This window comes from Dietzia sp. MNB45, assembly GCF_051994785.1.
GTDB classification, from domain to species: domain Bacteria; phylum Actinomycetota; class Actinomycetes; order Mycobacteriales; family Mycobacteriaceae; genus Dietzia; species Dietzia kunjamensis.
In genome coordinates, this window is record NZ_CP163397.1 from 1,136,196 (window position 1) to 1,188,101 (window position 51,906).

The window sequence follows — 51,906 nt, forward strand, 5'->3', positions numbered from 1 at the left end:
TTCGAGTTGAGCACTGCCATCAGCGTCTCGTGGACCTGCTGTGCCGGGACCGACCCGGCGGAGTTGGAGATGTGGATCGCACCGGTGGCGTCGGAGAGGACCTCCACGGCGATGCCCAGCGGTTCCGCGGTTACGGCGGTGCCGAGAATGCAGTTGTTGGTCATGTAGCCGACGAGCGTCACCCGGTCGACGCCCTGCTCCCGAAGCCAGTCGACCAGCCCGGTGCCGTCGAAGACGCTGGCATAACTCTTGGTCACGCGCTTCCACTGCGGCTGGAGGCGGCTCTCGAGGTCCGCGTGCAGGGACCACCCGGCGCTGCCGTTCGCGAACACCGGAGCGCCCTCCGGCAGGTCGTGCTGGACCACCACGACGGGCATGCCGGCCTCGCTCGCCGCGTCGACCGCACGGACGATCTGGGCGAGCGACTCGTCACGGGGTGGGTACTGGATCTCGAGCGGACCGTCGAAGTACTCCTGCTGTACGTCGACGACGATCAACGCGCGATTCTGCGAACTCATGTGGATCCTCCGGATAGGCGGTACGGCCGGGAACTCGGCCGTCACCCCGATCCTCGCGGACCGACTGCGCTACCGTGAGCGGCACAAAGGAACACTTTCGATGGAAATGGGCCAACCTGTGCGTATCGCCGTTCACGTCTTCGACGGCATCACGATGTTCCACCTCGCGGCGCCCCTCCTCGTCTTCGGCGAGGTGACCCGGCTCGGACTCGCGGACGGGTGGCAGGTCGACACCTGGAGCACAGACGGCGGAGACGTCAACACCGCCGAGGGGATCGTGCTCGGCGACCTCGACGGGCCCGCGACGGCGGAGCAGGCCGACATACTGGTCTTCCCCTCATGGTCTCCGGAACTCCCCGACCGGGATCCGTGCCTGTTATCGATCGTGCGTGGCGCCCATTCCCGGGGCAGCCTGGTGGCGGGGTTGTGCCTCGGTGCCTATCCCGTGGTCGCGAGCGGAGTGCTGGACGGTCGTACCGTCGTCACCCATTGGGAGGGTGCGGCGGAGCTCGCCCTGCGGTACCCGGCGGTCGACGTCCGCTCGTCCGACCTGTACATCGACCACGGGGATGTGATCACCTCCGCGGGGACGGCCGCCTCGCTCGACGCGTGCGTCCACATCGTCCGATCCCGGCTCGGTGCCGCGAAGGCCGCCGTGCTGGCCCGCCGGATCGTGGTGGCGCCGCACCGCGAGGGTGACCAGGCGCAGTACGTAGAACTGCCGGTTCCCGACGGGGGAGACGACGGGGAGATCAGGGAGACGATCGACTGGGCCCTGGCCAATCTCGACCGGCCACTCTCGGTGGACGACCTCGCCGGACACGCCTGCATGAGCAGACGCAGCTTCGCCCGGAAGTTCCGCGCGACCACCGGCACGAGCCCCGCGCGATGGGTGCTGTCGCGTCGGCTCGACCACGCGCGGACGCTGCTCGAGACCACGACCCGCTCGATCGAGGACATCGCCCGCGACTGCGGGTTCGGCAGCGCGGTGACGTTCCGGCAGAACTTCGACAGGAAGTACTCGACGACACCGTCGTCCTACCGCGCCCGGTTCGGGGAGGCGCAGGAGTGAGTTCCACCAGGCCCGTCGCCCCGGACCATGCGGACGCGTCCCGACCGGTAGGGGCGACGCCTGCCCGGTGCCGGAACGCGGCCGCAGACGTCATGGCCACGATCTGCGTGACCAGAAAATCTAGCCGCCGGACAGGGGCAGGTAGTCGTTGGTCATGGCAGCGGCGCCGTCGACCTCGGTCTCCAGCAGTCCGTTGTCATGCATCCACGACGCGTAGGCCGCCCAGTCCCGGGCTGTCTGCCGCCCGAAATCCTCCTCGGGTAGAAGCGCCAGCGTGGCGTCGATCATTTTCTCCAGCATGTCGGGCTCGTAGGAGCCCTCGGTCACCGGGGTGAGGGACTCGAGGGCAATACGGCGGTCCGCCAACGCGGCCTGCTGCCCGGCCCCGGTTCCGGCGAGGAAGTCGCCCACGCGCTCGGCATAGTCGGCGTCGCCGGCGAGCCGGTTCGGGTTCGCGATGATCACCAGTTCCGCGTAGTCGGGCACCCCGAGTTCGGTGACCGGCATGATCTCGACATCGCCCCGGGCGCCGAGTTCCACGCCTTCGATGTTGCGGAACGCCCCGAAGATCGCGTCCACCTGGTCGGTGAGCAGCGACTGGTTGAGACTCTGCTGCACATTGGGGGTTGATATCGAGTCAGGATCGATTCCGGCCTCACGGGCGATGAAGTCGAGGGTCGGTTCCTGGGAGGCCAGCCCCGACAACCCCACGGTCTTGCCCTCCAGATCGGCTGCGGAGGTGATGCCCGACTCCGTCCTGGCGATCAGTGAGGTCAAGGACGTCGGGATCAGTGCCGCGACCGAGATCACGTCGAGTCCCTGTTCGAGGGCGATGAGCGTGTCGGGCTCGTAGGAGATGGCCAGGTCGACCCGCCCCAGGGACACCTCCCGGGCGGCGTCGGCCGTGTTGGACGGCGTCATGAACGTCACGTCGACGCCCGCGTCGGCGTAGGCGCCGGTGTGCTGCGCGGTGTACAGCGCCACATGATCGGGATTGGGGCTCCAGTCGAGCAGAACGCTGACCGGTGCGGCACCGGTCTCCCCTGGATCGGGGTCGTCTGAGGGCGCCTGACATCCGGTCAGAGCCACCGCGGCAGCGGCCGCGATCGCGAGCATGCGGACGCCGGGTCGCGTGCGGGCCCGGCGTTGGATCCTGCTGGGTCGTGTGTCCGTCATGATGGGTTCCTTTCCCCGGTGGGAGTGTTCCACGGGCAGATCAGGCGTTCGAGGATGGTCACGCTGGCGAGGAGGACGCTGGACATGATCGTCAGCACGGCCACCTGGGCAAAGACGAAATCGGTCTGGAGCCGGGGGATCGCCTGGAGCATGAGGTAGCCCAGGCCGTTGGTGGAGCCGGTGTATTCGGCGAAGACCGCGGCGACCGGGGCGAAGGTGACCGAGACGCGCAATCCGGCGAAACCGCGTGGTGCGGCGGAGGGCAGGCGTACTCGCCAGAAGAGTGACCACCGGGTGGCATGCAGGCTCCGCAGCGTGTCGATCAGCCGGGCGTCGACCGTGCGGACGCCGGAGAGAAGATTGAGGGCGACCGGGAAGAAGCACAACAGGGCCACCACGATGACCTTCGGTGCCATGCCGTAGCCGAGGGAGATCGTCAGGAGCGGGCCGATCACGATGACCGGGATGGCCTGGGAGGCGATCAGTAGTGGGGTCATGGCCTGCCCGACGGCAGGCACGAATGCGCTGACGATCACCACGGCCACGGCGACGACCACCCCGAGTACCACTCCGGTGATCGTCTCGGTGGCGGTCAGCAGCGTGGCGGAACCGAGCCGGTCGGGCCAGGTGGTCACGAGCGAGTCGAGCACGGCGAGGGGTGCGGGAATGACGTACTCGGGCACGAGTTCGAGCGAGGTGACCGTGATCCACGCGGCGAGGACCAGCAGGAGCGTGACGCAGGCAGGGGCGGCGGACTGGAGGAGTCGCACGGTCATCGGTCGGTCCCGCCCTCGGTGAGGTGCGATTCCCGGGCCAGGGCCCGGAGCACTTCCCGGCGAGCTGTGGCGAAGTCCTCGTCGCCGAGGAGGACCTCTCGGGGGCGGTCGTCGCCGAACCATCCCGGCCAGGTGCGGACCACACGCGCCGGGCCGCCGGCCTCGTCTCGTGCCAACAGGACCACGCGTTCGGCGAGGAGCAGCGACTCATCGACGTCGTGCGTGACCATGACGAGGGTGGCCGAGGTGTGGGTGATGGTGTCGCGGAGCCACTGCTGGACCTCCGCACGGGTGATCGCGTCGAGCGCACCGAGCGGCTCGTCGGCCAGCAGCACGGGTTTGCGCGCCAGCAGAGCCCGCGCGAGAGCGGCGCGCTGGCGCATGCCCGCGCTGAGGGCTGAGGGACGGGCATCGGACCAGGCGCCCAGTCCCACACGGTCCAGCATGCGCTGGGCCTCGGATCGGGCCACGCGCCGGCGCACTCGTTGGTTGCGGAGACTGATCGCGACGTTGTCGAGCAGGGACAGCCAGGGCAACAGGCTGTCGCCCTGGGGCATCAACGCGCAGGACTCCAGGCGTCGTGCGGGCCGGCGGTCATCGAGGACGGCGGCGGTCCCGGTGGTCGGTTCGACGAGGCCGGCGATCACCGACAGCAGCGTCGACTTACCGCATCCGCTGCGTCCGACAACGGCGATGTGCTCGCCTACCGGAACGGACAGGTTGAGGTCTGCGAGAACCGGGCGGAGCGCGCCCGGATAGGTGTGTCCCAATCCATTCAACGCCACTGCCGTGGTTCCTGGGCGGCTCACGAAAGCCCATGCCAGCGCATCTGACATCCCTCCGCTCGTGTGAACGAGTTCAGGTTCAGCGGGTGTGATCTCAGCCCCGTTCGGTAGGGGCACCCCGTGTCATCGAAGCTGATCTTGCGAATCAGCTCGAAGTCCGAACGTACCACCGGCACGTCTCGGGATCTGATGTGCGTCCATGGTTGGAGCGAGGCGCGGGCGGGCCGCCGTCAGTGGAGAGCGGATTGCCGGCCCGTGTCGGCGTGAGTGCGCCCCCGAGAGGATTCGAACCCCTGACCAGCCGGGTAGAAACCGGTTCGAGGGATGATCTGGCCTGCGCGAAATCGGCCTTGGCCTGCGGTGGAGTCTGCCGGGCTCAGTTTCGATCAGTCTCGAATCGCGGCAAGTGTGGGCAAAATGTGGGCAAAGGTTCTCGAATCCATGTTCTACACTTCGCCCATGCTCTGGACTGAGGATGCGCCCACCCATTGTCCCCACGGGCACGAACTCGGCCCCGACAGGGTCCTCGTCGGCTGGGACGCCGGCCGCGCCGGAAGCCTCGACCACGGCCGGCACATTTTCATCTGCCGCCAATGCGACACCATCATGCCGTGGAAGCCGAACTGTCGACTCAAGTGATCGTGCAACGCAGAAAGCCGCCCCCACCGATAAGGCGGGGGCGGCTCAATCGTGCGAGTAAGGCAGTCTGGCCTCACAGGTCGGGGCTGATCTCAGGTGGCGGGGTCTCGATGTCCTCCGGGTCGACATGGCGCTGCAGCTGCCGGACGATCCTGCGGATGTAGGCGATCGCTGCCTTGTACTTCGCCTCCACCAGGTTCAACCGTTCCTCGAGGCGGTCGATTCGCCGATCCCGCTCGGCGAGCTGCTGCTCTGTCCGCTCGTCCTGCTCCTTGAGCTGCCGCTCGGTCCATTCGCGCTGCTCGGCCATGAACGCCGCCCAGTCCGCCGTCCGGGCCTGGCTGGCGGCGGTCTCATTGGCCTCCTCCCCGGTCTTGCGGGAGAACCGGGCGGTGATCCACGTGCCGACGACGAGGATGACGGCGCCGAGGATGGTGACCAGCCCCTCGCCCCACGTCACCCTTCAACCCCACCTTCGGCGATCACCGGCCCCCGCCGCGGGCCCACCGTGTCAGCGAGGGCAGCGACAATGATCGTCAATCCGGCGAGGTTGAGGATCAACGCCCCGGTGACCCAGCCGCGTGAGGCGTCGCCGAGCGCGGTGGCCGACATGTAGGACAGGCCCCATATCAGCCACAGCATCGACACGAACGCGAGCGCATACCGGGCGAGGACACGCTGCCACACGCCTGCGAGGACTGTCGCTCCGGCGGCGATCCACACGATCGCCCACAGGTGCAGCGGCACGAGCGCGTCGATGAAGTGGGTGAGTCCGCCGGTGCTCGGCTGGTCGATGTAGGCGAACCCGCGGGCCACAGCCCCAGCAGAAACGATGCCCAAGGCGGCTACCCGCAAACGCGGGTGCAGAGGTTCCAGCGCCCGCATCACTCGAGCCTGTGCTGGCCGGTGAAGCTGTCGACGGCGTTGGCGACGTCCCCACGGATCCGCTCGAGCTCAGCGGCGATGGCCGGCGCCTGCTGCGCGAGCCCCACACGGACCGCCTCACGAGCACGGTCAGCCTCCGCGACCAGGACCGCGGGATCGAGGACCGGCGGGCGGGTAGCGGCGACCGTGCGCTCGAGCTTCTGTGCCGTCGTCGGCTGCACCCCGTTCGGCGTGAGCTTGATCGCGAACGTCGTCAGCACCGACACGACGACTGGGATCGCGGCCTTCGCCACGTCCGGCAGCTCGAGAGGCAGGGTCGCCACGAACGACAGCACAGCGACGAGGGCGCCGATGCCCGCGACGATGGTGTTGGCGTTCTTCTGGAAGAAGGTCTGCTTGCGGATCGCTTCAGCGACCACGTCCTCGATGAAGGCGTTCACTTCTTGCCTCCCAGGTAGTCGCGCTGGAACTGCTCGGGAGTGATGCCGAGCTCTGTGGCGCGGGCGTGGACCCAGTCCTCGTGGACGCGGGCGTCGACGTTGAGCATCATCCCGGCCAGCGAGTCGACGGGATTGTCACTGGTGCGGTACGCGCTTCGGGACGGGTACCGCTGTGTGAGCTCGCGGTGGATGTCGCGGGTCTTCTGGAGCAGCTCGCGCTGCTCGGCGTCGTTGAGCATGGGAAGGAAACCTCCTGTGGGTGCGGGTGCAGGGGTCGCCGAGTAGGCGTACCCCTTGGGTGGGACGAGGGTGGCGAGCTGATCGAGGCTGATCCAGTACCCGTACGGGGAGAATCCTGAGTCGGCGATCCACACCCTCCGACCGCCGCCGTCCGAGTACCCGGCGGCGAGGAAGTAGTGGTAGACGGTGCCGCCGTTGTAGGCGGGGCTGATCGTGGACGGCGCTACGGCTCGCGGGTAGTTCGACGGCGGCGCGACGATATTGACCACCACACCGTGGCCGGCGTTGATCGAAGAGACGATGTCGTTCCAGAGTCGGTCTCGCTGCGCCGGAGTCGGCGGATCGTTGGGCATCTCCACGACCCGGTACTGGGCGCCGGGGATGTGCCGGTTCAGCACCGCAGGGAACTGGCCGATCCAGTCCGTGCCGCCCTGGTGGGTGCCGAGTTCGCGGGCCAGGTCGCGTTCGATGATGAGCGGCCCGCCGGCGGCGCGGATCGCGGTCTGCGCCGATGCGGGGCCGCAGTTCCAGCCGGTGTCCTGCACGACTTGGTCGCGGGGATAGTCGAGAATCTTCTCAGCCACAGGGCCTCCAGGGGTGAGTAGCCGCTCGCCGATGGCGAGGCAGCGGTGGTAGCGGTTGCGGCGGTCGTCGAGGCCGTTGAGGCCGCCGTTGATGGCGCGGGTGACCGCCTCGAGGTTGCGTGCGTCGGCGAGGCCGTTGATCTGTGGCCGGGCGACGGTCCAGTACCAGACCGCGCCGAGGAACCCATACCGCGGCTGCTCGAGCGCGACCGGGTCGTCGACGAAGAACGTCGGCGTGGGCACGAGGCCGCGGCCGTGTGCCCACCGCGAGAGGGTGGCGTAGTTGTTGCGGCCGGTGATTTGGATCGGGCCCCGGCCGCGGAACCGTCGGCCGTCGCCGGGGTGGACGTTGCCGAGATCCCGTCGCCCCTCGTAGTTCGACCCGTCGTGGATCTCGCGCATGTACTTCAGGCCCACCGACTCGTGGCCCAGTTGCGCGCACCACATGGCGGCGCGGTTGACGTTGGTGATGTCGGCGGCCTTCATGGCGTCGGTGAACGGCCCGGCGAGGGCGTGGTAGTCCACGCCGGCCACCCGCCCCATCGCTTCGGCGAGGGTTGTTGCGTCCACGTGTCCTCCTAGATTCGTCGGTGGTGGCCGCAGCGGCAGCGGAACTGCCAGCCGACGGGCGCGTCGTACGGGCGGCTGAACGACACTCGGTGGAATCGGGAGGCGTGCCAGGCCGCCCACAGCAGCGCGGAGGTCACCGGCCCCACCTGAATGTCCAGGCGCGGTCGTCGATCCAGTACGCGGCGGACTCGACGACGCCAGCCACCGTGAGTAACCAGACGGCGATCCTTCTCTTCATGGCCGGGCCTCCCTTGGAAATGCAGAAACCCCCACCGGGCGGTGAGGGTTGTTCGAGTTGGTGGGGGTTGTTTCAGGCGGGCTCGTACATCAGGTCGAACACCTCGACCGGGCAGATCAGCAGTTCCCCGCTGTGGGCGCGCAGGAGCCAGTCGCCGGGGCGGGCGGTGGTGGTGCCTCCCGACGGCGGGATCTCCAGGAGGCCGGCGGGGTCGCACTGGCCGGGCGGGTGCACCTCGTGGCCGATGAACTCGGCGACCTCCGCGCAGTTCGTGACGGGCAGGTACTGCACCGCCTCAAACGTGGGGCGGCGTTGGTGGACGGTGATCGGCATGATGCCTCCTAGCGGGGGAGCGGACGGTCGGCGATCACGTGGCCGGCGAGCTCGTCGGCGAGCATCCCCAGGAAGTGCACGAACGCCTCCTCGGCGTCGGTCGTGTCGTCGTCGCCGTCGGGGATGGGCAGGCCGCGCCGCACGAAGGTGTCGATCGCGGCGTGGCCGGCCTCGTGGACGAGGATCGCCAGCTGCGGTGGTCCGCCGAAGTAGAACGTCCCGTCGTGCTGCCCGGCCGGGTCGGGGAAGAACGCCGAGTGTGGGGAATCGAGCTCGGCGCCCGGGTGGTCGGCGAGGATCGCCGCGGCCGTGGCATCCGGGCCCGGGCAGATGACCACCTCGTAGACCGTCGAGTCCGGCAGGGTGCCGGCATCGGCCTGCGGCCACGAGGTGGCCATCTGGAATCGCCGCACGATCGCTCCTCTCAGCCGCCCATAGTCGGTGGATACCGGTCGGCGCGATCAATAGGTGAGCGATTATGAACGAACGCACATAGACTCCCCCTTATGCCAACTCAAGTGGTCCTCGTCCGTTGCGTCACATTGACCCCTCGGGTGAAGGAGCAACACGCGCTACTGAGGGGCAGCCTCCCCGGCGTCCGAGTTATCGCAGTGCCCGACATGACACGGGCCTACAAGCCCGAAGAGGTCGCCCGATTCGAGGACGCTGAGATCGACTGCCTGCCCCTCACGGAGGACTTCCTCTCGGCCGCAAGGTTGGAGAAAGCGGGGGATCGCACCGGCTGGGTGTGCGGCGACTATGTGTTCGCCCGAGCGCTCGACCAGCCATGGGATTACGCCTGGGTAGTTGAACCCGATCTCCACTTTCTCAATGGAGCAGAGAAGGTGATCTCTCGCCTCAATGGGCAGGACCACGATCTGATCGGGACTTTCATTTGGCCGGCAAACCTTAAGTGGCGGTGGCATGACCCGTTAGCGTCCCTCGGCCTGGGGATGGATGTTCACGCCATGTCGTTCCCTTTCGTACGGATGTCCCGACGTCTCGCCGAGGAGGTGCTGTCCGTCAGGCGGCGGATCGCTGACGTGCGGGCCGAGGGGCAGGAAGTACCGAACGATGAATCGGTCGTGTCCTCCGTCGCCCACGCAAGTGGGTGCTCGATTCTGGACTTGTCGAAGTTGATGCCTGACGTATTCCAGTACTGGAGTGCGGTTACCCGTCACAATGTGGCCGACATCGCGGCCCGTGAGAATGGCGAACGGATCGTACACTCCGGGCGTACACCGGACGAGTTCCACCGTTACATTAGTGCCCAACTGGGGGACGTAATGAAAGGCAGCGGACCGGCGCGCGACCGGATTATGCGGTCACTGGAAAGTAGCTCCAGAGACACCGTTGCGCAGGTTCTCCACGAGGCGCTGTCAGCGGTCGTGGAGACGTCCCAGACCACCTAGTAGAGGTCGGCTGGGCCACGTAGCTCACTCCATTGTCCTGATACGCGCCCGTCGTTGTGGGTGAGCACCACCACCGAGCCGTTCGGCGGCTAGGAGGCGCGGGACAGAAGCGCCCCGATGGACGGTGACGCCGCGTACAGGACCTCGCCCGAGATGTGTATCGACTCGCCCGCCGCAATCACCTCGTCCGACTCAAAAAGCCCTGGATAAACCTTGACAAGACCGTCGGAACGGTGGTCGATGCGCACGCCGGAAGAAGAGGGCTTGCGGTCGCCCCCAGCGCGCAGGGTGTCGCGTAGTCCGTTGGCTGTCATGGCGGCCACTAGATCGGGACGTGCCGACGACACAGCCGCCCACGACTGGATGCGGTCACCGTCAGGAACCTGATCTTGGTAGGCGGTGGTCGATCCGAGAGTGTGCGGCCACGACCTTCCATCGGAGGCGATAATCTCATCGAAGATCGTCCCCTCGGCGGGAAGCATCAACCCGAACACCGACCAAGTGGTGGTCAGATCGACCAGCGCGGTCAGACGGACTTGGATTGACGCCTTACCGGACGAGTGGACCCGCTGCCTAGACCACACCTCCACCACCCGCTGATCGGGAGTGACGGTGTGGTTGAGGCCGTAGAAGTGCTGGATCACGTCGAGGGTCGACCCCGCCCACTCAGTGCCGACAGATGCCGCCTCCACATCAATCTCGGTGCCATCAAGTAGGAAGATCGGGTCGTCTATGCGCTCCTCGGTGTCCACGCCGTGGTACGGGATGAACTGGGCCGACCCGCCGACAGGGGCGACATTGATCGCCACGTCGCGGTTCGAAGCCTTGGACAGCAGTGTCTCGGGGGCGGGCTGGAGCATGACCCCCTCGACGCGGAACTGATCCGGCGAGTTGGCGTGCGCGGGGTCGTGTGCCCAGCCTCGCGCCGTGCCACCCGTGGGGGCGTGGGCGGGGTCGGCGCCGGTGAACGTGGCCCGGATAGTCACCGTGCCACTCACCGGCGACGTGAACAGTTCCACCGTCCCCCGCTGCCCGACGGCCCGCCACGTCGAGACCGTGGTCGAGGTGGACGTGCCCACGATCTCCACGGTGAGCTGGCCACCCCGGTCGTCGCCGTACAAGCCCATGTAGATGGTGTCGCCGACGACAGTGGTGGTGGACCACTCCATCGTCGCCCCCACTGCGGTCGTGTACTGGATCGCCTGACCTGTCACCCACGACCCCGACTTGGCCGTGCCCGTCGACGCCACACGGGACCGCACCCCCTGCGAGGTCTCCAGCCTGCCGGTTGTCGCGTAGACAGGCCCGAGATACTGGTAGTTGTCCGTCTGCCCGCCTGTGGTTTGTGTCCACAGGCCCCAGCGGGTTGACTCGCCGGACTCGGACGCGGAGATGATGTCTAATCCATTTCCGGTTCCGGTTTTCTTGACGGCGAGGGTGCGGGGTGCGAGTAGTCGCTCTATCTGCGACACGTAGTCGGGCTGCATCGTCACACTTGGACCATACGTGGCACTAAGTGCGGTTTCCGTCAGCCGGGGCGGCAGCGCCATCCCCGCCTGAGACTCGTCGTAGGTCTCATCGAGCAGGGCGCGCACCTGGTCGACGTGGGATCGGTCCTGCCCGGTCTGCTGCGCCGCCGTGGTCGCCGTGCCGGCGGCCGTGGAGGCCTGCCCCGCCGCCGTCTCCGCGTCCTTCTTGGCCTGGACCGCGAGTTCACGCTCGGCGACGAACTTGCTGACCTGCTCCGGCTGCCACGGGAACACCTCCGTGATCAGATCCGCGAGGCCGATCGTCTCCTGGTCGGGGATCACCACCCGGAACTCGTCCCGGGCGTGCGTGCCGACCTTTAGCTCGAGAACCGCGGGCCCCGGCGCGAGCTCGACAGAGAACGTGCCGCCCTCGATCTTGTACGGGGTGCGCTCCGGGGCGTAGACGACGTTGCCGGCGGGCAGGAATCGTGCCGGGCGGGCGTAGAGGGTGCCGTCCATCGGGGCGTGCCCGAGGTCCTGCACCGTGCCAGTCACCAGGGTCATGGGGCGTCTCCTTCACGTGAGGTATTCATCAGGCGGTGTCGTCGATCGTGCCGCCGGGATCGTCACTGGTATCGGTGTTGGCGATGTCGTCGGACCACTGGACGACGGAGAACTGGGACAGTCGGGCGCCACCCTTGACCGTGCGGATACCGATCAGCACGTTGAACTTCCACCGCACCTGCACGTAGTAGCCGGGGTCCGGGGTGACGAAGAACTTCGACAGCGACACCGGCACGCCGACGTTCACGTCGGAGGCAGTGCCGCCGTCGGCGTGCGCCCGCGGCGCAGGCAGAGTCGTGTACGAGTACGGGGTCAGGTCCGGCTTGAGCACCACGATCTCGCCCTGCGCACGGTCGAAGCCATCCCCGGCGTGGACGAACGAGGCGTTGGCGTGCCACAGGCCGGCCCGGTCCAGGCGGATGCACCACTCGCTGAGGACGGTCGACGGGTTGGTCGCCTCCGGGTGAGGACGGGACACCTGCACCAGCTCGGCGTCGTTGTTCGGGCCGATCTGCGAGTCGAACGGCAGCGCCCGGTTGCGGCCCGGGCCCAGCCGCAGGTTGTTGTACATGTACGCCGCGCAGTACGCCGAAGTGCCGAGCAGGTCGAACCGGTCGGTCAGGTCCAGCTGGCCGTCGATGAACGTCGGCACCGTGCCCGTGTACCGGTTGTTCATCATGTCGATCAAGTCGTCGATCAGGCCCCACTGGCCGTCGCGCTGACGGTTGAACGCCCCATCGACCGGGGTCTGCATCCGCCGCTTCGCCTCGGACTCGTCCAGGTTGTTCAAGTCGGTCAGCGAGTTGCCCTGCCCCACCTGCCCGACGTAGGCACCGTCTGGGATTCGGCCGTCGGGGGCGGTCACTGGTCCGCCTGCCGCACAGTCGCGCCCTCCGGGCCCTTGGGCGGCTCCTGGTCATGCTGGCCCACCCCGCGGGCCGTGAGGTGCTCACGCAGCGCCACGCACTGCGCGTCGGTCAGGCCCGACAGGTTGAACGTCCGCAGACCCCGCGGGGGCGGCGGAGGCGAGCCGAGCTCGCGGGCCCGCAGGTGCGCCTCCAGGTCCACGCACTCGGCCAGCGACATGCCGGAGATGTCTACCTCGCGTGAGGCGACCCGCGCCGCCGGCTCCGGGGTGTCCACCGGCACCCAGTCGCCGCCGGCCGCGGCGAGGAACTGCTGATTCGGGCCGCCCGGGATGGCCATCTTGTGCGACTGCAGCTCCGGATGGTGACGGAAGCCCGCCTGCCACAGCTGCCTCGAGGCGCGCGCGGCGTCCCGAGGGTGGAAGTTCAGCGTGTCGCCGGAGGACATCTGCAGGCCGATGAACAGCCACGCCGCGTGCTGCTCCGGGTCGGCCATGTCCGCCCGCTCTTGCATCGGGATCATCTACATCACTCCCAGGGTCTTGGCGGCCTCGACCGCCCCGGCGACCTGCCGCACGATCTGATCGAGCCCGGATTCGGTGGCGTGCAGATCGCCGACGGTCACGTCCCAGCCGGGCGGGGTGGGGCGATCCCAGCCCAGGTCCAGCACAGTGACCTGGTCGACGATGAGTTCCCCGGCCGGCAGGCCCGGGATGGTGGAGGCGATCCTGTCGCCGAGCCAGTAGTGGCCCATCCCGTTCTCGCCGATCAGGTATGGGGCGCCGTCGCGGACCTTGAGCTTGTGCCCGACCCGTTCGCGGGTCTCCCAGAACCCTCGACGCAGCGCCATGAGGCTGGACAGGGTGTAGGCCCGATCGGCGCCGGTGGGCATCCGCTCGAAGTAGTGCGACCAGCCCGCCTCCTGGGCGCGCACGAACGATTTCACGGCCATCCACGCCAGCAGCGTGTCGGTGTACAGCGGAGCCAGCAGGGTGTCGGCGACCTGCCCGAGGTTGACGTTCGGGCCGATGAACGTCGACGAGGCGAGGTCGCCGGCCAGCTGCACCGCCGAGGAGATCAGCTCGTTGACGAACGGCATCGAGTGCCCGCCGACCACCACCTGCACGTCGGTGGCCGGCTGCCACGAGAACTCGCTGGATTCGATGCCGGTGACGTCACCGTCGCGCAGCACGATCCACGGGTTCGACGGGGCGGTGCCGAGCCAGTCGCCGCGCTCGGGGACCACGTTCGGGTCCGAGACGATCGACCGGTCGGAGTCGACCAGGTCGTCGCCGAGCTGCATGACCGTGCGCAGGATGCCCTGCAGGATGTTGCCGCCGGTGCCGGTGGCGCCGAACCACCCCGACTTGTCGACGATGTCGACGATCAGCTGCCCGTTGCGTGGGGTGTAGCCGGGCCACGGCTCCGGATCGCCCTCGAGCCAGCGTTGGCAGGTCACCATCAGCTGCGCGTCGGCGAGGATCGGGGCCGCCAGGTCGTGGAACGTCTTGAACCGCGATGAGACGATCGCGTGCGGGGAGGAGTCGCCGAGGAACGACCCGCCCCGCATCGCGATCGGCCAATTCGCCATGTTCAGGTTCCCGGTCCACTGCGAGAAGTCCAGCGGATCATCCGGGAGGGTGAACAGACTGTTCTGGTTGCGCATCAGGTTGAGGAACAGTGCGGTCTTGAGCGACCAGATCGACGGCCCGGCCAGCGTGAACGCCCGCGGGAACTGGATCGCCGCCGGGAGGACCGGGTTCGACCACACCAGGACGTGCTTGAGCTCCTCGTAGTCGTGCAGGAACTCCATCCGCAGCTCGTGGTCACCGCTGTCGGTGCGGGTGACCACCAGCCGGTTCAGCCGGCCGCCCCAGCGGGCGCCGTCCTTGTCGCAGGTGATGTGCACGTTGCGTTTGCGCATCCGCCAGCCGATGACCCACTCGACCACGTGATGGTCGAACGGCAGGACCACGGTGGCGACACCGGTCTCGTTGAGCTTCCACTGGAAGTGCGCGCTGATCTCCCCGGCGATTCGGGTGCGCAGTTGGTAGTCGCCGTCCCACAACCGCACCAGCGGCGGGGCGAGGCGGGCCTGCTCGAGCTCGTCGACCTGGGCCTGGCCCTCGGACCAGATCCTCTCCAGATCCGCCAGCAGCTGCGGATCGTCGAGAAGCGGATTCGACAGTGTCTGCGTCATTCCATCCCCCACGGTCTCGTCCAGAAGCGGTCCATGAACACCGACGCCACGGGGTTGCCGGTGGCGTTCGTCCACGACACGGGCACCGCCGTGGGCGGGGTGTGCGGCGGGACGACGTTGTCGAACAGCACCCCGCGCATCGCCTCCCACGCGTTGGCCCACCCGGCGATGCGGATCATCTGCTCCACCGGGTTCGTGTGGATCGACACCTCGTGATCGGTGTACTCCGGCGGCATCCCGACCACCCGGTTGTCGCCGTCGAAGTCGAAGTCCGGGACCTCCCACCGGGCGCCGGCCTGCAGCACCCACCGCGGGTACATGGGCAGATCGGTCGGATTGTGGATCTCCAGATAGCCGGTGCCGGAGCCGCCGCTGGCCTGCACCGCGGCGACCTCCGGCTGGCCGGCCCAGAACGGCATCCCGGCGCGGACCGGGATCCGGGTCACCGTGACCTTGGTTCCGTGCATGTCGAACCGGTCGTGCTTGGTCGGCGACTCGCGCATCACCACCCGCAGCTCGCGCGCCCCCGACAGTGGCGAGATGGTCCGCACGATGGTCTCGCGCTTGTAGTCCCACGCCCGCCGGAACTCCGAGTCCACCGCCGCCACCGACCGCTGCGCCGTGTCGGTGGCGACGAACACCAGCTCCATGTCCGTGGGCTCGAACAAGACCTTGCGCAGCTTCGCGCCCGGCTCATTCGCGGACTGCGACCACCGGGTCACCACCGGCACGTCCAGGTCCTTGTGCGAGTCGTCGGTCATGGCCACGCCCATCGACCCCGCGCCGGGGCCGTGGACGGGCCACACCATGCCGTCCGGCCCCTCGATCTCCGTCCGGCTCATCCCCGCGCCCCCAGCAGGCCGGTGGCGTGCTGCCGCTGCAGCGCGTCCTTGCGGCGCTCCGCCTCCTCCTGAGACAGCACGTGGAAGTGGTAGTGCACGTCGCCCCCCGATCCTCGCTTGAAGTTGCCCGCGTTCATCGCGTCGATGTCGTCGGCGTACAGCTGGGCCGGGCCGTTGCGGACGACCTTCTCGCCGACCGTGAGCCACGCCGGGACGTTGTCGACCCCGGCCGCCATGCCGGCCGGCAGCTTCACGTCGCCGCCCATGAAGTAGCCCGCGGTGGTGGGCCACCGCTTCTCCGGGCCGTCCCACTTGTGCTGCACCCACCCCAGACCGGCCAGGATGTTGGGCAGTTCGTCGAAGATGTCGTCCGTCGTCCCGGCGAACGCCTCGGCGAACTGGGCGCGCATCGCCCGGTAGGTCGGGTCGATCACCTGCAGCAGCCCCTTGGACGGGGTGCCGGCCGCCGCGTTGGAGTCCCAGCCGTTGACCGCCCGCGGGTCGCCGCCGGACTCGATGTCGATCTGCTCGACCGTCCGGCCCTCGTGCGACAGCGGCAGCCCCATCCGGCGCAGCGCTTCGCGCACCACCGGCGCCCACTGGGCAGCCCCGCCGGCCGGGTCGTACTCGACCTTCGGATCCTTCTCCGGCTCGGCCGTGGCCGCGGCGGCGAGCTCCTTGTCGGACATCGCCTTGACGTCCGGCTCCTCCGGGGCCAGCGCCTCCTCCCGTGCATCCAGCAGTTCAGCGAGGCGTGCCTGCGCCGCCCTGCGGGCCTCCCGGTCGCGGTCCAGCTGCTCGACCGCCTTGGCCAGTTCGGCCTCGGCGGCGAGCATCTGCGACACCAGCGGATCGCCGAACGGAGAGTTCTTCGCCGCGTCCAGGCCGCGCGCGGCCTCGGCGGTGAATCGCTCCTGCAGCTCGATCGCCGCGTTGAGGCGCTGCACCTCCGCGCCGGCGGTGGACAGGTCCCAGTCCGAGGGCCCGCCGCCGGGCCGCTCGTTGAGCATCTGCCACGCCTGCACGATCGGCGGCAGCTGGTTCGGCACACCGAACACACCGAGGGCGTCCTCGACCTGCCCGGACACCAGCCCGGCAGCCGCGCCCGCAGCCATGTCCGACCACGTGCGCGGCTGATCCGGGGCCACCCGCCCTGAGTTGCCGGGCGAGGCGTACATGCCCGGATTCGCCGCGAACGAAGTCTGGCCGGTGAACCGGTCCACGGCGAAGTCGCCGATGGTCAGCCCCGCCCCGCGACGGCCGGTGTACGCCTTGTCGGACCAGTCGTAGGACCGCATCGGCAGGAACGCGTGATCGGTGTACTGCGAGTGCGAGGCAGGGGCGGCGCCGCCGCCGATCTGCCCGTTGCCGCGTCCACCGCCCATCTCCACGTTCGTGCCGTCGGGCAGGGTGCCGGACGTGTGCCCGCCGTAGGGTCCGCCGTTGTACCACCCAAAACGCAAGTCTCCACTGGTGCCCGAGCCGAGCTGGAAGCCCATGCCCATGAGCGCCTCGCGCTGGTTGCCGGTGGCGAACCGGCCCGCGAACGGAGCGAGTCCGACCGCGAACCGGGCGATGGCGGCCATCGCGCCAGAGCAGTCGCCCCAGTTGACGCCGCCCCACACATACGGGGCGCCCTCCAAGGGCCGAGACTGGCCGTCGCCGGTGCGGCCCCACACGAAGTCGAGCATCTCGTCTGCGCCACGGATGCCGCCGTCGGCGAACGCCTCCAGCTTGTAACCGAACCGGTCCGCGACCTGGGACAGGATCTGCTCGGACCGGCCGCGCTTGGAATCGGCGAGCGGGATGTACGCCTCGCCGCCTGTCTCCGGCTCGGCCCAGACGCGCATCGCGCCGGCGGGGGCGATCTGCGCGACGTGGTTCTCCGAGCCGTTGGCGAAGTAGTCGACCATCGCGCCGTCGGCATAGCTCGGGTTGTAGTGCTGACCAACCTGCGTGCCCGAGGAGGACACGTTGCGCCGCTCCTCGAAATACTGCGTGGTGATCCGGGCCGTCCGGTCCCGGGCCGCCTCGTTCAGGGCGTCGTTGACGATCCGCGCCTTCTGCAGCGCCTCGTCGATCGTCGCCTTGATATGCGGGTCCGCGGTGGTGGCGTCGATGCGCGCCAGCTCCGCCAGGGTCACGTCCCGACCGTTGATGAAGTCGTCGATGATCGCACCCACCGACGGATCGACGTGAGTGGCGTCGAGGTTCCGCAACGCTTGCTTGGTGGCCTCGTCCTCCAGACGGAAGATCGTCGCGTCCGCCTGGATGTCCGGGGCCGCAGTCGAGGCGTCCAGGGCCAGCAACTGCTGGGTGACCGCACTCATCGCCGCCGACGCGAGCGTGCCGTCCGCGGTGATGCGGACCATGCCCGGCTTGCCCTCGATCTCCTCGACCTTGTAGCCGATCGCCTCGAGCGAGGCGATCGTGTCGGCCTTCGACGCCTCGTCCAGGCGGGTGGTGAACACCTTCGGCTCATCGGCGTCGAGCGCGTCGAACGCCATCGCGACCTCGGCGAGTTTCTGCGTCGACTCGTCCGCGCCCTCCAGGTCGACCATGAGCTGCACGGCGTCGCGATCGATGCCACCCCACTGACGGGCGAACTCCTCGATCTTGCCCAGCGGCAGATCGTAGGTCTCCGCCAGCGCCTCCAGCGCCGGACGCACCGCGTCGTAGGCCGCGGAGGCGTCACCGGTGTCCTGGGCGTGCTGCCGGAACTTCGTGCCGAGGTTCCCGAGCTCGTCGGTGAGCGCCTGGGCGTTGGCCTTCGACCCGTCCAGCGCGCCGTCGAGCGTGAGGAGCTCCTGCCCGAGACCGCCAACGGGGTCTGCGCCCTTGGCTGCCTCGTCGACCACCTCCTGCACGGCGGCGGCCAGCTCGAACGCGGACGTCTCCGCGTCGGAGGCCATGATCCCGAGTGTCTTGAGCGCGTCCTCCATCGCGCCGAGCTTGTCGTCGGCAGACGCCGCCGAATCGGCGAGGGTGTCCACCGCCGCCGACAGTTCCAGCGCGCCCGGCGAGGCGGCCTCCTGTGCGGCCTGCAGCAACAGGAACTCATCCCGCAACGGCTGCAAGGTCGCCAGCGCCTCTGTGCCGCCCTCGGACACGCCGGTGAGGTTCTTCTGGAACGTCAGCCAGTCGCCCGCCGATCCCGAGATCGCCGCGGCGACGTCGTCGTTGGACATGCCCAGCTCATCGAGGGCGCCCTTCGCCACCTTGGCGGCATCCGCCAGGTCGTTGGCAAGGTCCATCGTGGCCTTGCCGTCGGAGGCCATGATGCCGCCGTCCATGCTGAACGGGTTGGAGGTGAACGCATCGCCGAGGCTCTTGCCGATGACGCTGGCCCATGCGCCGAAGCCGCGCTGCTCCCCGGCGATCGCCGCGTCCATCTCTGCACGCACAGCGCGCAGCTGGTCGACCACAGCATCGGCGACGCCGGCGGCGTCGCCCATCTGGGACCACATGTCGGTCTGTGCGACCGCCAGGTCCTGCGAGGCGTTCTCCAGCTCACGCTGCGCGGACTCCAGCTTCTGGTGCGCACCGATCCCGGCGGTGACCGCGATCGTCACCCCGGTCAGCCCGACGGCGAGGGGACCGCCGAACACGTCGAGCAGGCTCGACCCGGCGCGGCCGAGGGCCGACAGGCCGCCCTTCGCGGCGGCGCCCGCGTTCGTGCCCAAGATGCGCGCGGACTGGCCGAGGACGCCCATCTGCGGGTTCGCCTGGCCCATCCAGCGGTACGAGTCCCGCACCGCACCGGAGAAGTCCGACAGAGAGGTCCTGGCCGACGATGCTCCCGACACGATCGGGGTGAACGCGGGGGCGAGGCGGGCCATGATGCCGGGGATGGTCTTGAAGGCCATGTAGCCGGCGACCAGCGCGGTCACGGCGGCCTGGTTGTCTTCCATCAGGTCCGCGGTCATGTCCAGGGCCGGGACGACGGTGGCGTTGAGGATGGTCGCGGAGGCCTCGAGCACCGACAGGAACATCTCCCACGTGGAGATGCCGATCTGTGCGGACGCCTTGCCCAGCGAGGTGGCGATCTGGCCCAGTGCGGGTCCGGCCACAGACCCGGCGTCGACGAGCTGGTCGACGATGCCCCCGAGCCGCACCAGGGACGTCGTGGCCAGGTCGGAGGAGGCGATGTCATCCCACGTGTCCAGCGCGGCCGCGCCGAACTCACGCAGCCCGGGAACGCCGGACCGGACGAGCCACGCCTCGAAGTCCGCCATGACGGGCTTGAGTGAATCGTTGAGGTCGTCGATCAGACCGGTGACGCCGGTGAACGCTCCGGCGGCCTGGTTGAAGAACGGTCCGGCCAGTGTGGCGCCGAACCGGCCGGCGGCGGCGCCCATGTTGCGGAACGCGCCACCGACGGTATTGCCCAACTCAAGGGCGGCTCCGCCCATGCCGGTCTCGAGCGCGTTCTGGAACGTCTCGAAGCTGACCTTTCCCTCGGAGGCCATCTTGCGGGCCTCGTCGGCGGTGACACCCATCTCGGCGGCGACCAGCTGCAGGATCGGGATACCGGCGTCCATGAGCTGGTTCGCCACGTCCATCTGCATCATGTCCGAGGTGGCGACCTTGTTGACGATGGAACCCATCGCAGACAGGTCGGTGCCCGCGATCGCCGCAGCATCACCGACCAGCCCCAGGGTGCGCTCGAGCTCCTGGCCCGGCTTGACCCCGGCCGCGACGGCGGACGCGGCGACCGAGGCGGCGTCCTCGAGCCCGTAGGCGGTGCCGCGCACCGAGTTCAGCGCGTTCTCCATGATGGAGTCGACCGCGCTCGCCGAGTGCCCCAGACCGGTCAGGGAGGCCTCGGCGTTCTCGATCCCGGACAGGCGGCCGATGCCCTTGGTGATCGCCGCGCCGAGGGTGGCGCCGGCCGCGACACCCGCCGCGCCGGCGCCGACCTTGAGCGCCCCACCCAGACCGGAGGCGATCTTGCCGCCCATCGACTTGCCGGTCTTGTCGGCCTGGGCCTCGACGCCCTTCATCGCCTGCCCCACCTGGGCGGGGATCTTGGACGTCTCCACGACGAGGGAGATGTAGCCGGTGGCCAGCTCGGTCATGCTGACTCCTTCCTCGTGAAGCGCGCATTGATCCGCTCGCGGATCTCAGAGGCGGTGAGGGCCGGCTTGTCCGGCGGTGGGGCGATCGACCCGTCCGGGTCGTAGGTCGTCTTGAACCGCGACGACGGCGGCAGGTGGACCACCATCGACAGCAGTTCGTGCCACGACAGCCAGTCGAGGCGGATACCGCGGTCGAGGCAGTCGAAGGTCAGGGCGGCCTCTACTCCTTGGCGTCCGAGGAGGTCGAGGAGGCCGAAGATTCCCCCACCTTCACCTTGGACTGCTCGGTCCACTCGCTGAACAGCTGGATCTTCACCCCGTTTGCCTGCTCGGCCAGGTACTTGTCCCACACGTCGGGGACCAGTCGGCGGCACAGCTCGGACAGGGTCTCCAGGTCGCCCAGGGGCTCGGGCAGCTCGACGTCCGGCTTGCCGGATCGGATCTGCTCGAGCGCGGTCTTGCGGGCGGCGTCGCGCTCCTCGCGCGTCTTGCGCACCCACTTGCGGTAGTCGTCCATGACGTCGCGGTCGATGTAGTCCATCTTCGGCAGGAAGAACTCGACATCTTTCACGTGGCCGTTCTTCTGCCGGTACGGCAGGTGGACCTCGATTTTCGTGCGGGGGTCGTCTACGGGAACAAGATTGATGGTCATCGCACCAGGCCAATCAGTAGTTGTGGAACAGGTGAGTGCGCACCGGGCCTGCTAGGCCCACCCGGCGGGGCGGCCCGGTGCGAAGGGGGATCGAAACCCCGCCGGGTGAGACTGGTTAGACGGCGTCCGGGTCCGGTCGGCCGTCGTCGCGGTACTCGACGACGTTGCCGCCCTTGAGCGACAGGGTCACCGGGCGGAACGTCTTGATCGTCAGCTGACGGGAGGTGACGTTGGTGTGCTGCTCGGTGACCTCCGCGACCGTGGCCACGCGGCCCCGCTCGACGACGTACAGCTTGTTCTTGTCGCCGTAGGCGGTCCGCACCAGGAACGACGACAGCGGCAGCGGGTCGGAGGTGTGGTAGATGACCCGCTTCGTGCCGTCGGTGGTGGTGGCCGGTGTCATCTCCACGTTGGCGTCACCGAACGCGGTCTTGAGCACCGCGTCGTTGTCGTCCTCGAGGAGGGTGATGGTCAGGGTCTCGTCGTAGGACTCCTGGACGTCGATGAAGACGCTGCCGCCCATCATGCGGATGTCGCTCGAGGAGCGGTTCTGGGCGATCGTCAGACCACCCTCACCGACCGCGCCGTGGTCCTCGAACGCGGGGTCGAGAACGCCGAGAGTGTCGGTCGGGAGTTCCGTCCCGATCGGGGCGCGGAAGAACACGCCGTAGTCCATCGGGGGATGCCCGACGAACGCATTGAGCACGTCGACTGCCATTGGATTTGCCCCTTTCAAGAGCATGGGTCGCACCGGGCCGAGAAAGGGTTATGAAGTTGTGGTCAGCGGGTTCCGACACCGAGGGCGCCGGAGAACTGGAACCGGACGAGATCAGTGTTCGGGTCGGGGAAGTGGACGAGGTTGTCGTCCCCGGTCCAGTGGGTGATGACCCCACCGGAGTACGTGCGGCCCACCGCCGAGCGCAGCGCGTGCTCGGCGGCCAGGGCCAGCTCCTCGGCCTCGATCTCGCCGGTGTGGTAGCACTCGACGAGGAATCGGGGGGCGGTGGTCGCGAAGGTTTCGCGGCCGCCGCCGATGCGGGAGACGACGATGAACTCCGAGAGTTTCTCGACGGGCTTGCGGGTGCCGACGTGGATCGCCCGCCCCATCAGCTCGTCGAGATGCTCGCGCAGAGCCTGTGTCGCCACTAGCGCCCCGGACGGCGGGACAGGGTTGGCCACTAGCCGCCACCTCCCATCGTCCGCAGCAATGTGTTGTTCGCCGCGTTGTCGCGCACCGCCATCCACGAGTCGGGGTAGACGATCGCCCGCCAGCGGCCCTGCGGTCGCCGTGCGCCCTGCTGGGAGGACCAGGAGTAGCCGGGCCCGGCCCGGGCCGCGTGGGCCGCGGCCATCGAGTCGAGCTTGGCCGTCACGCCTGGTGCGGAGCGCAGCTGGTAGAGGGCGTCAGGGTTCCACTTGAGACGAACGCCAGAGCGTGCCACCGCCCACCTCCTGGATCGCTTCGACCGCCGCCCACGAATCCCGGTTGAACACGTGGGTGACCGCCGCGCCTTTCCGGTCGAAGATGTGCAGCACCCCGTGCTCGACACCGAACTTCGTGGTGTCGAACACCTCCGGCTCGTCGGCGAACGCGTGAGTCACTCGGATCATCCGGACATCTCCTTGAGGTTGACGATCTCGCGGCCCACGTGTAGCCACGGGTTGTGATCGACGTTGACCGCCCGGCCGATGACCTCGAACGTGACGGGGTCTCCGGCCTGGTCGACGATGCCGGGCAGTTCGACCTTGTCGGTCGGCGAGAACTCGCCGACCGCGGTGATCATCCGCGCGTCCACCGTCAGCCGCTCGTGCCCAGCGAGGATCGGCTCATCGGAGGAGACGATCCGCCACGAATGGACCAGCACCGGCACGTCCTCGCGGACCTCGACCGGTATCCGGTTGCCGAGCCGGTCTTCCTCCCACGACTGGGAGACCGCGATCCTGATAACCTCCACCGTCAGCGGCAGGTCCTCCTCCATCGACACCTCGGCCATCACAGCCCCGGCATCCCCAGAGGCACCGAGTACGAGCCCAGGTCCCGCACCTTCGGTGGGCACAACTTGCGCAGCGCCTCGACCTGCATCGGGGAGAACAGCATCCCCGACTGCCGCTGCCTGGTGTCGATCTGCTGGTCCTTGGAGAAGGCATCAGCCCGCACCGAGGTCGTCGTCACCGCCCCGTGGCCGGCCGCCGTGTCGTAGGCGACCGCCCGCCGCAGGATCGCCTTGAAGCTGGCCACCCTCTGCGCGTTGACCGGGTCCAGGGGATCGAACGCCGCAGCGAACAGGCACGGCGCGTAGGCGGCGGCCAGGGCCTCCGCCTCGTCCGCGATCTGCTGCAGCTCGTTCTCGGTCTTGCCTGGCAGGGAGGAACGCAGATCGTCCACTCCGATGATCGTGCTCATCTACGTCCCTCCCGGCTGTCAGGGCGCGACGGGCGCGACGGTCGTCTCGCCGGTGTCGTAGTTGTGCGTCACCGTCACCTCGGTCCCGTCGGGCTGCACCTGGGTGTAGGTCTCGGTGCGGGTGCCCGTCGGGGTGGTGTCCGGCACGGTGCCGGTCACCTGGACGGCGTTGACCGACTGGTGGCCGGCGGCCGCCGCGGTCGCCTTGTCCGGGGCGGTCGAGGAGACCCGCTCCGAGGCGTCGTAGGTGTCCGCCGGGGCGTCACCTGCATCGGTCGACTGCGGTGCGTCGACCGTGGTGTCGTCGGTGAGGTTGGTGGTCTTGGGGGCGCGAGTGCGTCCTGCCATGTCAGATCAGTCCTCTCTCGGGTCAGGCCGGCATCACGGCGCGCAGGCGAGCGGCCGCCTGGCCGCCCTGCGCGACGAAGCCGCAGTAGAAGTCGATGCGGGTGCGGTAGGCGGGCTTCTCCTGCAGCTCGCCGAGGGCGTAGGCCTGCAGGCCGCCGTTGGAGATGCCCATGACGCCGTGCTCGTTGAAGTTCGAGGCGAACTTCACCGCGTACACGTCCGAGCCGTTGGTGGCGTCGTAGCCGAGGATCCGGCGCCCCGACCAGTGGTTGCCCGGGTCCAGGAACGGGACACCGTTCCAGGTGAACTCACGCTTGCCGGTGATCTCGGAGTTGATGTAGTCGGCGCCACCGATCTTGCGGCCCAGGGACTTGAGCTTGGCGATCAGCTCTTTCGGCGCGTAGACCGCGTCGGGGGAGCCGCCGGCGACCTGACCGAACAGGGCGTCGAGCTCGTCGAGGAACCCCTCGCTGTTGGCGGGGGCGGCGGAGTCGATCACCTGGGCGCCGACGAGGCGCTTGCGCAGACCCTCGAACGACTTCGAGTCGACCTGGGCGTCGCCGTTGAACATGGCGTCGACGAAGGTCGAGTGCGCGGAGGTCAGCTTCATCTTGACCTGCTGCGCCATGAGCGAGCCGCGGGACGAGCCCATCGTGGTCTCGAGGAACTTGTCGACGTCGGCGTCGCCGCCGAGGATGACCAGCCGCTCGGTGTCCATGTTGATGACGCCGGTCGACTCGGTGTATGCCTCGTTGACCGTACGGAAGCCGGTACCGGGCAGGGCGCCCTCGGTGTCGTACGAGTAGGCGTTGCCGGTGATCGGCTCGATGGGGAGCCGGTCGAAGACGTTCGAGACCTGGTGCATGGTCTCGATCGCGCCGCGACGAACCGGATCGGGCTCGACGGCGGCAGCCTGTGCGAGAGTGACAGCCACTGCTGTCTCCTTTCATGTGGTGCCGCCGGTGGCGGCTCGGTTACTTCTTGCCGAAGGCCGCGTCGAACGCGGACTCCATTCGGGCCACTCCGGGCTCGGGTTCGGGCGTGGAGCCCTTGCGGCCGATCCCCACGTCCCCAGCCTCTCGGCCCGGGTCCTTGAGGAGGTACGGCCGCTTTTCCGCTGCCTCGGAGAGGGTCTGTCGTAGTGCCTTGGTGTCGACGTCACCGTCGACCATGGGCACCTGCTCGAGGTCGATGAAGACATGCGCCTCGGACGGGTCGTGGAACCCCAGCTCTGCAGCCAGTGCTCGGGACTCCGCCCGCTTGAGCCGAGTGTCGGCGCCCTTGGTCGCTTCCTCCGCGGCCTCCCTGCGGGCTGCCTCGACGGCCTTCTCTTGCTCGGTCGCCGTGGCGTCGCGCAGTCGGTCGCGTTCGGCCTTGAGCTCGTCGTAGTCGGAGAACTTCGCCAGTCGGCCCGCGATGATGCGTTCCAGCTCGGCCTGCGTGAACGTCTTTCCGTTCTCGCCCTCCTTGCCAGCGCCCTCGCCGGGCTCGCCACTGTCTCCGCCCTCGCCGCCATCGGCACCGGGTTCGTTGCCGCCCTGTTCGCCGCCCTCGATGAACCTCACCCCGGGTGGGATGCGGTGCATCATCGGACGCAGGGACTGCTCCACGGCTGCGGCAGGGAGCCACGGACGGTTGATCTTCTTCGGCATCAGATGCCCTTCCACCCGCTGAGAGCGCAGCGGTCACGCACACCCCGCCCTGTGAGCGGCGGGGGAGCCTTAGGCGGCCTGCGACGCGGGCAGGCCGGTGGTGAGGTAGCCATTGCGCAGCAGCAGCCGCAGGGCCGCGTCCTGGTCGCCGTCGGCCAGCCGGTAGCACTCCGACGGCGCCAGGCGCGGGGCCTGCAGCCGCCGGTACCGCTCGAGCTGACCGGCCGCGGACCGGGCGCGCAGGTAGCCGGCATCCGGGCGTCGGGTCAGAGCCCCGTCGGCTGCGCGCTGGTAGCCGCCATACAGGCCGCGTCGGGTCGTGCCCTCGCTGGTGATCTTCACGTCGCGGCCGAACACGTTGGCCGTGCCCATGCCGCGCTTAGCGTTGATCACCTGCGACGGGTCTGCGCCGTCGAGGATCGCCTGCCGGTCCGCCTTAGACAGGCCCTTGACCTGCCCGGCACGCACCGCCGCCGCCGGGTCGATCGCGGAGTCCGGAGCGTCGCGCCGCTTGCCGACGGGGACATGGACGCAGTCGCAGCCCGGGTGACGCTGGAAGCCGGTGTTCCAGGCGAACCATTTGCCGGCCTGAACCACGCACCGGTCGCAGGAGGGCAGCTGCAGCATCCGCACCCAGCCGTCCATGCGGGCCGAGGTCATCCCGGCCTGGGTGGCCTCGCGGCCCGCGTCGGCGGCCATCGTGGCCGCCAGCCCGACGAGCCGCTTGGTGGCCCACTTCGTGGCGACCGCCGCCGGCACCCCGGAGGCGATCGCCGTCTTCGCGGTGAGCACCGACGACGAGTAGGCCATCGACCGGGCCGCGTCGGCCGGGGTGGTGAACGCGACCGGGTCAATCAGCGCCTCGGGGGCCGCCGCGTCCTGCTCTGCCACCTGAGCCTCGAGATAGTCCTGCGCCTCTGCGGCGTTGGCCTCCTGCGCGGCGAGGATCGCCACCACGAGCTCGTCGGCGTGCTCATCGAACCAGCCGGACAGGTCCATCGGGTCGGCGGACCGCCAGAGGGACTGCACGGCGTTCGCCGCGCGCCGGTCCCGCCGCGCCTGCGCCCGGTAGAACTCGCCAGCAAGGGCAAGAGGCGTCATGACAGGCCCTCCAGGCCTTCGCCGACCGCGGGCTTCTCGCCGACGGCGGCCGCGAAGTCGCCGCCGAGGGCGCGCTGCAGCTCGTCGGCGGCCATCTTCATCCACCGCTCCACCGTGCGCGGGTTCGCGCCCGGCATCCGCTCGAGGAACATCTGCAGCGGCGCCCCGTTCGGCACCATCTGCGCCGCCGCGGAGGCCACCTGCTGGGCGTCCTCCGGCGCGGACGGTGCCCAGTCCACCTCGAGGTCGTCGCAGCGGGTTCCGTCGCCGCCGCGCGCGATGTCGATCAGCCGGAACACCTCCTTGTCGGACTCGCCGTAGGAGGTCTGCAGATCGTCCACGAACGAGGTCAGGGTGGCCTCGGTGGCGAGCATGAGGTCGCCGGAGACGTTCTTGAAGTCGCCGACGAGGTACTGAGGCGGCACCTGCGCCGTGGAGGCGAAGGTGGCGATCAGGTGCTCGAGCACGGTGATGTAGTTGGACAGGTTCGACTCCGCCAGGTCGAACACCTTGGTGTCGACGCCGGGGAATACGAGCATCCGGTCGACGCCAACCTTGCCGGGGCTCTTGATCATCGCCACGGCCTGGCCGTGCTCGTCGAGGATCGGCTCTCCGTCCGAATCGGTCATCGGGACCGGGTCGCCGTTGTCATCCTTCACCACGGGGTCGTAGCCGGTGGCGATGCGCTGCCGGAACGCCGCGAACTGGGCGGCGAGCAGCACGTTGAACCGCATGGTGTCCACGGCCCGCTGCGCCGGCATCAGCGCATCGACGTACGAGGTGCCCTCCGCGAGGGAGTCGATCTCCGGGACGTAGGTAACGAACGGCACCGCCCCCAGCGGGTTGGTGCCGCCGTCGACTCGCTCGAGCTGACGGTCGCCGCTGCCGGAGAACTTGACCCACTCCTTGGCCGTGTACAGCACCACGACCACCTTCGGGCGGCCGCGCTCGTCGGCCTCGGTCCACCGCTTGATCGCCCAGATCGACGAGAACGGGTCCGCGGGGTCCGGCTCGACCCACACCGACTCCGGCGACTCCGGCCGGACGACCGGCTGCTCGGGTCGGCGCGGGTTCGGCCACACCGCCACGATGCCGCGATCATGCCGCAGGCCGTCCACGTAGGGGATCCGGGCGCGCGACCGCATCCTGTTGGCCGCCCACACGCGCCACAGGCCCCGATCGAACTCCTCCCCGGCCGAGGTGCGCACCCCGGTCGAGCGGAGCCGCTGAGAGGCCGTGCGGACCGCGAGACGCACCAGCGGCAGCGCGGCCATCTTGCGCAGCTCCATGTACTCGGCGGAGGCGCCCTGCGGCGCGAACGGCAGGTCGTGCTCGCCCGCGTAGGCCCTGCGCCGCTCGTCGAACACCGGGCGGGTGTCCAGCAGTTTCGCCAGGCCCCTCTCCACCCTCGGGTCGAGCTTGTCCATGCCGTTCACCCCCTGATCAGTTGAAGCCGTACATCTGGTTCGAGATCCGCGCCTTCGGCGGGGGCGGTGCAGCGTCCACCGCAGCCACCGCCAACGTCAGGGCGATCACCGGGGTGATGTCCACCGCGGTGTTCTTCCGGTTCCACACCCACAGCCCCTCCGTGCCGAGTGCCCGCTTGCGGGCGTCCGCCAGGGCCGCGTTCACCACGGGCTGGTCCAGGTGGCGGAACGAACGGTCCATGACCGCCGCGTACAGGCCCGCGCAGGCCGTCCCGGCGTCACTGGGGCCGGTGACCTCCACCGGCAGGCCAGCGGCCTTGAGCGGTTCGATCAGCGGCGAGGAGGGGGCGTTGCCGCCCTGCACCCGCACCACCTTGAGCGGGTGCTTGCGGTGCATCGCCTTCATGTAGTCGACGATCCAGCCGCAGCCGGCGCGGTTCTCGACGAGCTCGCCGTGCACCAGTCCATCGGCCCGGCGGCCGGCCACACTGACCGACCCGGTCCGGTTGTCCGGCGCGACGTCGATCGCAGCGACCGGCCGCCCGGCGATCTGCGAGTCGGTGTCAGCGACCGCGGCCCACGACTGCGGGTCGATCGGCGCGTTGGAGTTGCCGGCGTTCCAGATGCCGAGCCGCTCCCGGGAGAACGTCTCGTCGTCCATCGCGGCGCGCTCGTCCTCGACGACCGACATCTGCAGGCGGATCCCCAGCGACGGGTTCGCCGCGGTCCAGGCTTGCCGGTCGTCCAGGTCGACGTCCTCGGGGGCCGACCACTCGTGGTAGGCCAGCCGAGGGTGCGTGCCGTCGATCCCGGCCTGCCGGAGTCGGGTGAATACCTCACCGCCGATGCCATCCGGCGGGGTGCCGGCGACGATCTGCTGGGGGTTGCCCAGCGGCGCGGAGGAGATGGTCGGCAGCAGCGCCGCGAGGTGGTCGTCGTTGAGGTCCTGGGCCTCGTCCATCACCAGCACGTCGGCGGTGAAGCCTCGACCGGAGGCCTTCGAGCGGGCGATGAACTCGACGGAGCCGCCGTTTTTCAGCAGGATCTGCTCCTGGCCGTTGGTCTTGCGGATCTCCTCGACCAGTTCGGCGAGCTCCGGGTACTTCTTCGGGTTGTCGAAGAACCCCAGCAGCCGCAGGTACGCCTTGCGGGCGGTCTTGACCTCGTGGGCAGTGTGCAGGATTCGCTCGCCGAGGCCGACCATGCCGAACAGCTCGCGGACCTCGATGATGCCGTTCTTGCCGTTCTGGCGCGGACACGACAGCGCCTCCTGTGAGGCGGACCAGCGGCCCTCGACTGTGAGGCCGAGCATGTCGTCGAGGACGAGCTGCTGCCAGCCGTCCGGTCGCAGACCGTATCCAGCCGCGAGAGCCGCCGCGTCCGGGCCGTAGGACTCAGCCGCCGGCGGCGCGGTTCTGATTCTGGGCGGCTTGCTTACGTCGCAGGTGCTCGGAGAACTCATCGAGTGGTGTCGCCTCCCTCTTCTTCGTCACGGGAGCCGGGCACGCCTCGATCTCGTCCAGGACGCCCATCATCAGTCGGCCAAGTGCAGCGACATCGCGCGGCGCCTCGGAATGGTCGATCGACCAGGCCACCACGTCTCGCAGCCTGACCAGGGTGTTCCTGCGGTTGCCCCTACTCGCCGCTGTGGCGAGAACGGGCCGTTTTTGGCTCATTTCGACACCTCGCCGTTCCAGCTCGGGGGGATGTGTTTTAGCAGGTCCGGGGGGATATTGGTCGCCTCGCCGTCATGCGGCCGTGGAGGCCGCGAGGGGGTCACCCCCTCCCCGCCCCGATCGCGGCGGGCCGGGCCTCGGCGGCCGGCGGTTCGGGGTCAGACCCAGTCGCGGGACCGGCGGATCACGTTCGAGTGGGGCTTGGAGTGCTTCGCCAGGTTGCAGCCGCGGTGCATCGGCTGCAGGTTCTCCAGCGCGTCGGTGCCGCCCTGCGAGTAGGGCACCTTGTGGTCCGCCGTGCCGTACCCGGGGTCGTACTGGTCGGTGATCGAGGTGTCGATGGGCTGCCCGCACTCGACGCAGACCGGGTTGCCGGCCAAGACGCGGCCTCGGTTCCGTCGGTAAGGCCTCGCCCCGGTCCTCGCCATCATCGCCCTCCATCGGGGTGCAGGGTGGTCAGGTGGGTGGTGCTACCCGGCCGGTGCACCGCGTCATGTGCGCGCCATGCCCATCGGCTGGCCTGTCGGAAGGTGCACGCAGGTGGCGCCGGCCGGGAGACTGGGGGCGCCCCGACGGCTCAGCGCCCTCCGGACGCCTGCCCTCGGCACGACTTCCCGCACCTCAGCGGTACGGGCCAAGTAGGTCCACGCTCATTGCCGCGGCGTGGGCTCGCAGGTTCCACTCGCCGACCACAGGCGGGAACGACCGAAGGCGGGTCACCCCGTTACAGAGTTCCCGCCTTCGGCGTCAGCCTAACACACGGCCCGACGCGAACCCCCTACATCTTCGGTGCCTGCGCGTGTCCGCCCCGACGCTGCGCCCGCTCGGCCAACTCCATCGCCGGACCCAGCTCGAACAATCCCGCCGGGCCCCGCCTCTCGAGCTTGCCGTCGACCACCCACCGCCGCACCGTCTGCCTCGGCACCGTCCGCCGCAGCACCACCTTGAGCGCCTGGACCAGCTCCCGCTCCGTGTAGAGCCGGGCCGCCAGTGTCTCGTGCGTCGCGGCCATGACCGCCGGCACATCGACGCACACCCCGCACGAGGCGCAGTTCTTCAAGTCCGCACCCCGCCGGGCATACACGCCGTCGCACTCGACGCCGGGCACATCGGACTGGCACGGGCCGACGAACTCCTGCTCCTCCGGCCGGTCCACCATCCGCATCGACTTCTGGTGCAGCTCCCGGATCTCGTTGTAGGCATCGCGGGCCGGCTCGATCTGCGCCAGGTCCATCACGTGCTCCCGCAGCCAGACCGCCAGCGCGGCGACCGACCGACGTCGAGGATGCGGCAGCGGCAGCTGACGGACCTCGCACACGTTCGACGTCCACGACATCAGCACCTCCCGCACTTCCCGAGCGAGCTCCGAGGCCGCAGGGTTGAACACCACCGGCGTCTCCGCGGCCTTACGTTCCGACGGGCCCGTGTACCGGGTCTGCCGCGTGGTCACGTTCTCCAGCTCACGGGACAGCCACGCGAAGTCCCGCAGCCACGCCAACAGAGTCCGGCAGGACGCACGGTCCAGGTACAGGTGGTCGGCTTCTTGGTTCACCCTTGCTCCTCGCTCATGCTCTCGGTCTTGCACTTGCGGCAGGGCTCCGGCAGACCATGGCGATCACAGTCCGAGCCCTCCACCAACAGCGGAGGCCCGGCATGGCCGTAGTAGGGAGATCCCCACCTGCCAGCCACCTCCACCTCCGGACAGGCCCCAGCAGACGGGACACCTTCACCAGCAGCCGCAGGACGACCACCACCACGACCACGCCGCCGCCGCTTCCTGGAACCGGACGGCTTACCCGAACCCTGGCCCTCGCCCTCGCCCTGGCCCTTCCCCACACCCCTACCCGCTCCCTGCCCTGACCCTGCCCGGCCCGGGTGCGCGCGCGTCGCGCGTACGGGGACACAATCTTCTTCGGGTTCTGGGTGGGTTACCCGATGGGTTTGTGATCGGGTCGGTGGCGGGTCGGCTGGTCGTTCGGCGGCGGGTACACGCGGCCCCTGTGCGTCCTGCGGTCCGTTGTCGACGGCGCCGGGCGTCCCGGTCACGGCGGCCTCGTGTGGCGATCCCTGGGGTTCTGCGGCGCGGTGCGGCGACCGGGTGTGGTCTGCGGCGCGGTGCGGCGATCCGGTGGGGTCAGCGGTCACGTGGGGGCGTCGTGCCGGGCCTGCGGCCGGCGTCGTCTGGTCGGGTCCAGCGGAGGACGGGCGGGGGCCTGCGGGCGTGCCCGGCGTACGGCCGGCGCTGTGGGCAGGGGGCGGGGCCAGGGTCATCCCGGCTTGGGCGGGGGTGCGTTGTCCCTTCCGGCGGTTGCAGTCCCCGCATGCGAGGACGACGTTCTCCGGGCCTGCGGCCTTGGTGGGGTCGACGTGGTCGAGGTGCGCCTTCTTGGCTCCGCGGTGGTCGTACTTCTTGAGTTCGCATCCGCAGTACCGGCATGCCGCGACCGTCGGATCGGACGGGTCGAGGCAGTCGCGCGCCCACACCTGGGCATGCAGCTTGGAGTCCTTGAGTTCGCGCCGCTTGCGGCGGGTGGTCTTCACCTGGTCGGCCCGGTCATAGCCGAGGTCCCACCAGTCGTGGAAGATCCAGCCCTTCTCCGGCGGCTGTTCGCAGCGTGGACAGTCGTGGCCGGGCTCGTGCCACAGTCCAACCCCGACGAGGATGCCGGCGAGCTCGATCGCCAGTCCAGCGTCCGGCAGGAGCCGGGCGATCTGGGAGCGAGTCACCATTCCGTCGGACAGGGTTGCTTGGCAGTCGGCGCCGGCCATGGTCCACAGGAACCCGGCCGCGGGGCCGCGGAGGTCACCGTCCAGAACGGAGTCGGCCAGGTCCCTGTGCTTCTGGGAGTTGGGAAGCTGGTCGTCGATCTGGAAGAACACTGGTGGCCTCTCGGGTCAGGGGGCAGCAGGACGGGATGCAAGGGCGGGTGGTGCTCGGGGGAGCGGAATTGGTGTGGTCATTCGCTTCGCGCATCCGGGCCTGATTCGGCGAGGCGCCACGAGGTCGGGAATCCGTCTCCTGTCCCTCGTCGAACTGGCGCGATGAGGTCGGCGGCGACAAGGCGACTGAAGGCGCGGTTGACCGTCGATCTGCCCAGCCCTGTCAGCTCGGCCATTCTCCGGATGCTGGCTGTTGCGACTCCATCGGTGGCTATGACCCGGAGCTCGCTCAACACTCGGCCGGCAGATTCGCTGCTACTGAACTCGTCAGTCGAGAACGCCGGGTCGCGGAGCATGCCCGCCTCATCAAGCGCTCGCGCGATGGCGGGAGAGACATCGTCTTCCATCCCGCGCGAGCGAGGAGCCTCCAGCCTCGCTCGGCGGATGATCTCTGCGGCTTTGCGGATCAGATCGTCGTTCACTGGCTCTCCTTGGGTTTGGTCTTGCCGTGACGCTCGTCGTGATCGGGGCGGAGGCAGACGTGGGGCTGGTCGGGGCGCATCACGCACGGGTCGGGATCCGGGCGGTAGCGAGGCGCGGCGAGGTGGAGCTTCGGATGCGTCCAGGTGCCGTCGGGGTTCCTGTCCATGATCTGCTGGACCATCCGGGCCTGCCACGGGAGGAGGGGCAGGCCAGCCACGGACTGGTGCTCGTCGTCGTTCATCAGGTCTGTCCAAACTCGTAGCCGCACCCGGTGCAGGTGCGGACGACGTCGAACGGCCGCTCGTCCCAGCGGTCGTAGACGTCCGGGTCGACCCACTCGCGGACCACGCCGCCGCCGAACCTGAGCACCTGGTGCACGGTGCCGTCGGACGGCTGGACGATCCGCGGGGCGGCCGGGTTCGGGACGCGCATCGGGTGCACGTCACAGACGTGGCAGTGGGGGCACATGGCGCCGGCGGTGAACGGGCCACCGTCACGCTGACGATCCGGCGCGGTCACTGCTCGGCCCTCCCGTCACCCTCAGCACTGTCGACGGCCCATAGCGCGCCAATCACAAACCCGGACGCCATGCCCTCGTCCAACCAGTCAGAGGGCGACATCTCACTGTTGGGCTTCACGGTGCTGGGCCATCCCCAACGCCTTCCCGCCTCGGCGCGGGCAGTGTCCGCCCATTCCTCTCGGAGTGGTGCGGCGGCCAAGAGCCCCTCGGCGGCCAGGGCGCGGGCTATGCGGTCCGGCTCGTCGCCCCGCATCTCGTGAGCGATCTGCGGGTCTGCGCCGAGGATCCCTTCGACCACCTTCGCTACCTGTTCGATGGCGTGCTCCATGCCGGTCACCGGGCCCTCCCTGCGGGGTGTTCGGTGTACTTGTCCACCTCGGAGGCGGAGACCTCGGTGATGTCGGCGAGCGCCCCGTAGTTCTCCATGAACGGCATGTAGGCGAACGTGTCGAACCAGGTGCGGAAGTAGTAGACGTTCGGTTCACCGTGCCGACTCGGGACGGTCGCCTTCCACGCGGAGTCACTCACGGCCTGGCCCTCTACGTGTTCCATGCCGGTCACCGGACATTCCAGATCGTCGTGGCCGGGAACGCGCCCGGCGCGTCAGGCTCGCACTTGTGCATCAGCGACTCCTCGTCCGTCGGGTCCTCCATGCGTAGCCACGCGTGCTTGATCTGCTCGACCGGCACTAGGTCGGTGTCGTCCGCGCCGACGTGACGGTCGTACTCCTGGACCTGGCGGGCCAATTCGTCCTTGTCGACGTGCCCGTAGGCGGTGATGAAGGCGTTCTCGTCCTCCCAAAACGGGGCGCGGTAGTCCGCGGTCATCTGCATGTAGATGTCGGTGGCCGGATTGAACCGGACGGCGGGACAGGCGTCGGCACGGTGCGTCTGACGGATGGTCTTGCCCGCAGCGAGGGAGTGCTCAGGGCAATCCCGGTCGACGCCGAGACCTGTGGCGAGGACAAGGCCGCATGGAGCCTTCGGGCACGGGCATCCGTCCTCTAGGCGGGTACCGGCGAACGACCGGCCCATGTGGTACTCGATGCGCTCACTCATCGCTGCCCGCCTCCTGCTCGGGGAGCAGCATCCCGGCGCGCACGACACGCTCGAGTACGCCGCGCATCTGGTCGGTGACCATCTCGTGGCCGTACAGGATGTCGGCGAGGGCGTCCGTCTGCTCCTCGACCGGGTCGACGGCCTGCTCAGCCTCAATGCCGAACAGGTCGCACACTGCATCGACGGCGAGCCGCACACATTCCCCGGAAGGAATGGAGGTGTCCTGGTCGATGAGGCCCCCGTCTGTCGCGCCCCGGATACCGGTGTCGAGCACCTTCTCCACGTCGGCGTGTGTCACGGCAGGGGTTGCGCGGTTGATTGCGGTGATGCGCCAGTTCTCGCGCTCCTGCTCCGCAAGGATGGCGCGGGCCTTCCACTCATCACGGTCGCGCGTCATCTGCTCGCGTTCGCCACGGCACTGTTTCAGTTGGTCGCGCACCGTGAATAGGTCAACGTCTGTCTCGTCACGCAGTCGACGGAGACTCTCGCGTGCTTGGTCGCGTTCCTGCTCCATAATCGAATGAGCACGACGCCAACGATCCGGCTCCGGCTTGGGGTGGTGGGCGTTCAGGTGAGCAACCACCGCATCGAGGGCCGCGTCCGCCCCGCCGCTCGGATCAATCGCGGTCGCATCGACGGACGCCTTCACGAGGTCCATCACGCTCGGCAAGTCGTCGCGGGTCCACTGCCCGCCATGGTCGGGGTTGAGCGCGTCGGCCAGGGCGCGGCGCTGTTCCGGCGACAGGCGCGCCCAGATCGACGCGATCCCCTCGGGGTGGTCGACGGTAATGCCGAGCTGGCCCACCTTGATCTCGGCCCCGTTGTCGGCGGTGATCTTCGTGCTCATGGTCGGAGAACCCTTCCGGTCTGGTAGTTCCACGTGCGGTTGAGGTGGTCGCGCTCCCGGGCCACGGCCTGACGGTCACGGTGGAGGGCGCGTGAGATTCGGAGGTAGCGGACGCCGCCGACGACCACGATGGCGACCAGTGCGAGGAGTGAGCCGATCACCACTGCGCACCTCCGCGGGCGAGGCGTCGCATGATGGCCCAGCCGGACCACGCGGGGAGCCTGGGGGCGAGTCCGAGCCAGTGCGTCATGCCGGTTCCTTTCGTGTAGTGGTCGCGTCTGCGGCGGCCTGGAGGCGGTTGCGAATCTCGTCCCGGACCGCCGGCAGGAGCGGCGAATCGGGGCCGAGGACGGTGATCGCGTCGACGAGGTCGGTGTCGGTCATCGCGGCCGCAACCTCGCGGCACGCCTTCTGGGCGTTCATGACGCCTTCTTGGCGGGCGAGTAGACGGCCGCGATCTCCTCGCGGACGGCGCGCGCGGCGAGGCGGAGGACGTCGCCGACGGTCTTGTTCTGGGACATCGACTGCTGCTCCATGCGGGCGGCGAGCGCCTCGAACGCTTTGCGGTCCCGGTTGCGGGCGTCGTCGCCGGCGTGGGCGGTGGCGTGGCCGACTGTGTCGAGCTTGCGGCGCAGCTCGCGGACGTCGCGCTGGGACTGGTTGAGGGCGTCTTTCTCGGCGGCGAGGGTCTCGCGGGTGTTCTCGAGGTCGCGGGTGGTCTCGGCGATCTCGGTCTCGAGTTCGACGACTCGGGCGGTGGTGTGGTCGTGCTTCTCGCGCTCGGCGGCGAGGGCGGTGGTCGACTTGGCGAGGAGGTCCTGGGTCTGGCCGAGGTCGGACTCGAGGTGGCTGATCCGCTGCTCGGCGTCGCGGGCCTTGCGGCGCTCACGCGGCGAGGGGGCGGTGTCGGTCTGGTGCGGGGTGAGGATTTCGGCGAGCTGGTCGCGCACCGCGGGGTCCTTGACGAGGTAGGTGCTCATGGTCTGGTCCTGTGGTCGAGTTCTGCGAGGAGGTCGGTCTGCCCGGGGATGGGCGGGTGGTCGAGGGCGGCTTCGCGGCCGGCGATCCAGCGGAAGATCTGGGCCTGCCGGTCGGGCGGGAGTGAGGCCCACCAGGCGTCGGCGAGACGGGCCTGCGGGTCAGTCATCCTCTGCGGGCTGGTCGGCGTCGGCTATGAAGGCCTCGTACTCGTCGATGTGGGCTTCTTCGACGGTGGAGAGCGGGTAGTCGTAGTCGTCGACGAGGCCCTGGAGGTAGGCCACGGTCTCGTTGTCCCACGACTGGGCGACTCCGAGCGTGTCGTGGTCGCGGTCGTGGCCGATGTGGATCCACCAGGCGGCGAAGATCAGTCGGTGGAGGGACCAGCCGGCGGGGTCGAGGGCCGGGTCGTCGGCGTCGAGCTCTGCGTCGGGGCCGGCGATGATCGGCGCGAGGCGCTGCTGGTTGCTGGCCATCGTGTAGCCGCCGCCCTCCACAGCGATCAGGTCTCGCAGCTGCCGCTCCCGTACACCCGGCTCGGCGTGCATACCCTCGCGCCACTTCTCGTGCAGCCACCGGATGCGGGTGGCCTGCGCGGTCTCCCGGTCGCGGCGCTCTTGCCGGTACTTGTCGTTCTGCTCCTCGCGGACAGCACGGGCCGCGGCCTCGCGCGCCTCCTCGGCGGCGGTGTCCTCTTCGTCGTCCGCCGGGGCGTCCTGCGCGCTGACGAACGTGGTGCCCTCGGTCGGGTCTTCCTCGGCGCGCGGCCGGATCTGCACCCACTGCACGCGCGGCGCGGAGTTGCCGCCCCACGGTTGGTACTCGGCGACGTACACGCTGACCGTCGGGTCGGTGACGTCTTCGGGGCGCTGGGCGAGGAACAGTCGGACCTCGTCGGGGCCGGCGGCCGCGGGCCCGTCGGTGATGGTGGCGCCGCTCTCGTCGAGTTCGTTGAGGATGGTGTCGCGCTTGCGGTTGAACTCGGCCTCGGCGAGGGCCTTCTCCAGGGTGTACCGGAAGTTCGGGGTACCGATGAACCGCTCCACGCGCTCGGCGAGCTCGTGGTTGCCGTCGAGCTTGGACAGGTGCAGCGCGTCGGTGATGGTGATCTGCCCGTCGTCGACGGCGGTGCGGGCCTTGTCGGTGAGGCCGGCGATCTGGGCGCGGTCCTTGACGTGCTTGGAGGTGCGGCCGATGGCCTTGGCGATCTTCGCGGGGGTGACGTCGAGGTCGAGTAGGGCCTGGACGGCGTCGCCTTCCTCTGTGGGGGTGAGGTCGGTGCGGGCCATGTTCTCGGCGAGCATCGCCTCGAGCACCGCGGCTTCGGTGTCGAGGTCGTAGCGGATCACGCACGGCACCTCGGACCAGCCGAGGGACTGCACGGCGGCGAGGCGGCGGTGCCCCATGACGAGGGTGTAGCCGGCCGCATCGTCGGCGGCGGCGGGTGCGACGACGAGGGGCTGGTGCAGTCCGCCGGACTTGATCGACGCGGCGAGCTCGTCGACGCCCGTGACGGCGCGGCGGACGTTGCGCGGATGCGGATGGACGTGGTCGATGTCGACGAGCGCGAACTCGGACGTGGTCGGGGTGGTGGTCATCGGGTGGTCTCCGTCAGGTGTGGTCGGCGAGCCGGGCAGGTCGCGAAGTGCGGCACCCACAGGCGGCTGGCGCGGTCGGCGGGGTAGCGGCGGGCCCGGTCGCGGGCCTCGGACAGGTCATGGCCGGACAGCTGCACCACGGTCGAGGTGCGGCGCCCGGTCGGCTCGGTGATGAAGCGGCGGTGATAGATGCCCAGCTCCGGGTCCGGAGACACGTCGAGCGGCACGGCCTTCCCCGAGGGGATGAGCGTGGCCCACGCGATCTCGTGGCCGCATTCGCGGCACCAGGCTGGGCGACCCATCAGGCGCCCTTGGCCAGGTCGGGGTGGACAGGCCACCAGGCCTGCACCGGGAACTCGATCGTCGAGGTGTCGCACAGGCCGCCGTGGCCGGCCCAGTACACGCCGCCCGCGAGGGGCGACGACGCGCGCTGGGCGAGGGTGCCGATCTGGCCACGGGCGTCAGCGATCACCGTGTGCGGCGGACATTCCCGCAGCTCGACGAGCGTGTGCACGGTGCGCACCTCTCCCTCGGTCACGACGACACCTCCCCGAGCGCGGCCTCGACGGCGCGAACCGTTGGGCACGGGTATTCGATCTGCGAGCCGCGAAGATCGCGGCACCTCTCGCACGTGGCGAGTGAACCGAGCGGATTGGGGCGGTGCAGGTCGAGAACACTGAGGAGGGCGGAGACTAGGGCGGGCACATCGGCGCGGGCGTGCGCGATGAACTCAGCGTTGGCGCGGGAGGTGGGCCCGTCTCCTGTCAGAAATGGGACCACGTACGCCAGTTCATCGTTAGGCGGCGCCGCGATCGCCAGGTGGATGGGCTCGCCGTTGTCGCGCAGGGTTCCGTCCACCCACGCGGACTTATCCGCCATGGTCGCCGGATCGTCGGGTGCGACTCGGCGTTCCCAGGGGCCGTCGAGTGCCTTGTCGGCGCGGGCCCGAATCGCAGCCAGGCGGTCGGCGGCGTTCACAGCAGGTCCTCGATCGGGAGCTGGGACAGGTCGAGGGCGTCACGCCGCGCGTCGAGCTCCTCGTAGAACTCGTGCAGGGTGTCGTCCACCTCCTGGTACGAGGTGACCGGCTGCCAGCCGCGGCCGTCGATGTGCAGCTCGACGGTCTCGCCCCGGTCCAGGGCGCCGCGGGCGATGCTTTCGAGGTAGGCGAGATCGCCGTTGCCGATGGTGAAGCCGCTGCCGGAGCGTCGTAGGTAGATCATCGGAGTCCCTCCTGGTGCTCGGCGAGCAGGGCGAGGGACTGTTCGGTCTCGACGCGGAGCTGGTTGACGTCGATCACGGCGAGAACCTCGCGGGCCTCGGGCACGGTGCGGGCATAGGACGGCGCGGCGGTGATCGGGGTGGGGGCCGCGACGGCCGGCATCCCCTCGGCACGCTGTGCCGTTCCGGCCGTCGCGGGGTTCTGGAGCGCGTCGGCGGCGGCGGCCCACAGGGCGGCGCGCATCCGGGCCTCGCGCGGGGTGGTGCCGGCGGGGGCGACGATGCGGTCTGATCCTGCGGACCGGACGTCGCCGGCGTCGTCGATGTACACGGCGACCATCACAGACCCCCGCGCGAGGCGATGATCATCATGATGACCACGTAGATCACGATGATGCCGAGGGTGACGTACAGGCTGTACTCGTCCTCGCGCAGAAGCGGCCCGTCCGGGACCTCGGGCGTGGCGGGCGGCGCCGGGCGCGGGGCGGGGATCTCGCCGCGCCCGGCCTCGGTCGCGTACGGGAGCGGGGCCGGCAGTGGCCGGTCGGGGCGGGTGTCGGTGCTCATCAGGTCCTCCGGGGAAGGTGGCGGGACGGCTTGACGCCGGTCGCGCGTTCGATCTCGTGGTGCTTGTGGCCCGCCGCGACCAGCGCGGGGAGGTAGTCGGCGATGTCGTCGGGGTCGCACATGTCGTCGGGGACCGGGAGCCCGGCGACGATCAGTTCGCGGATCCGGCCGAGGACCACCCAGTCCGGCACGTCGGCGGTGAGGTCCCAGTGGATCGAGTGGGACGGAGCGAGGCTGGTGGCCGTGGTGGCGGTGGTCATGACGTCCTCCCGGCGAAGATGCAGATGTCGTCCAGCGCGACGGGCGCCAGGATCGTGCGGTGGTTGTGGTCGCGGATCCACACCATCGCCGCCCGTTCACGGGTGGGCAGGTGGGTGAATCGGTCGATGCCGCGCACCACGTGGTAGCGGCCGTAGGCGCGCGCGTAGGCGTGGTCACCGGTGGTGATCTCGGCGGCGGGACGCATGTCGGGGGTCATCACTGCTCACCGCCCTCGGGGTTGAGCGCGGTGGCGGCCACGACCCAGTGCCACGACCCGGCGCGGATGCAGGCCACGCGGTGCTGGTCGTCGCCGTCGCCGTCGTAGAACCGGAGCTCGGTGCCCTCTGGTCGGGCGTAGGTGGTGTGCCGCTCGGCCAGGACCCGGATGTCGGAGCCGTTGGAGCAGCGCACGATCCACGCGGTCTTGCCGCGCTCGGTGTGGGCGGGCATCGCCGCCGGCGACGGCAGGTCCTCACCGAACGAGGGCACCTGGCAGTCGCGGTGCTCGGCGGTGAAGTCCTCGAGCATCCGGTGCTCGTCGTCCAGGGCGTCGGTGTCGACCTCGTCGTCCGCGGCAGGCGCACCGGCCGCACCGCAGCCGGCGCCGCACTGCGTGCAGTCGGCGTGCCAGTCGCCGTTCGACTTGGAGACGACGACGACACTGCCGGTCTTGGTCATCTGGGACGGCACGGGCAGGACCATCGGGCCGCCGGCGAACTCCTCGGCCTCCACGACCGCGGCGAGGTTGTCGGGTGTGGTCATGACGAGACCTCCAGAATGTGAGCGAGGGAGCGGCGTATTTCGCGAGAGTCGCTGTCGGTGGTGTCCTCGTCGGGCAGGAGCGAGGCGATAGCGGTGAGCAGGCCGACGGCCTTGATGCGGGTGGGGGCGTGGCCGCCGACGACGACCTTGAGGGCCTTGCCGGTCTCGCGGCCGCAGGTGCAGTCCGCGGGGTGATCGACGGCGGGCAGGTCCTCCAGCGTGGCCACGAGTACGAGCGGATGCTCGGCGGTGTCGAGGAGTTCGTAGAGCATCACGCCGCCGCCAATGGCTGGCCCGCCGCGATCCACGCGTCCAGCGAGGACCTCGGAATCCGCCACAATCCGCCAGGCCTGTCACGCCTGGCCGAGATGACGCCCAGCTCGCACAGCCCAGCGATCGTGTTGTGGTCCCGGCCCACGAGAGCGCCGGCTTCGCGGGACGTCAGCACCAACTTGAACGCCGCCCGAGCCACATCAACCGGGGCGCTCACGACGCCACCGCCTCAGACATCGGCAGTGGATCGATCGCCAGGAGCCCGAGCTTGCGCTGGATGAACGCGATCCCCGACGGCTGCACGTACGTCGTGTACGACGTGCCCTGCTCGCCGTTCGAACGTTCGAACGTGTGGGCCTTCACCTCGAAGTGGTGCATGTACTTCTGGTAAGGCGTGTTCCGCATCGGTCCCTTCGCGATGAACACCCCGGCGTTCCTCAGATCGCGGAACAGTTTGTTCTGAGACGAGCCGAGCATCTTCGCCACCGCGCCGACGCCGTACTTGCCGGTCGCGTCGAGGAAGTCGTCGTACGCCTCAGCCTTCGGCGCCAGGACCTTGTTCTCGGCCTCGAGCGCGAGCCGCTCCTCCTCAGCGTTGAGAGCGAGCCGCAGGATCTCCTGCCGCGACAACGACGCGGGATCGAACGCCGGAGCGCCGTAGCTGCCGGTGCGGCGGATCTCCGGCAGGACGGTGCCGGTGATCCAGCGGCGGAACGCCGCCGCCTCCGGCTTATCGGACCGGATCACCACCTCGTACATGCCAGCCTCGGACACGACGGTCGCGTTCTGGTGGCGACCGAGGGCGTCACGGATGGGGTACGTCTGGCGTACCCCATCGTCGAGTCGCTCCGCGATCTGCGAGGGCCCCCGGGTGAGACCGAGCACTCGGCAGAGGTCGGCGAGCACGAACCACGGCTCGCCCTCGATCGAGACGACACGTACCTGCGCGTCGCCGTAGTTGAACGGGACCAGCGTCCCGGTAGCATGGTGTTCTGACATGATCTTCTCCTAGGAGTTGGTGTCACGCCCGTCGCGAGGACCAGTCGCGGCGGGCTTCTCGTTTTCGGAGGCGGTCGGGACCGATGAAGCGGCCCCGACCGCCGGGGGCTCTCCTACGCTCGAGGCACCACACACCGAGCAAGGAGAAGACATATGGCGCAGCTCTTCCTGGGCGGCGACAAGCGGAACATCTGGACCAGCGACGACGACATCGCTCTCGCGCTCGACGTCGCCATCGACATCGCCCTTCGGCGCCACCAGGTCGTCGTCCTTGTGTCGGAACACCCTGGAGCCGACGGTGTAGAAACGCGGCTCTTCCCGCTCTCCCAGGCTGTGCGTCACTGGACGGACGTGAACGAGACGCAGACGCCACTCGATGCCGAGCTCACCCAGCAGTTCGTTGATGCGGCGCGATCCAATGACGGATGGATCTTCATCGGAGCCGACGACCACGTCGTAACCGATCCCGACCGCATCGCGGACATGAAGAGTCGGGCCCGCTGACAACGCGATCGTGCCCAACTCGCGTCCAGAGCTGAACGCATCGCGCACCCACGACGGGGCCCGGAACTCGACCCACGTCATGACGCCACCGCTGTCTCGCTAGCGCTGCCGATTGCCACATCGGGCATGGCGACGACCTCGTGGGCGACGAACAATTCCTCCCAGTCGCGACCGAGCCGCGCGGCGATTGCGCACGCCAGGTCCTCGCTGATGTTCTTCAGTCGGCCGGACTCCAGCGCGTAGATCGTCGTGTGTGAGCGGCGCACCAGGAAGGCGAGCTCGCGTTGCGTGTAGCCCTTGGACTTGCGGCACCGGCGCAGGGTGCCCGGGTCCTTGACTTCCATCCAGCACTCCAATCGTCGTCCGCGCCGTCTGGCGCGCTGCTGCGTGCTCATGTCTACTCCTCGGTCCACTGGTTGGCAACTGCTAGCGCTAACGGTAGGCGCGCGGTTGCCAGGGTGTCAATAGGCATTTATCGACGTCATGCGGCTAGCGTCGTAAACCTGGTTGACAGCGCACTCGCTGAGGCGCTGGCGCAAGGAAGTCGTGACGAAGGAGAGTTCAGGCCGTGAACGCACCCCGCACCCTTCGTGAGCTGCTCGAGGAGGCCTCCGGATACGGAGAGCTCTCCACGCGGCAGCTCGAGGCGAAGGTGCACAGCGCTGTCGAGAAGGGCGACCTTCGCGGCAAGCTGAACCGGGCGACGATCGCGCAGATCCTCAACGGCAGCTATCGAAAGCGCCCGACAGACGACACGATCCGCGCCATCGCCTACCTCGCCGGCGTCAACGACGAGGTCGCGTTCACAGCAGCAGGACGACGCACCCCAGGAAGGCCCTTCGCAGAAGACCTCCCCGACGGTGTCGACGACCTGACCCCAAAGGAACGCGAGGCCGCCGTGTACATGCTGCGCGTCCTCGTCCAACAGCGACGGGAGCTCAACCAGAATGAAGACCAGGACACGCAGGACCCGCAGGGCGATCCGACGACTGATGGAGAAGCTGGGACTCGCCGAACCCCCATGAAGGCCGTCACGTACCTCGAGGACCACCGCGCCCCCGACGTCGACGACATGCTCGAACGCGTCTCCGCGGAAGCCCGCCGGCAGGAAGATGCGGAGCAGGAGCCTGACGAGCCGCTGCCGTTCGACCCGACCGCCGTGCACGCCGCCCGCGACATCGACGAGCCCACCCAGGGCGAGCTCCGCCGCCGGCCAGGCAAGAACGCCGGCGAAGAGAACCAAGACCCGGGCGACGACTGGGAAGGTGTGTAGCTGTGGTTGCCAAGACGGAGCAGATGCTCGACAAGGGCTTCGGTGGCTGGGACTATATCCAGCCCGAGTTTGTTGCTGAGCTGCGCAGCTTCCAAGTGCGTGACCCGCAGTTTTTCGGGGACCTTCAGGCGCTGATGAAGCGCGCCCAGGCTGGCACCTGCCGCCGGAAGATTCGGGACAACGGAATCGACGACGACGGGGATTGGGACTCCCCGATGGCGAGATCCAAGCTGGACATCGGCGAGCTCCGTCTTCCCGAGACTGACCTCGGGTGGATGATTCGGACGTACGTCTCGGCCTGTCGCCTGTCGCCCGGAGTGATGGTGGCTCTGCTCGTTGGCGACAAGGCTGCCAACGGAGTGGACCGCATCGAAGCAACCCAGAATGGGCACATTGATGAGGCTGGAGTGCGACTCGTACGGCGCGAGACCAATGATTTGTGACTCATGCCATACATTTGGCTGTCAAGTACAGACATAGGCGTGTGTTGCGGTTAACCTCAACATCATGGACGTGTTTGATGACCTAGCGGCACAGCTCGGCATCGACCCTGACTCCCCGGAGGAGCGACTCGGTCGGGCCTTAGCGCTCGCTGACGACGACTTCCTGGAGACGCTCGTGAGCCTCAGGCGGCAGAAGAGGCTTACCCAGCAGGAGGTCGCTGACCGGATGAAGAGGGACAAGTCGGCCGTCAGCAGATTTGAGAACTTGGGTTCCGATCCGAAACTTTCGACGATCCGACGTTATGCGCGGGCGATCGGCGTCATGGTCGATCACCTGGTGACGGATCAGGAAATGGATGCTGAAGCGATCGTGGAGAGGCGCGAGCTTCGGACACGCTACTTCGAGCCGCCAACAGTTCGTTCGGTCCAGCCCGACGCTGCCGCATCGTCCACCCACGGTGCCACGTACCGCGCACTCGGCATGGTGCGGGGATGAGAACTGCCGATTCCACGCCTCGCCAAATTGATGACGTAGACGATCTTCTGAAGCTGGTGGCAAAGGTCAACAGTCGGGTTCTTTGGAAGACAAGTGGCCGAGAAGAAGCCATGGTGGGGATGGAGCATCACGCTATCGAGCCCCTGCCGGAAGAGGGCCTCAGCATCGGTCTTGCTGTTGCTCGTAGCGCAGCTCAGCTGAGCGTACGAGTGAGCGTCGTGATCCACGGCGCGGGGATCTATGCCCGAGCTGACACTGCCACGACGTACGAGTGGGAGGAGGAAGTGGAGGTCACTGATGAGTGCGCGCGCGACCTCCTTCGCCGGGATGGCGTGCCAAGGGCGTTAGCTACCTCCTGTGCGCACGCTGTAGAAGCGGCGACCGCGGTTGGGGCTGACGTTGAGAATCCAGCGCTGCGCTTCCAACAAGAAGTCATCGAAATGGTGGATTCGGACTCGGTGTTCGAGTAATGACACTCGTGTAAGCCGAGGTCAAGGCGACATTCTGTCGTACCCACGTGGTCCCATGTCGGCCATGCGTGAACACCGATACCATCCGTGGCGGGCCCTCCGGGGCCTGCCACACATCACCCTCCGGTGGTCCGCGGCCGTCGCCAGGGGAAGGGTCGACGGCCACACGATCACCCTCCATCCGCTACTCACCCAAGCCGAGCGCCGATCCACACTGGCGCACGAGCTCGTCCACCTCGAACGCGGCCCGGCACCACCACACCTCACCGCCCGCGAGGAACTGCTCGTCGAGGAGATCGCAGCCCGCCGGCTCGTCGACCTCGACGACCTCGCCGACGCAATCGTGTGGCACGACGGTCACGCCCACGACGGCACAGCCGACGACCTGTGGGTCGACCGGGCCATCCTCGTCGCCCGCATCCGGGCCCTCGACCCCGAGGAACGCGCCTACATTGAGCAGATCCTCGCCAGACGAGAGGGGAGCGCATGACCGAAGACGAGCACCGCATCATGCGGTTCGAGTCCCGCTGGTGGCGGCTGGCCGGATCCAAGGACACCGCGATCCGCGCCGAACTCGACCTCGCCCCGACCCGCTACTACCAACTACTGCACCAGCTCATCGCCCGACCAGACGTCCACGCCGCCTACCCGGTCCTCGTGAACCGGCTCAGGCGCCGCACCACCCGCCGACCCGCCCGACCCGCCGTGGGCACCTTCAACCTCGACTAGGAGACCGCGTGGCGACCATCAAGCCCTACGACACCGTGTCCGGGCGCCGCTACAGGGTCCGCTACCGGCGCCCTGACGGACGGCAGACCGACAAACGCGGCTTCACCACCAAGAAGGCCGCCGAACTGTGGGCCGCCGAGAACACCGTCGACCTCGCCTCCGGGGCGTGGCTTTCACCGGAGGCAGGAAAGACGCCCCTAAGCGCCGTCGCGGACGCGTGGCTGGCGTCCAAGAACCGCGTCACCCCGAAGACCCGCGCCGGCTACACCACCACCGTGAAGATCCACCTCGACCCCTTGCGCGCCTTGCCCGTCGCAAAGGTCACCCCGGCGGTCGTGCAGGACTGGGTCGACACACTCGAGGGGGCACCGAAGACCGTCCGCAACGCGGCATCCATCCTCCACTCGATCATGGCCCGAGCCGTCCGCGACCGGCTGATCCAGGCCAACCCCTGCGACGGCATCGACCTACCGAAGGTGTCCGCCGGGACACGCAACTACCTCACCGCCGCCCAGGTCGAGTCCCTCGCGCAGGTGTCGAAACGGCCCACCTTGGTCAACACGCTGGCCTACGCCGGAGTCCGCTGGGGGGAGCTCGCCGCACTCCAAGCATCAGACATCGACCCGGGAGCGCGGCGGATCCTCGTCCGCCGCTCCGTCACCGAGGTGTCCGGCACCCTGCACTGGGGCGAGACGAAGAACCGCACCGTCCGCGAGGTGCCGATCCCGACGTTCCTCGCCGACCAACTCCGCTTCGCCATCAAGGACAAGGACCCCGACGAGTTGGTGTTCACCGCGCCGCAGGGGGGAGTGCTGCGGTACCGCAACGCACGCCGCTGGTGGGACCCCGCCGTGGTCAAGGCGGACGTCCCCGCCGGGCTCACCCCGCACGAGCTGCGACACACCTGCGCCTCGCTGGCGATCCGGTCGGGGGCGAACGTGAAGGTCGTGCAGCGGATGCTCGGCCACTCCTCCGCGGCGCTGACCTTGGACCGGTATGGGCATCTGTTCGACGACGACCTGGACGCGGTGGCGAACGCGCTCGAGGTATTGCGTTCGAGGGAGTGTGGGCAAAATGTGGGCACGGCGACCGGATAGAGACCGGTCGCCGTGCCGGAAATATGCCCTGACCTGGGCGCCCCCGAGAGGATTCGAACCCCTGACCAGCCGGGTAGAAACCGGATGCTCTATCCACTGAGCTACGGAGGCCTGGCGACGCGCGCGTGGGGCGTCGCCGGGAGAATGGTAACCGATCCGGGGGGTGGGTCCGACAGTGGCGAATCGGCCCGGGGGCGCCGCGGTTCCTACGATGGTGGTCATGACGTCGTCGAAGACCGCCCCCGCCACCGCCGGGCGGTTCGGAACCCGCAACATCGTCGCCCTGGTACTGCTCCTGGCGGCGGTGGCGGCCGCGGTTGTGATCCCACTGTCGGCCATGTCCGCCGAGGTGGCGCTCGAGCTGGTGGGCGTGCCCGATCCGGGTCCGCTCACCACGGCCGGCCTCCCGGCGCTCCGGTCGATCGCCGAGCTCCTCGCCGCCGTGGCCGTGGGGGCGGCGCTGTTCGCGGCGTTCTTCACCCCGCCGCAGAAGGACAAGACCCTCGACGTCGACGGCTACCGCATGCAGCAGATCTCGTCGTGGGCGAACATCGCCTGGGCGATCGCCGCGGCACTGCTCATCCCGCTGACCCTGTCGGACGTCTCCGGGCGCACTTTCCTCCAGTCGCTCCCGCCGGACCAGTGGTTGGTCGCGATCAACCAGATCGACATCGCGTCCTCGTGGCGGTGGGCCGCGATCATCGCGCTGGTCGCCGGGATCGGGCAGCGACTCACGCTGAGCTGGCGCTGGTCGGTCATCTGGCTCGGCGTCACCGCCCTCTCGCTGCTTCCGGTCGCGGCCACGGGCCACGCCTCGGGTAGCACCGCGCACGACATCGCCACCAACTCGCTGATCATCCACCTGTTCGGCGCCGCCTTCTACATCGGCGGGCTCGTCGCGGTGATCGCCCACACGTGGCGCGGCGGCTCGCGCGTCGCCCTAGCCCTGCGCCGCTACTCGGTGGTGGCGACGGTCGCGATCGTCGCGCTCGGGTTCACGGGCGTGATCAACGCGCTCGTCCGCCTGCACCCGGGTGACCTTCTCACCTCCACCTACGGACTGTTGGTGGTGTCCAAGGCGTTGGCGCTGTGCCTGTTGGCGCTGTTCGGTCTGGCGATCCGCCGCCGGATCATCGCCAAGATCGAGTCGACGGGGGCCAACGCGCCGGTCGACCGGCCCACGCTGCTGCGGATCATCGTGGTGGAGGCCGTCGTCATGGCCGGCACCCTGGGTCTGTCGGTCTCTCTCGGCCGCACCCCGCCGCCGGCGCCGCTGTACGTGCCCACGAGGCAGGAGGCGCTACTGGGCTTCGAGTTGCCCGGGCCCTTCGCGTTCGGAACGGTCTTCGGCACCTGGCGCTTCGACCTGGTCCTGGGGCTGGCCGCGGTGGTCCTGCTCGGCCTGTACCTCTGGGGCCTGGTGCGCCTGCGCCGCCGCGGGGACGCCTGGCCGCTGAGCCGCACCGCGTTCTGGGTGGCGGGCTGCGTGATCCTCTTCCTCACCACCAGTTCCGGCATGGGGATGTACATGATGGCCGACTTCGCCAGCCACATGGTGGGCCACATGCTCATCTCGATGCTGGTGCCGGTCCTCCTCGCGCTCGGTGGCCCGTTCACACTGGCCCTGCGCGCGCTCCCGGCCGCCGGTCGCGGCAACCCTCCCGGGCCCCGCGAGTGGCTTGTGGAGTTCATCAACAACCCGCTCTCGCACTTCCTCACCCACCCGATCGTGGCGTCGGTGCAGTTCGTGGCCGGTTTCTACCTCATCTACTTCGGCGGGTTCTATCAGACGTTGGCCTCGGAGCACCTGGGCCACATGTTCATGAACGTGCACTTCCTCATCAGCGGCTACCTGTTCTACTGGGTGATCATCGGCGTGGACGCCGCGCCGCGGCACTTCTCGCCGATGTACAAGCTCATGGTCCTGCTGAGTTCGCTGCCCTTCCACGCGTTCTTCGGCATCCTGCTCATGAACACCAAGACCGTGCTGGCCGAGCCCTGGTATTCGGGCATCGGCCTGCCGTGGATCCCGGATCTGCTGCAGAGCCAGCAGGTCGGCGGTGGCGTCGCGTGGGCGGCGGGGGAGATACCGCTGGTGATCGTCATGTTGGCCCTGGCGTGGCAGTGGTACCAGAGCGACATGCGCGAGGCGCGGCGCGGCGAGCGGCAGGCCGACCGTGATGACGATGCCGAGCTCAAGGCCTACAACGAGATGCTCCGGGAGATGTCCCGCGCCGACCGCCGGCCCTGAGACCGAACACCTCGTCGTCGTCACAGGGGCCGGTTCTCCACACCCCCCGCCCCCCTCCACAGGGCGGCCACCGCGGGCGGTGGGAACGAGGGGTGACGACGACGAGGTGGGGCACGCTGCAAGTCACGAGGCCGACGCACGGTCGGCCGAACGTGACAGGAGTGACCCCATGAACGAGACCCACACGACCGTCCGCGGAACCGTGATCACCGACCCCACCACCCGGCGGGTGGGCGACGACCAGGTGTTCACCTTCCGGGTGGCCAGCAACAGCCGCTACCAGGACCGGCTCACCGGCGAATGGAAGACCGGCGGCACTCTGTACTTCTCGGCCAACTGCTGGGGACGCCTCGGGCAACGGGCGTCCGGCGCACTGTGCAAGGGCGACGGCGTGATCCTGCACGGTCGGCTGCTCACCAACGAGTACGAACGCGACGGTCGAATCATGCGCGACCTGGAGATGCGGGTCAGCGCCGTGGGGCCCGACCTGTCCCGCATGGACGTCACCGTGCGCCGCGCCAGGACGGACGCCCCGGTCGAGGGGGCCGGTGTCGACGGGGCGGGCGTCGACGAGGGCGGCCTGCGGGGAGCGGCCGAGGACTCCGACGCCATGGCGCTCGGGTCGCTGGACCCGGATGAGCCGGGGTCCGAGCAGAGCGAGGCGGGCGAGTTCGTGGGGGCGGCCGGCGCCTGATGCTCCCGGGGGTGGGGCCGGCGTCCGCCGCGGACGCCGGGGCCGCGGGCGGACACGTAGCATGGGGGTCGTGCCCGCGGCCGACCCGCGGTGAAGTGAACTATATGCGCAGGTGAGAGGGTAGAATGGCCGAGTTTATCTACACGATGAAGAAGGTACGCAAGGCGCACGGGGACAAGGTGATCCTCGACGACGTCACGATGTCCTTCTACCCCGGTGCGAAGATCGGCGTCGTGGGCCCCAACGGCGCCGGCAAGTCCTCCATCCTCAAGATCATGGCCGGGATCGACCAGCCCTCCAACGGCGAGGCGTTCCTCGATCCCGAGGCGACCGTCGGCATCCTGCTGCAGGAGCCGGAGCTCGACCAGTCCAAGACCGTCAAGGAGAACGTCGAGGACGGCCTCGGCGAGACGATGGTGCAGCTGCGTCGGTACAACGAGGTCGCCGAGGAGATGGCGACCGACTACACAGACGAGCTCATGGAGGAGATGGGTCGGCTGCAGGAGCAGCTCGACGCCGTGGACGCCTGGGACGTGGACTCCCAGATCGAGCAGGCCATGGACGCCCTGCGCTGCCCGCCGGGCGACTCGCCGGTGACGAACCTGTCCGGTGGCGAGGCGCGTCGGGTGGCGCTGTGCAAGCTGCTGCTGAGCAAGCCCGACCTGCTGCTGCTCGACGAGCCCACCAACCACCTGGATGCCGAGTCCGTCCTGTGGTTGGAGCAGCACCTGGCCGCCTACCCCGGCGCCGTCCTGGCCGTCACACACGACCGGTACTTCCTCGACCACGTCGCGCAGTGGATCTGTGAGGTCGACCGCGGTCAGCTGCACCCCTACGAGGGCAACTACTCCACCTACCTGGAGAAGAAGGCCGAGCGCCTCGAGGTCCAGGGCAAGAAGGACCAGAAGCTGCAGAAGCGGCTCAAGGCCGAGCTCGAGTGGGTGCGCTCCGGTGCCAAGGCGCGCCAGTCCAAGTCCAAGGCCCGTCTGGCCAAGTACGAGGAGATGGCCGCGGAGGCGGAGAAGCACCGCAAGCTCGACTTCGAGGAGATCCAGATCCCCACGCCGCCGCGGCTCGGCAACGTGGTGGTGGACGTCGACAAGCTGACCAAGGGCTTCGACGACCGTGTCCTCATCAAGGACCTGTCGTTCACGCTGCCGCGCAACGGCATCGTCGGCGTGATCGGCCCCAACGGCGTCGGTAAGACGACGCTGTTCAAGACCATCGTGGGCCTGGAGGAGCCGGACTCCGGCACCGTCAAGGTGGGCGACACGGTGAAGCTGAGCTACGTCGACCAGAACCGCGCCAACATCGACCCGGAGAAGTCGGTGTGGGAGGTCGTCTCCGAGGGCAACGACTACATCGAGGTCGGCCAGAACGAGATGCCCTCGCGTGCCTACGTCAGCGCCTTCGGCTTCAAGGGCCCGGACCAGCAGAAGAAGTCCGGCGTCCTGTCCGGTGGTGAGCGCAACCGCCTCAACCTGGCGCTGACGCTCAAGGTCGGCGGCAACCTGATCCTCCTCGATGAGCCCACCAACGACCTCGACACCGAGAC

General features: G+C 68.8%; 73 protein-coding genes, 1 tRNA gene and 1 riboswitch (2 of these 75 running past the window's edge). Of the genes, 14 read left to right on the plus strand and 60 right to left on the minus strand.

Annotated features, from left to right (window positions below):
- A protein-coding gene (locus AB5G72_RS05460) for a cysteine hydrolase family protein (protein WP_119192386.1) crosses the window boundary here: on the minus strand, positions 1 to 518 show its 5' portion. It extends 112 nt beyond the left edge of the window; 518 of the gene's 630 nt are visible here — the first part of the coding sequence; the start codon lies at positions 516 to 518; its stop codon lies off the left edge, out of view.
- A gap of 118 nt (positions 519 to 636) precedes the next feature.
- Between AB5G72_RS05460 and AB5G72_RS05465 the strand changes: the two genes are divergently transcribed.
- On the plus strand, positions 637 to 1,590 hold the full coding sequence (locus AB5G72_RS05465) for a GlxA family transcriptional regulator (protein ID WP_440221152.1): 954 nt from the start codon (positions 637 to 639) through the stop codon (positions 1,588 to 1,590).
- A gap of 120 nt (positions 1,591 to 1,710) precedes the next feature.
- Here AB5G72_RS05465 and AB5G72_RS05470 read toward each other — a convergent pair whose 3' ends face one another.
- From AB5G72_RS05470 to AB5G72_RS05480, 3 genes are read right to left on the minus strand one after another with little or no spacing between them, the layout of a single operon-like run.
- Complete coding sequence (locus AB5G72_RS05470) at positions 1,711 to 2,766, minus strand: ABC transporter substrate-binding protein (protein WP_440221153.1); 1,056 nt, start codon at positions 2,764 to 2,766, stop codon at positions 1,711 to 1,713.
- Entirely contained in the window at positions 2,763 to 3,542 is a 780-nt protein-coding gene (locus tag AB5G72_RS05475) for an ABC transporter permease (protein ID WP_440221154.1), read from the minus strand. Before AB5G72_RS05475 ends, AB5G72_RS05470 begins: the two co-directional genes overlap by 4 nt.
- Positions 3,539 to 4,327, minus strand: a complete 789-nt coding sequence (locus AB5G72_RS05480; RefSeq protein ID WP_440221155.1) for an ABC transporter ATP-binding protein — start codon at positions 4,325 to 4,327, stop codon at positions 3,539 to 3,541. Before AB5G72_RS05480 ends, AB5G72_RS05475 begins: the two co-directional genes overlap by 4 nt.
- A gap of 33 nt (positions 4,328 to 4,360) precedes the next feature.
- Positions 4,361 to 4,458: riboswitch (TPP riboswitch) on the minus strand.
- Positions 4,459 to 4,786: 328 nt separating this feature from the next.
- On the opposite strand from AB5G72_RS05480, the gene AB5G72_RS05485 reads away from it, so the two are divergent.
- Positions 4,787 to 4,966, plus strand: a complete 180-nt coding sequence (locus AB5G72_RS05485) for a hypothetical protein (protein WP_440221156.1) — start codon at positions 4,787 to 4,789, stop codon at positions 4,964 to 4,966.
- Between the two features lie 73 nt (positions 4,967 to 5,039).
- Here the strand turns inward: AB5G72_RS05485 and AB5G72_RS05490 are convergent, their stop codons facing one another.
- The 6 genes from AB5G72_RS05490 to AB5G72_RS05515 all read right to left on the minus strand — a co-directional run bounded on the left by AB5G72_RS05490 (position 5,040) and on the right by AB5G72_RS05515 (position 8,669).
- Positions 5,040 to 5,426, minus strand: a complete 387-nt coding sequence (locus AB5G72_RS05490) for a hypothetical protein (protein ID WP_440221157.1) — start codon at positions 5,424 to 5,426, stop codon at positions 5,040 to 5,042.
- Entirely contained in the window at positions 5,423 to 5,782 is a 360-nt protein-coding gene (locus tag AB5G72_RS05495; RefSeq protein WP_440221158.1) for a hypothetical protein, read from the minus strand. The genes AB5G72_RS05490 and AB5G72_RS05495 overlap by 4 nt, the downstream gene beginning before the upstream one ends.
- 68 nt (positions 5,783 to 5,850) lie before the next feature.
- Complete coding sequence (locus AB5G72_RS05500) at positions 5,851 to 6,291, minus strand: hypothetical protein (protein ID WP_440221159.1); 441 nt, start codon at positions 6,289 to 6,291, stop codon at positions 5,851 to 5,853.
- Positions 6,288 to 7,685 (minus strand): C39 family peptidase, encoded by a 1,398-nt coding sequence (locus AB5G72_RS05505; RefSeq protein ID WP_440221160.1) that lies wholly within the window; start codon positions 7,683 to 7,685, stop codon positions 6,288 to 6,290. The genes AB5G72_RS05500 and AB5G72_RS05505 overlap by 4 nt, the downstream gene beginning before the upstream one ends.
- 310 nt (positions 7,686 to 7,995) lie before the next feature.
- A complete protein-coding gene (locus AB5G72_RS05510; protein WP_440221161.1) occupies positions 7,996 to 8,256 on the minus strand; it encodes a hypothetical protein in 261 nt (86 codons plus the stop codon).
- Positions 8,257 to 8,264: 8 nt separating this feature from the next.
- Positions 8,265 to 8,669, minus strand: coding sequence for a hypothetical protein (locus AB5G72_RS05515; protein WP_440221162.1), 405 nt, complete (start codon positions 8,667 to 8,669; stop codon positions 8,265 to 8,267).
- Between the two features lie 198 nt (positions 8,670 to 8,867).
- Between AB5G72_RS05515 and AB5G72_RS05520 the strand changes: the two genes are divergently transcribed.
- Positions 8,868 to 9,668: a hypothetical protein gene (locus AB5G72_RS05520; protein ID WP_440221163.1), complete on the plus strand. Its 801-nt coding sequence runs from the start codon at positions 8,868 to 8,870 to the stop codon at positions 9,666 to 9,668.
- 89 nt (positions 9,669 to 9,757) lie between these two features.
- On the opposite strand, the gene AB5G72_RS05525 is transcribed toward AB5G72_RS05520, so the two are convergent.
- The 48 genes from AB5G72_RS05525 to AB5G72_RS05760 all read right to left on the minus strand — a co-directional run bounded on the left by AB5G72_RS05525 (position 9,758) and on the right by AB5G72_RS05760 (position 42,394).
- Positions 9,758 to 11,701, minus strand: a complete 1,944-nt coding sequence (locus AB5G72_RS05525; protein WP_440221164.1) for a hypothetical protein — start codon at positions 11,699 to 11,701, stop codon at positions 9,758 to 9,760.
- Positions 11,702 to 11,729: 28 nt separating this feature from the next.
- The gene (locus AB5G72_RS05530) at positions 11,730 to 12,566 is read right to left on the minus strand and encodes a hypothetical protein (RefSeq protein WP_440221165.1); all 837 of its coding nucleotides are present in this window, start codon (positions 12,564 to 12,566) and stop codon (positions 11,730 to 11,732) included.
- Complete coding sequence (locus AB5G72_RS05535; RefSeq protein WP_440221166.1) at positions 12,563 to 13,090, minus strand: phage gene 29 protein family protein; 528 nt, start codon at positions 13,088 to 13,090, stop codon at positions 12,563 to 12,565. The genes AB5G72_RS05530 and AB5G72_RS05535 overlap by 4 nt, the downstream gene beginning before the upstream one ends.
- The gene (locus AB5G72_RS05540; RefSeq protein ID WP_440221167.1) at positions 13,091 to 14,767 is read right to left on the minus strand and encodes a phage tail protein; all 1,677 of its coding nucleotides are present in this window, start codon (positions 14,765 to 14,767) and stop codon (positions 13,091 to 13,093) included.
- The gene (locus AB5G72_RS05545) at positions 14,764 to 15,609 is read right to left on the minus strand and encodes a hypothetical protein (RefSeq protein ID WP_440221168.1); all 846 of its coding nucleotides are present in this window, start codon (positions 15,607 to 15,609) and stop codon (positions 14,764 to 14,766) included. Before AB5G72_RS05545 ends, AB5G72_RS05540 begins: the two co-directional genes overlap by 4 nt.
- Complete coding sequence (locus tag AB5G72_RS05550) at positions 15,606 to 20,687, minus strand: tape measure protein (protein WP_440221169.1); 5,082 nt, start codon at positions 20,685 to 20,687, stop codon at positions 15,606 to 15,608. The genes AB5G72_RS05545 and AB5G72_RS05550 overlap by 4 nt, the downstream gene beginning before the upstream one ends.
- Positions 20,684 to 20,980: a hypothetical protein gene (locus AB5G72_RS05555; RefSeq protein WP_440221170.1), complete on the minus strand. Its 297-nt coding sequence runs from the start codon at positions 20,978 to 20,980 to the stop codon at positions 20,684 to 20,686. The genes AB5G72_RS05550 and AB5G72_RS05555 overlap by 4 nt, the downstream gene beginning before the upstream one ends.
- On the minus strand, positions 20,908 to 21,339 hold the full coding sequence (locus AB5G72_RS05560) for a hypothetical protein (protein WP_440221171.1): 432 nt from the start codon (positions 21,337 to 21,339) through the stop codon (positions 20,908 to 20,910). Before AB5G72_RS05560 ends, AB5G72_RS05555 begins: the two co-directional genes overlap by 73 nt.
- A gap of 115 nt (positions 21,340 to 21,454) precedes the next feature.
- Positions 21,455 to 22,057 carry a hypothetical protein gene (locus tag AB5G72_RS05565; protein ID WP_440221172.1) on the minus strand — a complete coding sequence of 201 codons (603 nt, stop codon included), beginning with the start codon at positions 22,055 to 22,057 and terminating at the stop codon, positions 21,455 to 21,457.
- A 62-nt stretch (positions 22,058 to 22,119) separates the two neighbouring features.
- Complete coding sequence (locus tag AB5G72_RS05570; protein ID WP_440221173.1) at positions 22,120 to 22,485, minus strand: hypothetical protein; 366 nt, start codon at positions 22,483 to 22,485, stop codon at positions 22,120 to 22,122.
- Between the two features lie 32 nt (positions 22,486 to 22,517).
- Positions 22,518 to 22,781 carry a hypothetical protein gene (locus AB5G72_RS05575; RefSeq protein WP_440221174.1) on the minus strand — a complete coding sequence of 88 codons (264 nt, stop codon included), beginning with the start codon at positions 22,779 to 22,781 and terminating at the stop codon, positions 22,518 to 22,520.
- Positions 22,744 to 22,950: a hypothetical protein gene (locus AB5G72_RS05580; protein ID WP_440221175.1), complete on the minus strand. Its 207-nt coding sequence runs from the start codon at positions 22,948 to 22,950 to the stop codon at positions 22,744 to 22,746. The genes AB5G72_RS05575 and AB5G72_RS05580 overlap by 38 nt, the downstream gene beginning before the upstream one ends.
- Positions 22,947 to 23,333, minus strand: coding sequence for a hypothetical protein (locus tag AB5G72_RS05585; RefSeq protein WP_440221176.1), 387 nt, complete (start codon positions 23,331 to 23,333; stop codon positions 22,947 to 22,949). The genes AB5G72_RS05580 and AB5G72_RS05585 overlap by 4 nt, the downstream gene beginning before the upstream one ends.
- Positions 23,333 to 23,743 (minus strand): hypothetical protein, encoded by a 411-nt coding sequence (locus AB5G72_RS05590; RefSeq protein ID WP_440221177.1) that lies wholly within the window; start codon positions 23,741 to 23,743, stop codon positions 23,333 to 23,335. Before AB5G72_RS05590 ends, AB5G72_RS05585 begins: the two co-directional genes overlap by 1 nt.
- A gap of 18 nt (positions 23,744 to 23,761) precedes the next feature.
- On the minus strand, positions 23,762 to 24,091 hold the full coding sequence (locus AB5G72_RS05595) for a hypothetical protein (protein ID WP_440221178.1): 330 nt from the start codon (positions 24,089 to 24,091) through the stop codon (positions 23,762 to 23,764).
- A gap of 22 nt (positions 24,092 to 24,113) precedes the next feature.
- Positions 24,114 to 25,025 carry a major capsid protein gene (locus AB5G72_RS05600; protein WP_440221179.1) on the minus strand — a complete coding sequence of 304 codons (912 nt, stop codon included), beginning with the start codon at positions 25,023 to 25,025 and terminating at the stop codon, positions 24,114 to 24,116.
- A 40-nt stretch (positions 25,026 to 25,065) separates the two neighbouring features.
- A complete protein-coding gene (locus AB5G72_RS05605; RefSeq protein WP_440221180.1) occupies positions 25,066 to 25,743 on the minus strand; it encodes a hypothetical protein in 678 nt (225 codons plus the stop codon).
- 69 nt (positions 25,744 to 25,812) lie between these two features.
- Complete coding sequence (locus AB5G72_RS05610; RefSeq protein ID WP_440221181.1) at positions 25,813 to 26,844, minus strand: VG15 protein; 1,032 nt, start codon at positions 26,842 to 26,844, stop codon at positions 25,813 to 25,815.
- A complete protein-coding gene (locus tag AB5G72_RS05615) occupies positions 26,841 to 28,271 on the minus strand; it encodes a phage portal protein (protein WP_440221182.1) in 1,431 nt (476 codons plus the stop codon). The genes AB5G72_RS05610 and AB5G72_RS05615 overlap by 4 nt, the downstream gene beginning before the upstream one ends.
- 16 nt (positions 28,272 to 28,287) lie before the next feature.
- Entirely contained in the window at positions 28,288 to 29,733 is a 1,446-nt protein-coding gene (locus tag AB5G72_RS05620) for a terminase TerL endonuclease subunit (protein ID WP_440221183.1), read from the minus strand.
- Positions 29,666 to 29,947 carry a hypothetical protein gene (locus AB5G72_RS05625; protein WP_440221184.1) on the minus strand — a complete coding sequence of 94 codons (282 nt, stop codon included), beginning with the start codon at positions 29,945 to 29,947 and terminating at the stop codon, positions 29,666 to 29,668. The genes AB5G72_RS05620 and AB5G72_RS05625 overlap by 68 nt, the downstream gene beginning before the upstream one ends.
- A 158-nt stretch (positions 29,948 to 30,105) precedes the next feature.
- Positions 30,106 to 30,327 (minus strand): HNH endonuclease, encoded by a 222-nt coding sequence (locus AB5G72_RS05630; protein ID WP_440221185.1) that lies wholly within the window; start codon positions 30,325 to 30,327, stop codon positions 30,106 to 30,108.
- A gap of 398 nt (positions 30,328 to 30,725) precedes the next feature.
- Positions 30,726 to 31,499 carry a hypothetical protein gene (locus tag AB5G72_RS05635; protein ID WP_440221186.1) on the minus strand — a complete coding sequence of 258 codons (774 nt, stop codon included), beginning with the start codon at positions 31,497 to 31,499 and terminating at the stop codon, positions 30,726 to 30,728.
- On the minus strand, positions 31,496 to 32,827 hold the full coding sequence (locus AB5G72_RS05640; protein WP_440221187.1) for an HNH endonuclease: 1,332 nt from the start codon (positions 32,825 to 32,827) through the stop codon (positions 31,496 to 31,498). The genes AB5G72_RS05635 and AB5G72_RS05640 overlap by 4 nt, the downstream gene beginning before the upstream one ends.
- A gap of 77 nt (positions 32,828 to 32,904) precedes the next feature.
- Positions 32,905 to 33,309 carry a hypothetical protein gene (locus AB5G72_RS05645; protein WP_440221188.1) on the minus strand — a complete coding sequence of 135 codons (405 nt, stop codon included), beginning with the start codon at positions 33,307 to 33,309 and terminating at the stop codon, positions 32,905 to 32,907.
- Positions 33,306 to 33,551, minus strand: coding sequence for a hypothetical protein (locus AB5G72_RS05650; protein ID WP_440221189.1), 246 nt, complete (start codon positions 33,549 to 33,551; stop codon positions 33,306 to 33,308). Before AB5G72_RS05650 ends, AB5G72_RS05645 begins: the two co-directional genes overlap by 4 nt.
- On the minus strand, positions 33,551 to 33,829 hold the full coding sequence (locus AB5G72_RS05655) for a hypothetical protein (RefSeq protein ID WP_440221190.1): 279 nt from the start codon (positions 33,827 to 33,829) through the stop codon (positions 33,551 to 33,553). Before AB5G72_RS05655 ends, AB5G72_RS05650 begins: the two co-directional genes overlap by 1 nt.
- Positions 33,826 to 34,167 carry a hypothetical protein gene (locus AB5G72_RS05660; RefSeq protein ID WP_440221191.1) on the minus strand — a complete coding sequence of 114 codons (342 nt, stop codon included), beginning with the start codon at positions 34,165 to 34,167 and terminating at the stop codon, positions 33,826 to 33,828. Before AB5G72_RS05660 ends, AB5G72_RS05655 begins: the two co-directional genes overlap by 4 nt.
- Positions 34,164 to 34,382: a hypothetical protein gene (locus AB5G72_RS05665; RefSeq protein WP_440221192.1), complete on the minus strand. Its 219-nt coding sequence runs from the start codon at positions 34,380 to 34,382 to the stop codon at positions 34,164 to 34,166. The genes AB5G72_RS05660 and AB5G72_RS05665 overlap by 4 nt, the downstream gene beginning before the upstream one ends.
- A 5-nt stretch (positions 34,383 to 34,387) precedes the next feature.
- Positions 34,388 to 34,888: a hypothetical protein gene (locus AB5G72_RS05670; RefSeq protein WP_440221193.1), complete on the minus strand. Its 501-nt coding sequence runs from the start codon at positions 34,886 to 34,888 to the stop codon at positions 34,388 to 34,390.
- Complete coding sequence (locus AB5G72_RS05675; protein ID WP_440221194.1) at positions 34,881 to 35,735, minus strand: hypothetical protein; 855 nt, start codon at positions 35,733 to 35,735, stop codon at positions 34,881 to 34,883. The genes AB5G72_RS05670 and AB5G72_RS05675 overlap by 8 nt, the downstream gene beginning before the upstream one ends.
- Entirely contained in the window at positions 35,732 to 35,896 is a 165-nt protein-coding gene (locus AB5G72_RS05680) for a hypothetical protein (protein WP_440221195.1), read from the minus strand. Before AB5G72_RS05680 ends, AB5G72_RS05675 begins: the two co-directional genes overlap by 4 nt.
- An 85-nt stretch (positions 35,897 to 35,981) precedes the next feature.
- On the minus strand, positions 35,982 to 36,158 hold the full coding sequence (locus AB5G72_RS05685) for a hypothetical protein (protein WP_440221196.1): 177 nt from the start codon (positions 36,156 to 36,158) through the stop codon (positions 35,982 to 35,984).
- Positions 36,155 to 36,715: a hypothetical protein gene (locus AB5G72_RS05690; RefSeq protein ID WP_440221197.1), complete on the minus strand. Its 561-nt coding sequence runs from the start codon at positions 36,713 to 36,715 to the stop codon at positions 36,155 to 36,157. The genes AB5G72_RS05685 and AB5G72_RS05690 overlap by 4 nt, the downstream gene beginning before the upstream one ends.
- Positions 36,712 to 36,882 carry a hypothetical protein gene (locus AB5G72_RS05695; RefSeq protein WP_206474712.1) on the minus strand — a complete coding sequence of 57 codons (171 nt, stop codon included), beginning with the start codon at positions 36,880 to 36,882 and terminating at the stop codon, positions 36,712 to 36,714. The genes AB5G72_RS05690 and AB5G72_RS05695 overlap by 4 nt, the downstream gene beginning before the upstream one ends.
- Entirely contained in the window at positions 36,875 to 38,311 is a 1,437-nt protein-coding gene (locus AB5G72_RS05700; RefSeq protein WP_440221198.1) for a ParB/RepB/Spo0J family partition protein, read from the minus strand. Before AB5G72_RS05700 ends, AB5G72_RS05695 begins: the two co-directional genes overlap by 8 nt.
- Positions 38,308 to 38,613 (minus strand): hypothetical protein, encoded by a 306-nt coding sequence (locus AB5G72_RS05705; protein ID WP_440221199.1) that lies wholly within the window; start codon positions 38,611 to 38,613, stop codon positions 38,308 to 38,310. Before AB5G72_RS05705 ends, AB5G72_RS05700 begins: the two co-directional genes overlap by 4 nt.
- Positions 38,613 to 38,849 carry a hypothetical protein gene (locus AB5G72_RS05710; RefSeq protein ID WP_440221200.1) on the minus strand — a complete coding sequence of 79 codons (237 nt, stop codon included), beginning with the start codon at positions 38,847 to 38,849 and terminating at the stop codon, positions 38,613 to 38,615. Before AB5G72_RS05710 ends, AB5G72_RS05705 begins: the two co-directional genes overlap by 1 nt.
- Positions 38,846 to 39,289 carry a hypothetical protein gene (locus tag AB5G72_RS05715; RefSeq protein WP_440221201.1) on the minus strand — a complete coding sequence of 148 codons (444 nt, stop codon included), beginning with the start codon at positions 39,287 to 39,289 and terminating at the stop codon, positions 38,846 to 38,848. Before AB5G72_RS05715 ends, AB5G72_RS05710 begins: the two co-directional genes overlap by 4 nt.
- Positions 39,286 to 39,534, minus strand: a complete 249-nt coding sequence (locus tag AB5G72_RS05720; RefSeq protein WP_440221202.1) for a hypothetical protein — start codon at positions 39,532 to 39,534, stop codon at positions 39,286 to 39,288. Before AB5G72_RS05720 ends, AB5G72_RS05715 begins: the two co-directional genes overlap by 4 nt.
- The gene (locus tag AB5G72_RS05725) at positions 39,531 to 39,872 is read right to left on the minus strand and encodes a hypothetical protein (RefSeq protein WP_440221203.1); all 342 of its coding nucleotides are present in this window, start codon (positions 39,870 to 39,872) and stop codon (positions 39,531 to 39,533) included. The genes AB5G72_RS05720 and AB5G72_RS05725 overlap by 4 nt, the downstream gene beginning before the upstream one ends.
- Positions 39,872 to 40,099 carry a hypothetical protein gene (locus tag AB5G72_RS05730; RefSeq protein ID WP_317470761.1) on the minus strand — a complete coding sequence of 76 codons (228 nt, stop codon included), beginning with the start codon at positions 40,097 to 40,099 and terminating at the stop codon, positions 39,872 to 39,874. Before AB5G72_RS05730 ends, AB5G72_RS05725 begins: the two co-directional genes overlap by 1 nt.
- Positions 40,099 to 40,359, minus strand: coding sequence for a hypothetical protein (locus AB5G72_RS05735; protein ID WP_440221204.1), 261 nt, complete (start codon positions 40,357 to 40,359; stop codon positions 40,099 to 40,101). Before AB5G72_RS05735 ends, AB5G72_RS05730 begins: the two co-directional genes overlap by 1 nt.
- Positions 40,356 to 40,577 carry a hypothetical protein gene (locus AB5G72_RS05740; RefSeq protein ID WP_440221205.1) on the minus strand — a complete coding sequence of 74 codons (222 nt, stop codon included), beginning with the start codon at positions 40,575 to 40,577 and terminating at the stop codon, positions 40,356 to 40,358. Before AB5G72_RS05740 ends, AB5G72_RS05735 begins: the two co-directional genes overlap by 4 nt.
- Positions 40,577 to 41,122, minus strand: a complete 546-nt coding sequence (locus AB5G72_RS05745) for a hypothetical protein (RefSeq protein WP_440221206.1) — start codon at positions 41,120 to 41,122, stop codon at positions 40,577 to 40,579. The genes AB5G72_RS05740 and AB5G72_RS05745 overlap by 1 nt, the downstream gene beginning before the upstream one ends.
- Complete coding sequence (locus AB5G72_RS05750) at positions 41,119 to 41,397, minus strand: hypothetical protein (protein ID WP_440221207.1); 279 nt, start codon at positions 41,395 to 41,397, stop codon at positions 41,119 to 41,121. Before AB5G72_RS05750 ends, AB5G72_RS05745 begins: the two co-directional genes overlap by 4 nt.
- Positions 41,394 to 41,612: a helix-turn-helix domain-containing protein gene (locus tag AB5G72_RS05755; protein ID WP_069388478.1), complete on the minus strand. Its 219-nt coding sequence runs from the start codon at positions 41,610 to 41,612 to the stop codon at positions 41,394 to 41,396. The genes AB5G72_RS05750 and AB5G72_RS05755 overlap by 4 nt, the downstream gene beginning before the upstream one ends.
- Positions 41,609 to 42,394, minus strand: coding sequence for a phage antirepressor (locus AB5G72_RS05760; RefSeq protein WP_440221208.1), 786 nt, complete (start codon positions 42,392 to 42,394; stop codon positions 41,609 to 41,611). Before AB5G72_RS05760 ends, AB5G72_RS05755 begins: the two co-directional genes overlap by 4 nt.
- A 153-nt stretch (positions 42,395 to 42,547) precedes the next feature.
- Here AB5G72_RS05760 and AB5G72_RS05765 point away from each other — a divergent pair, with 153 nt between their 5' ends.
- Positions 42,548 to 42,898: a hypothetical protein gene (locus AB5G72_RS05765; RefSeq protein WP_440221209.1), complete on the plus strand. Its 351-nt coding sequence runs from the start codon at positions 42,548 to 42,550 to the stop codon at positions 42,896 to 42,898.
- Positions 42,899 to 42,975: 77 nt separating this feature from the next.
- Here the strand turns inward: AB5G72_RS05765 and AB5G72_RS05770 are convergent, their stop codons facing one another.
- A complete protein-coding gene (locus tag AB5G72_RS05770) occupies positions 42,976 to 43,293 on the minus strand; it encodes a helix-turn-helix transcriptional regulator (protein ID WP_440221210.1) in 318 nt (105 codons plus the stop codon).
- A 173-nt stretch (positions 43,294 to 43,466) separates the two neighbouring features.
- Between AB5G72_RS05770 and AB5G72_RS05775 the strand changes: the two genes are divergently transcribed.
- The 7 genes from AB5G72_RS05775 (at position 43,467) to AB5G72_RS05805 (ending at position 47,406) form a co-directional block, all read left to right on the plus strand.
- On the plus strand, positions 43,467 to 44,171 hold the full coding sequence (locus AB5G72_RS05775) for a hypothetical protein (RefSeq protein WP_440221211.1): 705 nt from the start codon (positions 43,467 to 43,469) through the stop codon (positions 44,169 to 44,171).
- 2 nt (positions 44,172 to 44,173) lie between these two features.
- Positions 44,174 to 44,614, plus strand: a complete 441-nt coding sequence (locus AB5G72_RS05780) for a hypothetical protein (RefSeq protein ID WP_440221212.1) — start codon at positions 44,174 to 44,176, stop codon at positions 44,612 to 44,614.
- 64 nt (positions 44,615 to 44,678) lie between these two features.
- A complete protein-coding gene (locus tag AB5G72_RS05785; protein WP_440221213.1) occupies positions 44,679 to 45,110 on the plus strand; it encodes a helix-turn-helix domain-containing protein in 432 nt (143 codons plus the stop codon).
- Positions 45,107 to 45,580: a hypothetical protein gene (locus AB5G72_RS05790; protein ID WP_440221214.1), complete on the plus strand. Its 474-nt coding sequence runs from the start codon at positions 45,107 to 45,109 to the stop codon at positions 45,578 to 45,580. Before AB5G72_RS05785 ends, AB5G72_RS05790 begins: the two co-directional genes overlap by 4 nt.
- 64 nt (positions 45,581 to 45,644) lie before the next feature.
- Positions 45,645 to 46,070, plus strand: a complete 426-nt coding sequence (locus AB5G72_RS05795; protein WP_440221215.1) for an ImmA/IrrE family metallo-endopeptidase — start codon at positions 45,645 to 45,647, stop codon at positions 46,068 to 46,070.
- Positions 46,067 to 46,309, plus strand: a complete 243-nt coding sequence (locus AB5G72_RS05800; protein ID WP_440221216.1) for a DUF3263 domain-containing protein — start codon at positions 46,067 to 46,069, stop codon at positions 46,307 to 46,309. The genes AB5G72_RS05795 and AB5G72_RS05800 overlap by 4 nt, the downstream gene beginning before the upstream one ends.
- A gap of 8 nt (positions 46,310 to 46,317) precedes the next feature.
- Positions 46,318 to 47,406: a tyrosine-type recombinase/integrase gene (locus AB5G72_RS05805; protein ID WP_440221217.1), complete on the plus strand. Its 1,089-nt coding sequence runs from the start codon at positions 46,318 to 46,320 to the stop codon at positions 47,404 to 47,406.
- 38 nt (positions 47,407 to 47,444) lie between these two features.
- On the opposite strand, the gene AB5G72_RS05810 is transcribed toward AB5G72_RS05805, so the two are convergent.
- Positions 47,445 to 47,517 (minus strand) — tRNA-Arg (locus AB5G72_RS05810).
- Between the two features lie 109 nt (positions 47,518 to 47,626).
- Between AB5G72_RS05810 and AB5G72_RS05815 the strand changes: the two genes are divergently transcribed.
- The 3 genes from AB5G72_RS05815 to ettA form a co-directional block, all read left to right on the plus strand.
- Complete coding sequence (locus AB5G72_RS05815) at positions 47,627 to 49,657, plus strand: cytochrome c oxidase assembly protein (RefSeq protein ID WP_440221218.1); 2,031 nt, start codon at positions 47,627 to 47,629, stop codon at positions 49,655 to 49,657.
- Positions 49,658 to 49,826: 169 nt separating this feature from the next.
- Positions 49,827 to 50,351 carry a single-stranded DNA-binding protein gene (locus tag AB5G72_RS05820; RefSeq protein WP_119192395.1) on the plus strand — a complete coding sequence of 175 codons (525 nt, stop codon included), beginning with the start codon at positions 49,827 to 49,829 and terminating at the stop codon, positions 50,349 to 50,351.
- A gap of 125 nt (positions 50,352 to 50,476) precedes the next feature.
- Positions 50,477 to 51,906 carry the 5' portion of an energy-dependent translational throttle protein EttA gene (gene ettA, locus AB5G72_RS05825; RefSeq protein WP_067719805.1) on the plus strand. It continues 244 nt past the right edge of the window, so 1,430 of the gene's 1,674 nt are visible here — the first part of the coding sequence; its start codon is at positions 50,477 to 50,479; the stop codon falls past the right edge of the window.

Bases quoted from the DNA above. Each gene is read 5' to 3' on its own strand.
- AB5G72_RS05770 (WP_440221210.1), bottom strand. From the start codon at position 43,293: ATGAGCACGCAGCAGCGCGCCAGACGGCGCGGACGACGATTGGAGTGC.
- AB5G72_RS05610 (WP_440221181.1), bottom strand. From the start codon at position 26,844: ATGACGCCTCTTGCCCTTGCTGGCGAGTTCTACCGGGCGCAGGCGCGG.
- AB5G72_RS05690 (WP_440221197.1), bottom strand. From the start codon at position 36,715: ATGAGCACCTACCTCGTCAAGGACCCCGCGGTGCGCGACCAGCTCGCC.
- AB5G72_RS05535 (WP_440221166.1), bottom strand. From the start codon at position 13,090: ATGATCCCGATGCAAGAGCGGGCGGACATGGCCGACCCGGAGCAGCAC.
- AB5G72_RS05560 (WP_440221171.1), bottom strand. From the start codon at position 21,339: ATGACCATCAATCTTGTTCCCGTAGACGACCCCCGCACGAAAATCGAG.
- AB5G72_RS05695 (WP_206474712.1), bottom strand. From the start codon at position 36,882: ATGACTGACCCGCAGGCCCGTCTCGCCGACGCCTGGTGGGCCTCACTC.
- AB5G72_RS05510 (WP_440221161.1), bottom strand. From the start codon at position 8,256: ATGCCGATCACCGTCCACCAACGCCGCCCCACGTTTGAGGCGGTGCAG.
- AB5G72_RS05740 (WP_440221205.1), bottom strand. From the start codon at position 40,577: ATGACCCCCGACATGCGTCCCGCCGCCGAGATCACCACCGGTGACCAC.
- AB5G72_RS05705 (WP_440221199.1), bottom strand. From the start codon at position 38,613: ATGGGTCGCCCAGCCTGGTGCCGCGAATGCGGCCACGAGATCGCGTGG.
- AB5G72_RS05820 (WP_119192395.1), top strand. From the start codon at position 49,827: ATGAACGAGACCCACACGACCGTCCGCGGAACCGTGATCACCGACCCC.
- AB5G72_RS05540 (WP_440221167.1), bottom strand. From the start codon at position 14,767: ATGACGCAGACACTGTCGAATCCGCTTCTCGACGATCCGCAGCTGCTG.
- AB5G72_RS05620 (WP_440221183.1), bottom strand. From the start codon at position 29,733: ATGAGTTCTCCGAGCACCTGCGACGTAAGCAAGCCGCCCAGAATCAGA.
- AB5G72_RS05795 (WP_440221215.1), top strand. From the start codon at position 45,645: ATGCGTGAACACCGATACCATCCGTGGCGGGCCCTCCGGGGCCTGCCA.
- AB5G72_RS05545 (WP_440221168.1), bottom strand. From the start codon at position 15,609: ATGAGCCGGACGGAGATCGAGGGGCCGGACGGCATGGTGTGGCCCGTC.
- AB5G72_RS05720 (WP_440221202.1), bottom strand. From the start codon at position 39,534: ATGATCTACCTACGACGCTCCGGCAGCGGCTTCACCATCGGCAACGGC.
- AB5G72_RS05790 (WP_440221214.1), top strand. From the start codon at position 45,107: ATGAGAACTGCCGATTCCACGCCTCGCCAAATTGATGACGTAGACGAT.
- AB5G72_RS05605 (WP_440221180.1), bottom strand. From the start codon at position 25,743: ATGCCGAAGAAGATCAACCGTCCGTGGCTCCCTGCCGCAGCCGTGGAG.
- AB5G72_RS05650 (WP_440221189.1), bottom strand. From the start codon at position 33,551: ATGAACGACGACGAGCACCAGTCCGTGGCTGGCCTGCCCCTCCTCCCG.
- AB5G72_RS05485 (WP_440221156.1), top strand. From the start codon at position 4,787: ATGCTCTGGACTGAGGATGCGCCCACCCATTGTCCCCACGGGCACGAA.
- AB5G72_RS05470 (WP_440221153.1), bottom strand. From the start codon at position 2,766: ATGACGGACACACGACCCAGCAGGATCCAACGCCGGGCCCGCACGCGA.
- AB5G72_RS05595 (WP_440221178.1), bottom strand. From the start codon at position 24,091: ATGGCAGGACGCACTCGCGCCCCCAAGACCACCAACCTCACCGACGAC.
- AB5G72_RS05670 (WP_440221193.1), bottom strand. From the start codon at position 34,888: ATGAGTGAGCGCATCGAGTACCACATGGGCCGGTCGTTCGCCGGTACC.
- AB5G72_RS05685 (WP_440221196.1), bottom strand. From the start codon at position 36,158: ATGAACGCCCAGAAGGCGTGCCGCGAGGTTGCGGCCGCGATGACCGAC.
- AB5G72_RS05615 (WP_440221182.1), bottom strand. From the start codon at position 28,271: ATGGACAAGCTCGACCCGAGGGTGGAGAGGGGCCTGGCGAAACTGCTG.
- AB5G72_RS05800 (WP_440221216.1), top strand. From the start codon at position 46,067: ATGACCGAAGACGAGCACCGCATCATGCGGTTCGAGTCCCGCTGGTGG.
- AB5G72_RS05725 (WP_440221203.1), bottom strand. From the start codon at position 39,872: ATGGTCGCCGTGTACATCGACGACGCCGGCGACGTCCGGTCCGCAGGA.
- AB5G72_RS05675 (WP_440221194.1), bottom strand. From the start codon at position 35,735: ATGAGCACGAAGATCACCGCCGACAACGGGGCCGAGATCAAGGTGGGC.
- AB5G72_RS05665 (WP_440221192.1), bottom strand. From the start codon at position 34,382: ATGGAACACGTAGAGGGCCAGGCCGTGAGTGACTCCGCGTGGAAGGCG.
- AB5G72_RS05700 (WP_440221198.1), bottom strand. From the start codon at position 38,311: ATGACCACCACCCCGACCACGTCCGAGTTCGCGCTCGTCGACATCGAC.
- AB5G72_RS05585 (WP_440221176.1), bottom strand. From the start codon at position 23,333: ATGGCCGAGGTGTCGATGGAGGAGGACCTGCCGCTGACGGTGGAGGTT.
- AB5G72_RS05745 (WP_440221206.1), bottom strand. From the start codon at position 41,122: ATGACCACACCCGACAACCTCGCCGCGGTCGTGGAGGCCGAGGAGTTC.
- AB5G72_RS05760 (WP_440221208.1), bottom strand. From the start codon at position 42,394: ATGTCAGAACACCATGCTACCGGGACGCTGGTCCCGTTCAACTACGGC.
- AB5G72_RS05475 (WP_440221154.1), bottom strand. From the start codon at position 3,542: ATGACCGTGCGACTCCTCCAGTCCGCCGCCCCTGCCTGCGTCACGCTC.
- AB5G72_RS05765 (WP_440221209.1), top strand. From the start codon at position 42,548: ATGGCGCAGCTCTTCCTGGGCGGCGACAAGCGGAACATCTGGACCAGC.
- AB5G72_RS05580 (WP_440221175.1), bottom strand. From the start codon at position 22,950: ATGATCCGAGTGACTCACGCGTTCGCCGACGAGCCGGAGGTGTTCGAC.
- AB5G72_RS05730 (WP_317470761.1), bottom strand. From the start codon at position 40,099: ATGAGCACCGACACCCGCCCCGACCGGCCACTGCCGGCCCCGCTCCCG.
- AB5G72_RS05565 (WP_440221172.1), bottom strand. From the start codon at position 22,057: ATGGCAGTCGACGTGCTCAATGCGTTCGTCGGGCATCCCCCGATGGAC.
- AB5G72_RS05735 (WP_440221204.1), bottom strand. From the start codon at position 40,359: ATGACCACCGCCACCACGGCCACCAGCCTCGCTCCGTCCCACTCGATC.
- AB5G72_RS05815 (WP_440221218.1), top strand. From the start codon at position 47,627: ATGACGTCGTCGAAGACCGCCCCCGCCACCGCCGGGCGGTTCGGAACC.
- AB5G72_RS05550 (WP_440221169.1), bottom strand. From the start codon at position 20,687: ATGACCGAGCTGGCCACCGGCTACATCTCCCTCGTCGTGGAGACGTCC.
- AB5G72_RS05625 (WP_440221184.1), bottom strand. From the start codon at position 29,947: ATGAGCCAAAAACGGCCCGTTCTCGCCACAGCGGCGAGTAGGGGCAAC.
- AB5G72_RS05785 (WP_440221213.1), top strand. From the start codon at position 44,679: ATGGACGTGTTTGATGACCTAGCGGCACAGCTCGGCATCGACCCTGAC.
- AB5G72_RS05590 (WP_440221177.1), bottom strand. From the start codon at position 23,743: ATGAGCACGATCATCGGAGTGGACGATCTGCGTTCCTCCCTGCCAGGC.
- AB5G72_RS05525 (WP_440221164.1), bottom strand. From the start codon at position 11,701: ATGACCCTGGTGACTGGCACGGTGCAGGACCTCGGGCACGCCCCGATG.